The sequence below is a fragment of the Salmonella sp. SA14318 genome, assembly GCF_029866905.1.
In the GTDB taxonomy this organism is placed as follows: Bacteria; Pseudomonadota; Gammaproteobacteria; order Enterobacterales; family Enterobacteriaceae; genus Salmonella; species Salmonella enterica.
In genome coordinates this window covers 173015-230685 of record NZ_CP123282.1, presented here as the reverse complement: position 1 = coordinate 230685, position 57671 = coordinate 173015, and the positions used below count along the sequence as shown (strand labels likewise).

General features: G+C 52.3%; 51 protein-coding genes, 1 tRNA gene, 3 other RNA genes and 1 pseudogene (2 of these 56 running past the window's edge). 24 read left to right on the top strand and 32 right to left on the bottom strand.

Annotation, left to right across the window (positions count from 1 at the left end; genetic code table 11):
* The 6 genes from dppD to QEN32_RS01055 form a co-directional block, all read right to left on the bottom strand.
* On the bottom strand, nt 1-711 hold the 5' portion of the coding sequence (gene dppD / locus QEN32_RS01080) for a dipeptide ABC transporter ATP-binding protein (RefSeq protein WP_001196509.1). It extends 273 nt beyond the left edge of the window; the window shows 711 of its 984 coding nt (coding positions 1-711); the start codon lies at nt 709-711; its stop codon lies beyond the left edge, outside the window.
* A 10-nt stretch (nt 712-721) separates the two neighbouring features.
* Nucleotides 722-1624, bottom strand: coding sequence for a dipeptide ABC transporter permease DppC (dppC, locus tag QEN32_RS01075; protein ID WP_000084690.1), 903 nt, complete (start codon nt 1622-1624; stop codon nt 722-724).
* Nucleotides 1625-1633: 9 nt separating this feature from the next.
* Entirely contained in the window at nt 1634-2653 is a 1020-nt protein-coding gene (gene dppB / locus QEN32_RS01070) for a dipeptide ABC transporter permease DppB (RefSeq protein ID WP_045342487.1), read from the bottom strand.
* A 156-nt stretch (nt 2654-2809) separates the two neighbouring features.
* On the bottom strand, nt 2810-4417 hold the full coding sequence (gene dppA, locus QEN32_RS01065) for a dipeptide ABC transporter periplasmic-binding protein DppA (protein WP_000028049.1): 1608 nt from the start codon (nt 4415-4417) through the stop codon (nt 2810-2812).
* A gap of 555 nt (nt 4418-4972) precedes the next feature.
* Complete coding sequence (locus QEN32_RS01060; RefSeq protein ID WP_001136082.1) at nt 4973-6298, bottom strand: uracil-xanthine permease family protein; 1326 nt, start codon at nt 6296-6298, stop codon at nt 4973-4975.
* A 57-nt stretch (nt 6299-6355) separates the two neighbouring features.
* Nucleotides 6356-7480: an aryl-sulfate sulfotransferase gene (locus tag QEN32_RS01055; RefSeq protein WP_000940804.1), complete on the bottom strand. Its 1125-nt coding sequence runs from the start codon at nt 7478-7480 to the stop codon at nt 6356-6358.
* A 149-nt stretch (nt 7481-7629) separates the two neighbouring features.
* On the opposite strand from QEN32_RS01055, the gene QEN32_RS01050 reads away from it, so the two are divergent.
* Nucleotides 7630-8637 carry a substrate-binding domain-containing protein gene (locus QEN32_RS01050; protein WP_197392670.1) on the top strand — a complete coding sequence of 336 codons (1008 nt, stop codon included), beginning with the start codon at nt 7630-7632 and terminating at the stop codon, nt 8635-8637.
* Here QEN32_RS01050 and QEN32_RS01045 read toward each other — a convergent pair.
* The 11 genes from QEN32_RS01045 to QEN32_RS00995 all read right to left on the bottom strand — a co-directional run bounded on the left by QEN32_RS01045 (nt 8628) and on the right by QEN32_RS00995 (nt 17889).
* Nucleotides 8628-8746, bottom strand: a non-coding RNA gene (locus QEN32_RS01045) — RtT sRNA. The two genes, QEN32_RS01050 and QEN32_RS01045, sit on opposite strands and share 10 nt — an antisense overlap.
* A 34-nt stretch (nt 8747-8780) precedes the next feature.
* Nucleotides 8781-8914, bottom strand: a non-coding RNA gene (locus QEN32_RS01040) — RtT sRNA.
* Between the two features lie 34 nt (nt 8915-8948).
* Nucleotides 8949-9082, bottom strand: a non-coding RNA gene (locus QEN32_RS01035) — RtT sRNA.
* Nucleotides 9083-9117: 35 nt separating this feature from the next.
* A tRNA-Pro gene (locus tag QEN32_RS01030) sits at nt 9118-9194 on the bottom strand.
* A gap of 90 nt (nt 9195-9284) precedes the next feature.
* Entirely contained in the window at nt 9285-10976 is a 1692-nt protein-coding gene (eptB, locus tag QEN32_RS01025) for a kdo(2)-lipid A phosphoethanolamine 7''-transferase (protein WP_023260169.1), read from the bottom strand.
* A 217-nt stretch (nt 10977-11193) separates the two neighbouring features.
* The gene (gene lpfE / locus QEN32_RS01020) at nt 11194-11721 is read right to left on the bottom strand and encodes a long polar fimbrial protein LpfE (protein WP_017441629.1); all 528 of its coding nucleotides are present in this window, start codon (nt 11719-11721) and stop codon (nt 11194-11196) included.
* A 5-nt stretch (nt 11722-11726) separates the two neighbouring features.
* Complete coding sequence (gene lpfD, locus QEN32_RS01015; RefSeq protein ID WP_183046614.1) at nt 11727-12791, bottom strand: long polar fimbrial protein LpfD; 1065 nt, start codon at nt 12789-12791, stop codon at nt 11727-11729.
* A 17-nt stretch (nt 12792-12808) separates the two neighbouring features.
* Entirely contained in the window at nt 12809-15337 is a 2529-nt protein-coding gene (gene lpfC, locus QEN32_RS01010) for an outer membrane usher protein LpfC (protein WP_023206185.1), read from the bottom strand.
* 22 nt (nt 15338-15359) lie between these two features.
* Nucleotides 15360-16058 (bottom strand): long polar fimbrial chaperone LpfB, encoded by a 699-nt coding sequence (lpfB, locus tag QEN32_RS01005; RefSeq protein WP_001082125.1) that lies wholly within the window; start codon nt 16056-16058, stop codon nt 15360-15362.
* An 84-nt stretch (nt 16059-16142) separates the two neighbouring features.
* Entirely contained in the window at nt 16143-16667 is a 525-nt protein-coding gene (lpfA, locus tag QEN32_RS01000; protein WP_217804451.1) for a long polar fimbrial major subunit LpfA, read from the bottom strand.
* 517 nt (nt 16668-17184) lie between these two features.
* A complete protein-coding gene (locus QEN32_RS00995; RefSeq protein ID WP_000637073.1) occupies nt 17185-17889 on the bottom strand; it encodes an autotransporter outer membrane beta-barrel domain-containing protein in 705 nt (234 codons plus the stop codon).
* Between the two features lie 156 nt (nt 17890-18045).
* Here QEN32_RS00995 and tag point away from each other — a divergent pair, with 156 nt between their 5' ends.
* On the top strand, nt 18046-18627 hold the full coding sequence (gene tag, locus QEN32_RS00990) for a DNA-3-methyladenine glycosylase I (protein ID WP_001188421.1): 582 nt from the start codon (nt 18046-18048) through the stop codon (nt 18625-18627).
* The gene (locus tag QEN32_RS00985; RefSeq protein WP_000619905.1) at nt 18605-19045 is read left to right on the top strand and encodes an N-acetyltransferase; all 441 of its coding nucleotides are present in this window, start codon (nt 18605-18607) and stop codon (nt 19043-19045) included. The genes tag and QEN32_RS00985 overlap by 23 nt, the downstream gene beginning before the upstream one ends.
* Here the strand turns inward: QEN32_RS00985 and QEN32_RS00980 are convergent.
* The gene (locus QEN32_RS00980) at nt 19014-21347 is read right to left on the bottom strand and encodes a molybdopterin guanine dinucleotide-containing S/N-oxide reductase (protein WP_280144438.1); all 2334 of its coding nucleotides are present in this window, start codon (nt 21345-21347) and stop codon (nt 19014-19016) included. The genes QEN32_RS00985 and QEN32_RS00980 overlap by 32 nt on opposite strands.
* A gap of 152 nt (nt 21348-21499) precedes the next feature.
* Here QEN32_RS00980 and QEN32_RS00975 point away from each other — a divergent pair, with 152 nt between their 5' ends.
* Nucleotides 21500-22162, top strand: coding sequence for an OmpA family lipoprotein (locus QEN32_RS00975; protein ID WP_000747548.1), 663 nt, complete (start codon nt 21500-21502; stop codon nt 22160-22162).
* Between the two features lie 229 nt (nt 22163-22391).
* Nucleotides 22392-23366, top strand: a complete 975-nt coding sequence (gene ghrB, locus QEN32_RS00970; RefSeq protein ID WP_079944123.1) for a glyoxylate/hydroxypyruvate reductase GhrB — start codon at nt 22392-22394, stop codon at nt 23364-23366.
* A gap of 49 nt (nt 23367-23415) precedes the next feature.
* Here the strand turns inward: ghrB and QEN32_RS00965 are convergent, their stop codons facing one another.
* On the bottom strand, nt 23416-24126 hold the full coding sequence (locus QEN32_RS00965; protein ID WP_000190524.1) for a DUF3053 domain-containing protein: 711 nt from the start codon (nt 24124-24126) through the stop codon (nt 23416-23418).
* A 438-nt stretch (nt 24127-24564) separates the two neighbouring features.
* Between QEN32_RS00965 and QEN32_RS00960 the strand changes: the two genes are divergently transcribed.
* The 3 genes from QEN32_RS00960 to cueP all read left to right on the top strand — a co-directional run bounded on the left by QEN32_RS00960 (nt 24565) and on the right by cueP (nt 26067).
* The gene (locus tag QEN32_RS00960; RefSeq protein WP_000455790.1) at nt 24565-24855 is read left to right on the top strand and encodes an HTH-type transcriptional regulator; all 291 of its coding nucleotides are present in this window, start codon (nt 24565-24567) and stop codon (nt 24853-24855) included.
* Between the two features lie 287 nt (nt 24856-25142).
* Complete coding sequence (cspA, locus tag QEN32_RS00955; RefSeq protein WP_000014594.1) at nt 25143-25355, top strand: RNA chaperone/antiterminator CspA; 213 nt, start codon at nt 25143-25145, stop codon at nt 25353-25355.
* Nucleotides 25356-25527: 172 nt separating this feature from the next.
* The gene (gene cueP, locus QEN32_RS00950; protein WP_000047140.1) at nt 25528-26067 is read left to right on the top strand and encodes a copper-binding periplasmic metallochaperone CueP; all 540 of its coding nucleotides are present in this window, start codon (nt 25528-25530) and stop codon (nt 26065-26067) included.
* Between the two features lie 370 nt (nt 26068-26437).
* Here the strand turns inward: cueP and QEN32_RS00945 are convergent, their stop codons facing one another.
* On the bottom strand, nt 26438-26923 hold the full coding sequence (locus QEN32_RS00945; RefSeq protein WP_000533909.1) for a GNAT family N-acetyltransferase: 486 nt from the start codon (nt 26921-26923) through the stop codon (nt 26438-26440).
* On the bottom strand, nt 26911-27198 hold the full coding sequence (locus QEN32_RS00940; RefSeq protein ID WP_000965889.1) for a DUF1778 domain-containing protein: 288 nt from the start codon (nt 27196-27198) through the stop codon (nt 26911-26913). The genes QEN32_RS00945 and QEN32_RS00940 overlap by 13 nt, the downstream gene beginning before the upstream one ends.
* Before the next feature lie 475 nt (nt 27199-27673).
* On the opposite strand from QEN32_RS00940, the gene QEN32_RS00935 reads away from it, so the two are divergent.
* On the top strand, nt 27674-28540 hold the full coding sequence (locus QEN32_RS00935) for a hypothetical protein (protein WP_031612771.1): 867 nt from the start codon (nt 27674-27676) through the stop codon (nt 28538-28540).
* Nucleotides 28541-29653: 1113 nt separating this feature from the next.
* Here the strand turns inward: QEN32_RS00935 and QEN32_RS00930 are convergent.
* The 4 genes and pseudogenes from QEN32_RS00930 to QEN32_RS00915 all read right to left on the bottom strand — a co-directional run.
* Nucleotides 29654-30082, bottom strand: a pseudogene (locus QEN32_RS00930) (IS3 family transposase); the annotation flags it as partial.
* Between the two features lie 264 nt (nt 30083-30346).
* Nucleotides 30347-32416: a glycine--tRNA ligase subunit beta gene (glyS, locus tag QEN32_RS00925; RefSeq protein ID WP_001291738.1), complete on the bottom strand. Its 2070-nt coding sequence runs from the start codon at nt 32414-32416 to the stop codon at nt 30347-30349.
* Between the two features lie 9 nt (nt 32417-32425).
* A complete protein-coding gene (glyQ, locus tag QEN32_RS00920; RefSeq protein ID WP_001168556.1) occupies nt 32426-33337 on the bottom strand; it encodes a glycine--tRNA ligase subunit alpha in 912 nt (303 codons plus the stop codon).
* 138 nt (nt 33338-33475) lie between these two features.
* Nucleotides 33476-33778 carry a YsaB family lipoprotein gene (locus QEN32_RS00915; RefSeq protein ID WP_023206518.1) on the bottom strand — a complete coding sequence of 101 codons (303 nt, stop codon included), beginning with the start codon at nt 33776-33778 and terminating at the stop codon, nt 33476-33478.
* Nucleotides 33779-33943: 165 nt separating this feature from the next.
* Here QEN32_RS00915 and QEN32_RS00910 point away from each other — a divergent pair, with 165 nt between their 5' ends.
* Complete coding sequence (locus QEN32_RS00910) at nt 33944-34939, top strand: acyltransferase (RefSeq protein WP_064043486.1); 996 nt, start codon at nt 33944-33946, stop codon at nt 34937-34939.
* 22 nt (nt 34940-34961) lie between these two features.
* On the opposite strand, the gene QEN32_RS00905 is transcribed toward QEN32_RS00910, so the two are convergent.
* The 3 genes from QEN32_RS00905 to xylA form a co-directional block, all read right to left on the bottom strand.
* A complete protein-coding gene (locus tag QEN32_RS00905) occupies nt 34962-35315 on the bottom strand; it encodes a YiaA/YiaB family protein (RefSeq protein WP_001635944.1) in 354 nt (117 codons plus the stop codon).
* 174 nt (nt 35316-35489) lie between these two features.
* Nucleotides 35490-36944: a xylulokinase gene (xylB, locus tag QEN32_RS00900; protein WP_000275322.1), complete on the bottom strand. Its 1455-nt coding sequence runs from the start codon at nt 36942-36944 to the stop codon at nt 35490-35492.
* Between the two features lie 99 nt (nt 36945-37043).
* Nucleotides 37044-38366: a xylose isomerase gene (xylA, locus tag QEN32_RS00895; RefSeq protein ID WP_001149561.1), complete on the bottom strand. Its 1323-nt coding sequence runs from the start codon at nt 38364-38366 to the stop codon at nt 37044-37046.
* Nucleotides 38367-38728: 362 nt separating this feature from the next.
* Here xylA and xylR point away from each other — a divergent pair, with 362 nt between their 5' ends.
* Nucleotides 38729-39907 (top strand): D-xylose utilization transcriptional activator XylR, encoded by a 1179-nt coding sequence (xylR, locus tag QEN32_RS00890; RefSeq protein ID WP_000459824.1) that lies wholly within the window; start codon nt 38729-38731, stop codon nt 39905-39907.
* Between the two features lie 60 nt (nt 39908-39967).
* Here the strand turns inward: xylR and QEN32_RS00885 are convergent, their stop codons facing one another.
* Nucleotides 39968-40792: a protein bax gene (locus QEN32_RS00885; protein ID WP_001575119.1), complete on the bottom strand. Its 825-nt coding sequence runs from the start codon at nt 40790-40792 to the stop codon at nt 39968-39970.
* Between the two features lie 315 nt (nt 40793-41107).
* On the opposite strand from QEN32_RS00885, the gene QEN32_RS00880 reads away from it, so the two are divergent.
* Both QEN32_RS00880 and avtA read left to right on the top strand, forming a co-directional pair.
* On the top strand, nt 41108-43135 hold the full coding sequence (locus QEN32_RS00880; protein WP_131040284.1) for an alpha-amylase: 2028 nt from the start codon (nt 41108-41110) through the stop codon (nt 43133-43135).
* 173 nt (nt 43136-43308) lie between these two features.
* On the top strand, nt 43309-44559 hold the full coding sequence (gene avtA, locus QEN32_RS00875; protein WP_000144379.1) for a valine--pyruvate transaminase: 1251 nt from the start codon (nt 43309-43311) through the stop codon (nt 44557-44559).
* A 36-nt stretch (nt 44560-44595) separates the two neighbouring features.
* Here the strand turns inward: avtA and QEN32_RS00870 are convergent, their stop codons facing one another.
* On the bottom strand, nt 44596-45069 hold the full coding sequence (locus QEN32_RS00870; protein ID WP_265322193.1) for a 4Fe-4S dicluster domain-containing protein: 474 nt from the start codon (nt 45067-45069) through the stop codon (nt 44596-44598).
* Between the two features lie 116 nt (nt 45070-45185).
* Nucleotides 45186-45986 (bottom strand): IclR family transcriptional regulator YiaJ, encoded by an 801-nt coding sequence (yiaJ, locus tag QEN32_RS00865; protein ID WP_000081338.1) that lies wholly within the window; start codon nt 45984-45986, stop codon nt 45186-45188.
* 229 nt (nt 45987-46215) lie between these two features.
* Between yiaJ and yiaK the strand changes: the two genes are divergently transcribed.
* From yiaK to araD, 10 genes are all read left to right on the top strand, one after another.
* Nucleotides 46216-47214: a 3-dehydro-L-gulonate 2-dehydrogenase gene (gene yiaK / locus QEN32_RS00860; RefSeq protein WP_000869008.1), complete on the top strand. Its 999-nt coding sequence runs from the start codon at nt 46216-46218 to the stop codon at nt 47212-47214.
* Nucleotides 47215-47225: 11 nt separating this feature from the next.
* On the top strand, nt 47226-47690 hold the full coding sequence (locus QEN32_RS00855) for a YhcH/YjgK/YiaL family protein (protein WP_000576058.1): 465 nt from the start codon (nt 47226-47228) through the stop codon (nt 47688-47690).
* Between the two features lie 23 nt (nt 47691-47713).
* A complete protein-coding gene (locus tag QEN32_RS00850) occupies nt 47714-48646 on the top strand; it encodes a DUF4862 family protein (RefSeq protein ID WP_080202911.1) in 933 nt (310 codons plus the stop codon).
* Nucleotides 48647-48784: 138 nt separating this feature from the next.
* Nucleotides 48785-49258, top strand: a complete 474-nt coding sequence (gene yiaM, locus QEN32_RS00845) for a 2,3-diketo-L-gulonate TRAP transporter small permease YiaM (protein ID WP_000832313.1) — start codon at nt 48785-48787, stop codon at nt 49256-49258.
* A 2-nt stretch (nt 49259-49260) separates the two neighbouring features.
* A complete protein-coding gene (gene yiaN, locus QEN32_RS00840) occupies nt 49261-50538 on the top strand; it encodes a 2,3-diketo-L-gulonate TRAP transporter large permease YiaN (RefSeq protein WP_000301822.1) in 1278 nt (425 codons plus the stop codon).
* An 11-nt stretch (nt 50539-50549) separates the two neighbouring features.
* Entirely contained in the window at nt 50550-51536 is a 987-nt protein-coding gene (gene yiaO / locus QEN32_RS00835; RefSeq protein WP_000766337.1) for a 2,3-diketo-L-gulonate TRAP transporter substrate-binding protein YiaO, read from the top strand.
* Between the two features lie 3 nt (nt 51537-51539).
* Nucleotides 51540-53036 carry an FGGY-family carbohydrate kinase gene (locus tag QEN32_RS00830; protein WP_265322192.1) on the top strand — a complete coding sequence of 499 codons (1497 nt, stop codon included), beginning with the start codon at nt 51540-51542 and terminating at the stop codon, nt 53034-53036.
* Nucleotides 53033-53695: a 3-keto-L-gulonate-6-phosphate decarboxylase UlaD gene (ulaD, locus tag QEN32_RS00825; protein ID WP_000089534.1), complete on the top strand. Its 663-nt coding sequence runs from the start codon at nt 53033-53035 to the stop codon at nt 53693-53695. Before QEN32_RS00830 ends, ulaD begins: the two co-directional genes overlap by 4 nt.
* On the top strand, nt 53688-54548 hold the full coding sequence (locus QEN32_RS00820; RefSeq protein WP_023241061.1) for an L-ribulose-5-phosphate 3-epimerase: 861 nt from the start codon (nt 53688-53690) through the stop codon (nt 54546-54548). The genes ulaD and QEN32_RS00820 overlap by 8 nt, the downstream gene beginning before the upstream one ends.
* Nucleotides 54542-55237: an L-ribulose-5-phosphate 4-epimerase gene (araD, locus tag QEN32_RS00815; protein WP_080202909.1), complete on the top strand. Its 696-nt coding sequence runs from the start codon at nt 54542-54544 to the stop codon at nt 55235-55237. Before QEN32_RS00820 ends, araD begins: the two co-directional genes overlap by 7 nt.
* Nucleotides 55238-55397: 160 nt before the next feature.
* Here the strand turns inward: araD and QEN32_RS00810 are convergent, their stop codons facing one another.
* Nucleotides 55398-56213, bottom strand: a complete 816-nt coding sequence (locus tag QEN32_RS00810) for a helix-turn-helix domain-containing protein (protein ID WP_000891808.1) — start codon at nt 56211-56213, stop codon at nt 55398-55400.
* Between the two features lie 263 nt (nt 56214-56476).
* On the opposite strand from QEN32_RS00810, the gene QEN32_RS00805 reads away from it, so the two are divergent.
* On the top strand, nt 56477-57671 hold the 5' portion of the coding sequence (locus QEN32_RS00805; protein WP_001101516.1) for a glycoside hydrolase family 127 protein. The gene runs 761 nt beyond the window's last position; 1195 of the gene's 1956 nt are visible here — the first part of the coding sequence; its start codon is at nt 56477-56479; its stop codon lies off the right edge, out of view.

Genomic DNA, 57671 nt, shown 5'->3' with positions numbered 1-57671 from the left:
AGCGCCTGTTTCGACGACCTGCCCGGCGTACATGACGATAATTTTGTGCGCCGCTTCCGCCACCAGCGCCAGGTCATGGGTAATCAGCACCAGCGCCATGTTCTCTTTTTGCTGCAACTCCAGCAGCAGCTCAATAATTTGCGCCTGAATGGTCACATCCAGCGCCGTGGTCGGTTCATCGGCAATTAACAGCTTTGGTCGACAGGCTATTGCCATCGCAATCATCACGCGCTGACTCATGCCGCCAGAAAGCTGGTGCGGATAGACATCCAGACGAGAGGCCGGATCGGGAATGCCCACCTGGTTCAACAGGTCAATCGCTCGCTGACGACGGGTTTTCTTGTTCCCACCCTGGTGTACCTTGATGGCTTCCATAATCTGAAAGCCAACGGTATAGCAAGGATTGAGGCTGGTCATCGGGTCCTGGAAAATCATCGCCACTTCAGCGCCCACCAGGTTGCGACGTTCCTTCTCGGAAATGCGCTTCAGATCCTGTCCGTTAAAGAGCAGGTTTTCCGCCATCACGCGGCCTGGGTAATCGATAAGCCCCATAATCGCCAGCGAGCTGACGGATTTGCCGGAACCAGACTCGCCGACAATACCGACCACCTCACCCTGCTTCACGCTGTAGCTAATGCGGTCGACGGCTTTGAACGGTGTCCCTTCGTCGCCGAAGTGCACCGATAATTGATCTACATTTAATAACGCCATCTCGAACCTCTTACTGCTTCAGTTTGGGATCGAGCGCGTCACGCAGACCGTCACCCATCAGGTTAAATGCCAGTACCGTCAGCAGAATCGCCAGCCCCGGGAAGGTCACGACCCACCAGGCGCTTTGCGCGAACTGCAATACATCAGAGAGCATGGTGCCCCATTCCGGCGTAGGCGGCTGTGCGCCCATGCCAAGAAAGCCGAGGGCGGCCATATCGAGAATGGCGTTAGAGAAACCGAGCGATGCCTGAACGATCAGCGGCGCAAGGCAGTTCGGGAAAATATTGACGAACATCTGACGCATCGCGCCTGCGCCCGCCACGCGGGAGGCAGTCACATAATCGCGGTTCACCTCTACCAGAACCGCCGCGCGGGTTAAGCGGACATAGTGCGGCAGCGCCACAAACGTCAACGCCAGCGCAGCGTTGCCGATGGAGGGGCCGAAGATCGCCACCAGCACCAGCGCCAGCAGCAGGCTCGGCAGGGCCAGCATAATATCGACCACGCGCATGATGATGTTATCGACCAGACCGCCGAAGTAGCCCGCGACCAGGCCGAGAATAATCCCCATTACCAGCGACAGGACGACCACCAGACAGCCGACCAGCAGTGACAAACGCGCGCCATACATCAGGCGCGAGAGGACATCGCGACCAACATCATCCGTTCCCAGAATATGCGCCCAACTGCCGCCTTCCTGCCAGACCGGCGGCGCCAGCAGCGCATCGCGGAACTGCTCTGCCGGGTTGTACGGCGCAATAAAGTTGGCAAACACCGCAATCAGGATCACGATGAGAACATACGCCAGCCCGACGACCGCGCCTTTATTGCGTTTGAAATAGTGCCAGAACTCCCGCAATGGCGTCATGGGCGCCGGTGCGGCATTAACATTATTTTCAGTAACCTGTGACATGATGGCCCCTTACTTCTTATGCCGAATACGCGGGTTCACCACGCCGTACAGCAGGTCTACCAGCAGGTTGACGAGAATAATCATCGTCGCTACCAGTAACACGCCGCCCTGCACTACCGGATAATCGCGGCGTTGCAGCGCATCGATCAGCCAGCGTCCCAGACCGGGCCACGAGAAGATAGTTTCTGTCAGAATCGCGCCCGCCAACAGCGTCCCGACCTGCAGGCCGATCACGGTGACGACTGGCAGCATGGCGTTACGCAGAGCATGGACGATAATGACGCGCATCCTGGTCAACCCTTTGGCGCGTGCGGTACGGATGTAATCCTCCCCCAGCACTTCCAGCATCGACGAACGGGTCATACGCACAATGACGGCCAGCGGGATTGTGCCGAGCACCATCGCAGGCAGGATCATATGCGCCAGCGCATCAATAAAGTTACCCTCTTCGCCCCAAATAGCGGTGTCGATCAGCATAAAGCCAGTCAACGGATTGGTATCATCAAGGAACACCATATCGCTCACGCGCCCGGAAACCGGCGTCAGGTTCCAGTGGACGGAGACCAGCATGATCAGCATCATGCCCCACCAGAAGATAGGCATAGAGTAACCGGTCAGCGCCAGGCCAACGGCAGTGTGATCGAAGATAGAACCGCGCTTCACTGCGGCCAGCACGCCCACCGGAATCCCCACGGCGACGGCAAAAATCATGGCGCAGACGCCAAGTTCCAGCGTCGCTTTAAAGCGAGGTACGAACTCCTCCCACACGGGGATTCGGCTTTTCAGCGAGATGCCTAAATCGCCATGCATCACCCCCCAGATATAATGGAGGTACTGCTGCCACATCGGTTTATCAAGACCGAGTTCAGCCAGCAGTTGAGCATGACGCTCAGGGGAAATACCTCGCTCACCCGCCATGATCATCACCGGATCGCCGGGGATCATGTGGACAAAGGCAAAGGTGAGAAGGGTAATACCGATAAACGTCGGGATAACGAGTCCCAAACGTCGGAGAATGAACTGCAACATAACCCGAATTCTCTCTCATGACGCACGGCCTGGAACCGTGAGTCTGTATTGCTCACAAATCTTATCCCACGCAAACTGCATCGCGGATAAAGCATTACGCCGGATGGCGCTGCGCTTATCCGGCCTACACAACACCGGGGCGCAGCGCTCTTTTAATTATTCGACAGAGACGTTTTCGAAGTGATGTTTGCCTAATGGATCAACCACATAGCCTTTAACTTCTTTACGCACTGGCTCATAAACCGTGGAGTGAGCGATGATTAGCGCTGGCGCCTGGTCATGCATCACAACCTGGGCCTGTTTATAGAGCTCAATACGCTTGTTATGGTCGTCGGTCGCACGCGCAGGCTGAATCAGGTCTTCAAACGGCTTATAACACCATTTTGAATAGTTGGAGCCTTGCTGGGCGGCATCGCAGCTGAACAGCGTGGCGAAGAAGTTATCCGGATCGCCATTATCGCCGGTCCAGCCCATCATCACCGTCTGGTGCTCGCCATCTTTAGCGCGCTTGAGGTATTCGCCCCATTCATAGGTGACAATTTTGGCCTGAACGCCAATCTTCGCCCAGTCCGCCTGGATCATTTCCGCCATACGACGCGCATTCGGGTTATAGGGACGCTGTACCGGCATCGCCCACAGATCGATGGTGAAGCCTTTTTCCAGACCGGCTTCTTTCAGCAGCGCCTTCGCTTTTTCCGGATCGTAGCCATAGTCTTTAATATCGTCGTTGTAGCCCCACATTGTCGGCGGGATCAGGTTTTTCGCCGCAACGCCCGCGCCCTGATAAACGGCTTTGATGATGGCCTCTTTATTCACGGCATAGGTCAACGCCTGGCGAACTTTGACGTTATCCAGCGGTTTTTTCTGTACGTTGTAGGAGAGATAACCCACGTTCAGACCGGCCTGCTCCATCAGGTTGATGTTTTTATCTTCTTTCATGCGCGCAATATCCGCCGGGTTCGGATACGGCATCACCTGACATTCGTTCTTCTGCAGCTTGGCGTAACGCACAGAGGCGTCAGGGGTGATGGAGAAGACCAGACGGTCAATCTGCGGCTTCGTGCCCCAGTAGCCGTCAAAGGCTTTGTAGAGAATGCGGGAATCTTTCTGATATTGCACCAGTTGGAACGGGCCAGTGCCGACCGGGTTCAGATCCACTTTTTCCGGCGTACCGGCTTTCAGCATGTTGTCAGCATATTCTTTGGAAAGAATAGAGGCGAAGTCCATGGCTAAATCGGCAAGGAACGGCGCTTCCGGACGCGTCAGCACAAACTGCACCGTGTGATCGTCTACCTTCTTCACTTCGCTAATCAGATCCGGCAACCCCATGCCTTCAAAGTATTCATAGCTGCCGCCAGACACTTTATGGTACGGGTTCTGCTCGTTTTTCTGCCGGTCAAAAGAGAACACGACATCATCGGCGTTCAGCTCGCGCGTGGGTTTGAAATCCTTGCTGGATTGCCATTTCACCCCTTTACGTAGGTGGAACGTATAGGTTTTACCGTCTTCGCTGATATCCCACTTCTCAGCAAGACCCGGGATCACTTCCGTGGTGCCGGTTTTGAATTCAACCAGACGGTTATAGATAGGTACGGAGCTGGCATCATAGGTGGTGCCAGACGTAAAGAGCTGTGGGTTAAAGCCTTCCGGCGAGCCTTCTGAACAATAAACCAGGGTTTTGGCCTGTACGCTTGCTGCAACGGTCATGGCCACCAGGCTCAAACCAAGCTTCAGCATCCCTGACTTCTTCAAGGAAATACTCATTCTTCTGCTCCAATTGTGATGTATGTTGTTTTGCCCTTTGCAAAGGCTTTTACCGCCCGGCCTTTTTTGTTTTTTACCTGGTCAGGTCAGTAGTGAGAGGTGGGGATTCCGTTCGCATAATCGACTGAGTTGCAGTGCGGATTCTCCATAAAATGCCCCTCATTCCCTACAATCTGTCAATAGAATGTCAAAACGTCAATACAGGTAACCAGCTTTTACAACAACGGTGAGAATTAACAAACAAAGATTAAAAAAAGTTCAGAAGGGTATTTTCAGCAGGGAAATTTGTGCTATAGGCAGAAAGGCAGAGTTATTCACTTAATATTTTGCAACAGTTAGTGATTAACAATTAGACATTAATTGAAAAATTTCTTTCGATATGTTGATTATCTGAGCGATTAATACCACTAACGCTAAAACGCACAGGCGAAAATGCTGAGGTTATCCATAAGCCGTGTGCAAAAAAGAGTTACCCGGACATTGAAAAACACCATCGAATATGTCACAAAATTGTAAATAAGTAGGCCGTCGTGCGGCCTACCGCGATCACAAAAACTAACTTTTGACCCTGGCCTGCGTGCGCTTTTCGCTCCAGTTAAACAACGAGTTCACCAGAATCGCCGTCAACGTCCCCGCTGCCATACCGTTGCCAAAGACCATCTGTACGCCCGCCGGAAAATTCTGATACAGGCCGGGTACCAGTATAGGAAGCATTCCCATGGCCAACCCCATCGCCAGCGCGTAGGTTTTACCCGGCGTATGCAGTGGCTCACGCGCAATCATATCAATGCCGATAACCCCGATAATGCTGAAGACAATCACCGCCGTACCGCATACCACCGAACCTGGCAGACAGGTCGCCAGACGTACCAGCGGCGCGAATATGGCAATCAGGATTAACAATCCTCCGGCAGCCGCAGTCACGAAACGCGATTTCACATTAGTGGTGCGTACCACCCCAATATTTTCGCCGGAGGTGATAATTAAGGAGGTGCCAAAAATCCCCCCCAGCAGCGACATTACCGCATCACCACGAATGGTACGTGGAATCGTCTGCTGCACATTTTGCGTGGAATTGACTATTTCCGCGGTCGCAATCGTTTGCCCGGTTGCTTCAGCCATAGAGATGACCGCGTAAATCAGTAACGGTAGCGAGGCGGAGAGATCAAAAATCGGCCAGCCGAACGGCAAAAGCTGTGGGAAACTAAACAGCGGCCCGTGACTAACACCGCTAAAATCGGTGCTGCCCAGCGCCATTCCCAGCAGCGTTCCCGCTAAAAGGCCGAACATCACCGCCAGCTGGCGCAAAATACCGCTAAACGCCAGCGCGAAAATCAGCGTTATCAGGATAGTTCCCAGCGATAAAATGATACTGGTTGGATGAGCGAAGTCGGCGCTCCCTGGCTGGCCAATGATCAACCCGCCGTACAGGCGAATAAGGTTAATCGACACCATTAGCAGCATGATGCCAATGATAAAGGGGGGAAAATGGTGCAGGCAGCGGCGGAAAATCGGCAACGCGATAAAGTAGAACAGCGAGGTCAGAATTACGGCGCCAATCGCGGTCTGGATATTGGTCTGTAAAGCGATCGCAACGAAAATCGCAATCGGCGCGCCCCCCGGTACCATAATAAACGGCAAACGCGCGCCCACCCCTTTCACACCCAGGCTTTGCAAAATAGCGCCCAGACCGCACATCAGAAAGGTCGCGCTAAGTACCGAGGCGGTCACCGTATCGGTAAAGTGGAGCGCTTTGGCGATCAGAAAGACGGAGGTAATGGGGGTGGCAGCAACGACCAGCACATGCTGAAGCGCCAAAAGTAAGGTGGTTTGCCAGGGTAATGCATCGTTATCCGGCGTAGTAAGGCCAGGTTGCGGCATGATTAACTCCCATAAAACATCAAAAAAATAACCGCCAGCGCGGGCTGGCGGTCTGTATTATTTCAACCAACTAATGGCATCAGCGGCATAGCGATGCGCACGGAAGGCGCTGTTCTGTTTTCCAGGAATAATGCCTTTACTGAGGTGCTCCGGATATTCATTAAAGAACGGAATGATATATTCCCATACCGTTTCGCCTTCCGGGGTGACTTCAAACAGGCGGCCAAACGCCGATTCACAGATAAAGGTGTTGCCGTTCGCCAGCCGCTGCGCGCTCCCCATATACGGCGAGAAAAACGCCGGCGGGAAGATATCGCGATACTGCCAGGTAATCGCTTTGGTCTGCGGATCGAACTCCAGCACCGTGGAATGCGGCGAGGTGACGCCGGGACGCAGGTTGCCGTTATCGAAAACCAGAATCGACCCGTTCTCCATCTCAACCGGCGTGTGCTGCTGCGCTACGACTTCCGGCCCTGCATGCCAGATAACCTTCCCGCTCTCTTTATCCACGGCAATGACGCCGGAAGTGGTACGCAGGCTCATCAGTACCAGGCCATCACGGGTGACGGACAGTCCGTTAATCATCGGCCAGTGGCGGCGGTCGAAAATATCATGAATCGGGAAATCTTCCGGATTCAAATGCTCCCAGGCACGCCACTCCCAGACCACTTCACCGTCGCGATTGACCTCTTTGACGACGTCGCTCTGAATCACGCCGTCCGGCGCATCGCGGCGCGGGTCGCCGCCGGTAACACGGGCGGCGATATCGGCAGGTAACGGCGACGCGGCGGTATACAGCAGATTACCGTTCGCCAACCATTGCGCATCATGGTGATGGTAAATATCTTCGTAATGCCAGACGATTTCGTTATCCGGCGTCACTTCGTAGAAGTCGCCGCCGTGCCAGAGATCCCACGCCGGATAGAGGTTCGCTGAAGTGCGGTGGCTGCCGTTATAACCCAGATTACCGTTCGGCAGCAGCACCGCATCACGCCCGGCGCGAACCGGAAGCTGCCACTGATGCGCGACTTCGCCCTGCTCGTCCACCAGGTAAACCCGCCCTTCGGCGGTTTGCGGCGCAAAAAGCGTATAGCCGCCAAAGCTCTTCGCCTTATCAGCGTAGATAAGGCCCGCCAGACGGCGTCCAAGGGTGAAAGTCGAATCCTGAGTTAAGTGTGCCACATCGCCTCCTGAGGAATAAATTTGCGCCAAAATACCCCATTAAAACGTTTTAATGAAGAGTTTTTTACGATCCTCACCGAAAAAAAGCAAACGTTACCGTCTGGTAAATATGCTACCCTGTGCGCAAATTTTCGCAGGTCAGGAAGCAGATGGCTGTTCAAAATAAAAAACGCGCAAAGTTGATTGATGTTGCCCGCCATGCAGGCGTATCGCCAGGGACGGTATCCAATGCCTTGCACAACACCCGCTTTGTCGAGCCGCAGACGCGACGGCGTATTGAAGAGGCCATTGTTGCGCTCAACTACACGCCGAATATTCGCGCCCGCCAGTTGCGAACCGGCAAAACCAATACCATTGCCTTGCTCTCTTCGGTGCCGCTGGCGATTGCCTCCGGCGCGTCACGACTGGGATTTATGATGGAGGTGGCGTTAACGTCCGCGATGATGGCGCTGGAAAAACAGCATGCGCTGATTCTGGTGCCGCCGGGGGCAAATCCACTGGATGCCGTCAGCTTTGACGCGGCGATCCTGATTGAGCCGGCGGAGAACGACCCGCAGCTCCAGGCGCTGGCGCAAGCGGGCATTCCCTGCGTCACCATTGGCCGCACGCCGGGCACCGACACGCCTGTGCCGTGGGTTGAGCTGCACTCGGCGGCAACAGCACAGCTTCTGCTCGCTCATCTGGAGGCCTCCGGCGCCAGAAAATGTGCGTTATTTGTCGGTAACACACGACGAACATCAGTTCTGGAGAGCGAAGCGGCTTACCAGCGCTGGTGCGCGGGGCGCCAGGACCCCGTCGTCTACTCTCTCAATGAAAACGAGGGTGAAAATGCCGGCTACCAGGCCGCGCAGCAGCTATTACAGGCGCATCCCGACGTTGACGGCGTGCTGGTGCTGATCGACACCTTTGCCAGCGGCGCGGTACGCGCTTTTCAGGAACAGGCAGTCGCTATCCCGGAGAGGATGCGCGTGGTCACCCGCTATGATGGTATCCGCGCGCGCGAATCGCTGCCGCCGCTGACGGCAGTGAATATGCATCTTGATGAGGTGGCCCGACAGGCAATCACGCTATTATTTGATTTGCTAGCGGGCAAGAAGGTCAGCCACAGCGACGGGATCATGCCTGAACTGGTGGTGCGGGCGTCAACCTGCCGGTGATAGAGGATGGCTCGCCCTGCGGGCCGTTGCTGACGCAACGTTCTCTCGCTTCGCTCGGGTCGAACCTCTTGCCCCCGGAGGTTCTCATCCTCGTCAGACTTCAGATACAAAAAACCCTGCTCGTTGAGCAGGGTTTCTGAATTTGGTCGGTGATAGAGGATGACTCGCCACTGCGTGGCTCGCCCTGCGGGCCGTTGCTGACGCAACGTTCTCTCGCTTCGCTCGGGTCGAACCTCTTGCCCCCGGAGGTTCTCATCCTCGTCAGACTTCAGATACAAAAAACCCTGCTCGTTGAGCAGGGTTTCTGAATTTGGTCGGTGATAGAGGATGACTCGCCACTGCGTGGCTCGCCCTGCGGGCCGTTGCTGACGCAACGTTCTCTCGCTTCGCTCGGGTCGAACCTCTTGCCCCCGGAGGTTCTCATCCTCGTCAGGCTTCAGATACAAAAAAACCCTGCTCGTTGAGCAGGGTTTCTGAATTTGGTCGGTGATAGAGGATTCGAACCTCCGACCCCTTCGTCCCGAACGAAGTGCGCTACCAGGCTGCGCCAATCACCGAATGCGGGCGCATCTTACTGCTCAGGCGCACGCCCGTCAATCCCTTAGTCGCAAAATACAATTCAATCGGCGAGAAAGTCGGCAGACAACCTACTTCGCGGCGACTTTCTGCGCATCGGGAATATGGCACCAGTTGTTGTTCTGGTTAATGCCGCCATCCGGCGATGTATACCCCAGGCAGCCCATTATCGTATCGTACAGCTCCACATGACGACGCGGCACTTTGATCTCCGCCTGCTGTTTCAGGTGAGCGAACATCTGCGCATGTTGCGGACTGGCAAGATATTTATCCGACATCCATACCAGCATCGGAACACGGAATTGCTCCGGCGGCGCCATATTGCGCGGCGTACCGTGCAAATGTTCGCGTTCGTTAATCGACTCGCCGTGGTCAGCCGCGTAGAACACAATCGCTTTTTTATCACGCAGCTGATCGAACACACTGGTAATAAAGTGATCCACATAGGTCACGGAGTTATCGTAAGAGTTGATCATCTGCGCTTTCGTGCAGCCGCTATCGACCCCAATACATTCGGGCTTCCACTGAGCGTAGCTGCGCGGATAACGTTGCGTATAGTTAAAATGCGACCCCTTAGTATGCAGGATAATCAGATGCTTACCCTCCGGGTTCTGGGCAAGCGAGTTCTGCATCTCATCAATCAACAGCATGTCATCAACCGTTTTACCACGGTTACGCGGCTCGGCGCCGATCTGCTCGCGGTAGGAGATATTATCCGCCATGGTATTGCTATAGAACCACATCTCGCTCTGCATGGCGTACAGATCGGAACTGAATCCGAGCTGTTTAAGTACGGCAAAAACATTCTGCTCTTTTAAGGTACGCTGCGGGTTATTATCCGCCCCGCCTTCCCGTACAAACATACAGCGTAAAGAAAGCTTCGTCGCGGTATCGCAGGAATAGCCGCGGAACGCCGCCAGATTTTTTTCCTGCGCCAGCTTCGGCGTGGTATTACGCTCGTAGCCGAAAATCCCCATGTGATCCCAACGGGTCGTCTCACCGATAATGAAAACAACGTAGGTGTCATCCCCATCCTTCGGCGCAACATAGGTAAATTTCCTGGCCGGGTTTATTAACGAATTATTGTCCGACGATTCATCTACCTGCGCCCAGGCATACAGCCCTAACGCAGATAACCAGTTTGAAGGCAGATAGGAGTTCGCCACCACGCCGCCATAGCTGGGTAAGTCGATGCCTGTCGCCCGTTCAACCTTTTTTTGCTGTATATCCAGCAGGCGGATAGGCGCCCACACCATTACGCCTGCGAGTACCACTACAGCGGCGCTGCGAAAACGCTGCCCCGGCGTACGTAGCTGGCGCAACAACGTGTAGCGACAGTGGTTACTCCAGATAAAGATGAGCGGAAGCACGCTCACGGCAATCAGCCACAATACGAAGTGCAGCCCCACCACCTCTTTCGAGAGATCGATATCGGTGGTCATAACAGACGCAATAATGCCGTAGCCAATCACCACGTTCAGGAAGGTCATGTAATAACTGGCGCCAGCGGAAAACAGCACCACCAGCGTGGCCAGCACACGCCAGGCACGTCGGCCAAACAGTGAAAGAAGACGAAGTAAGAAGAAAGTGACCAGCACCGTGGCGCCAAGTTCGACAACTGCGGAGAGGCCTTTCCAAATGGTAAATTCTTGCGCATAACTGCCGAAACGGCGGTAAAACACGGCGCAATTCATAAACAGACCGATATAGAGCGCAAGCAAGAAACTAAGTTTCTGTTGCGTCATCGATTTAATGTATCTCATGCAAACAAACCCTGGGAATCGGGATAAAAACGACCTGTACAACGATTCTTTAATCAAACAGGTAAATATGCGGCTAACGCAGATGTAAGAAAGTCTACAAGCACGGTTAAGTAGACCACAAGCAGAGGGGAAAGTGGCAACGGAGAGTGTGATCGGAGAAGATTTTTACAAAAAATCACTAAAAATGGAAAAGGGCCAGCGAACTGGCCCTCAGTGATTATTCGTATGTGACGCTAAAATTCACCGTCGCATTCGCTGGGCCAACGGTGGCATCCGGCTTAACAGGCACATAGCTGGCGATATAGTTCAGCTTGTTAGTACCATCAAACCAGACGGTGTGTTCTACGGGCGTAGAGTCGGTACTGGAGGGGTATTGTTGCACCTCGCCAGACGTTTTAATTTTTAACGCCACGCCCGTCGCGCCGCCGCTATCCAGGGCAAAAAGCGAGGGGTCAGTCGGGTCTGGAGAACCGTCCATCGTAACGCTGGCCTTTGTGGCATACGCGCAATCTTTTAAGCCGATGCTAAAGTTTTTCTGGTTCAGCTCTTTACCCACTTTTACCGGGCGCTGAAGCACCACAGTCTCCATATTGACGTCGATACTGTCGTTTTCCAGTTCACAGGTAGCCGCCTTAATAGTAATGGTAAAGTGGATATCACCAGCAGAACCGATATTCGACGGTGCCGCCATCGCGGAAGTGGTAAGCAGTAAACACGCTGGCATCAAAGCATGAAGGTTTTTCATCCTGCTTACTCCACATCAATACGCATGGTGGCAATTCCCTCGAAATCCCCGGCGGCCGGCAATTTGCCGGTGGTACTGATGGGGTAAGCTGAAATGGTCGTTGAGGCGGTACGGTGCGTGTCGTCAACAAGACCCGATACGCTCAGCTCCTGATTAACACTGGCGTCATTTGGCACCAAAATTTTACCGTTAGCACCCTCAATGATGGCACCGATATCCGGGTTGCCCATGTCGATGGCATTCGAATCATTAGCGTTTGGCATTCCCTCAATACGCAGGAAGATCTTTACGCCATCGGAAATATTGGTGCATTTAAACTGCAGCTCTTTGGTGAATTTCGTGGCGTTCTTTGCAACTTGTCCTTTGCGATCTTTAAAATCAGTGGCCTTAAATTCCCCAAACGGAATTTCCAGCGTGCTGCCGCTGGAGAGCTCACAGCCCTGTGGAACAATGATGCTCCCACTTAAATATACGGATGCCAACGGACTGGCATTATAAACGTCTACTTTGTGGGTTCCAAACAAGTCCAGTATCTTTGTACTCGGTATTTGCAGTTCACCGACAAATGGGTGATTAATATAAAGAGATAATTTTCCTTTGCTTCCTGTTGTAAACCGTACATCACCCACAGTGCAGCCTGCTCTGGCGGCGGACAGATTATCTAAATTAGAAAATGGCGCTGTTTTATAATCCTGATAGTGTCCCTGAACCCAAACATCGACTGAAATCTGGATATTATTATTGATAATAAAATATTGGCGTTCGCCTTCGCTGTGGCCAGGAGCGAGGGGGGAAGTAGCTTTATAATATGTCGATGCCGTAGCAGTCCCCTCTGGACATTCACAAACAGCATCGTAATCCCCCCCTAAATCCCACGACCAAAAATCACGGAAAACCATACCTGAGGCATTCTTGGACGTATCGGTGATGGTTTTATTCAGCGTGGCCGAAAAAACATGAGTCCCGCCGTCAGGCGTACACGCCCCCCAATCCGCTGCCGCCAGCGCCTGGCCAGAAAACAGCACCAACCCACCCAGCAGGCCCGCAAACATCATCAACTTTTTCAACATAATCGTTTCCTTCCCTGTTACCGGCAGACGGCATTCGCCATCACCACGCCGGTATTATCCTGTTGTTCCGGCAGCGTAAACGCCACGCGGCATTGCTGTGCCTGGTCTTTACCCCAGTTCACCTGAAGGGCACCTTTCTCCGGCATCCCGCTGATATAAAGCTGACCGTCTTCACCCACAATGCTGCTGGACTCTTTTGTGGTATCCAGCAGCGTGGCGGTAGCACCAAACGGCACCGCTTTGCCATTGGCCTGCGTCAGGTTCATCAGCACGCGATAGCCCACTCGGGTATCGAAGCGGGCACGAACAATCGCGCCGCGCGTCGGCACTACGTTGACGGAGGCGGTATCCAGGTCAACCTGGTTGTTCAGGCTGTCGCTTCGCAGTGAGACTTCCGTTTCACGGTACGGAGTGAGATAAGGCACGACCGCATTACCCATCCAGTCCACTTCCACACCACCGTTGTTGATCACGTGCGCGCCGCGCGCCCCCGGTGCGGAGATAATGGCCATGGATTCACCCAGCGGTTGAGAAAGAGTGATGCCTTCGCTATGGGCTATCACACCGCCGCGCAAACCGTAGTTCACCTGCTGGCCGTCACGGTTGTAGTTGTAACCCAGACTGGCGCTACCCACGCCGCCCTGGTAATCCAGGTTCACGCTGCCGCTGTTACCCACGCCGTTGCTGCCGTAGCCTTCCTGCACGCTATAGTTCAGGTTGTGGTCTTCCAGCGCGGTGCCGCTCACCCCTAACTGCTGGTTGGTTCGGCCATGCTGATCGGTCGTGAGGTGGTAGTTACTCCACACGCGTCCCAGTGGAATCGACATGGAGAATGACAGTAAACGATCGCTCTCATCCCATTCCGGGCTTTTCGTCCAGGTGTAAGCAACGCTGTAGTTCACGCGGCCAATACGGCCGTTATAACCGGCATTCAGCGAACGCTGTTTACCTTCATCGTTCCAGTAGTCCTGCTGCGTGACGTTAAAATAGACCGAGCCCCAGGCGCCCAGTTGCTGCGTTACGTTGCCCTGAATCTGACTACGTTTGTGATACTGGCTATAAGAGCTGTCCGCATCGCTGCGCACATCCGTCGCTTCCTGGAAGGTGTAATAGCCGCTGGTCGAATACTTGTAACCCAGCAGACGGAAATCGGTACCGCTGTTAAAGCTCTTGGAGTAGAGGAAACGATAAGACTGACCTTCCGAATTCTCCTCATTTGCCAGCTTGCTTTTTGCCTGGGTTACATCGATGGAGATCGCGCCGATATAGCCGAAGTTTTTACCTAATCCTCCCGCCAGCGAGTAATAGTCGTCAGAGAAGATCGCACCACCGTAAACGGTAAAGCCATATGGCAGGCCGTACATGGCATCAAGCTGCCCGAATTTCGGCTCGGCGCTGTTATAGTTCCCGGCACGGTATTCCCCGGCGGAAAGGCTGTACTTGAGATGGCCTTCACGCTGGAGGAGCGCCACCGAGGAGAACGGCTGAACGAACTTCTGCTCACTGCCGTCCGATTCTTTAATGGTGACCGTCAGGTCGCCGCTGTTTGAGGTTGGATACAGGTCGTTAATTTCAAACGCACCCGGCTGAACAAACGTACGGTAAATAACGTAGTTGTTCTGCTCAACGGTGACTTCGGCGTTACTTTTGGCAATACCCCGGATGACGGGCGCAAACCCGCGCTGGCTGTCAGGCAGCATCTCTTCGTCAGAAGTTAACTGCACCCCGCGCATCTGAACGCTGTCAAAAATATCACCGGCGGTGGAGGTATCCCCCAACGTCAGCTGTGATTTCAGCGGCACAATGGCGCGGCTTAGGGATGTGCCAATGTTATCCCATGTGTTGTTACCGTCGTTTCGCGTCCAGGTACTATAGTTACGTAATCGCCATGCCCCCAGGTTCATACCGCTGCGCAGGTTCAGATAGTAGCTGTCGCTGTTGTAGTTGGTCTCACTGTCGTGCGCGTCATAGCTGGCGTTGCTGCCGGAGAAGTTATAATCCACCAGCAGGGCATTCACCCCTTCGTCCCACTGCGATTCTGGCACCGTACCGCGCGCTGTCTGTTTCATCGCAGCCTGCGGGAAGCTCATGATCAGGGTCTGGTCTGCAAAATCGAAATGGCTGGCGGCCTGGGGAATAATGTCGTCAAAAGCAACACAGGCTTCAGGCGGGGCCATTTTCAGCGCCGGGAAGCTATCAATACGCACGCCCATATCTTCAAGCTGCACGCGGCTTAAGCACGGCACCAGGGATTCACCCATTTTTGCGCGCTGCGCCTCTGTCGCTGCCTTAAACTCCAGGGTGCGAGACTCCATTTTTTTTTCGTTGACCACCACCGAGACGCGGTATTTACCTGGCAGGTGTTCAGCTTTATTGGATTCATACATTGAAAGGTCAACGTGCTGATCAATACCCGGCACATCCTCCAGAAAGCGCGGGTTAAATGTTCCCGCATACGCGGGGAGCGTACTCGCTATCATCAGCGCAAGCGCAGACTGCGTGAAACGCGAGGTCTTATTGCCCAGAGGAAGATGCGTCCATGTCATAGTAATAATCCTTTAAAACGTGTTAGTTAACGCGCTGTGTCAACATGTCGCCAGCCGTGCCAAAGTCATTAATAATGTTGTATTTAACTTCGCTTACCTTGCCGGTGCCGGCTGGCAGTTCAATATTCAATGAGCCTTTTGCCGGAACCATTCCCGTTTTTTCAATATCACGGCCGTTGGCATAAAATTTATTAAACGTCAGGTTAAAGGCAGATGGGTTTTCCACTTTGATCTGGTTAGCCCCTGCGCTGGTGAACTGCAGTTTGTTCCAGCCGTCCATGCTATTGCCTTTCAGGCCCGCCGGACGATAGAACAGTTTTAAGCGGGTACGTACGGCGATCTGCAGTACGTTTTTAGCTTCCGCGTCTTCACTTTTGGCAGGAATAGCTTTTACGTTAATCCAATAAACGGACTCGCGATCCTGCGGTAACGTGCTCGTCGTATTAACAATACGTAAAACGTTATTTTTAGTCGGGCTTAATTTAAATAACGGTGGAGTGATGATAAAGGGCGTCTTTTTATTACCGTTAGCATCATCAATCCATGACTGAATGAGAAATTCATCCGTGGTGCTTTTATTATTTACCGTAAGAGAAGCTTCCTTTCTACTACCGTCATAAATAACACGTGTGCTGCTTAATGCCACGCCACCGGCAAAACTGTTTTGAGCAATCAGCGCCAGCACCAGTGCTGTGCAAGATATCAAACGTGAGCGGTTCATGATTCTCTTCCTGAGCCTCCGCTGGAAAAAATGGCAACGGGATTTCCGTTGCCATTATGATTGACTGTATTAACGAAAATTCGATTATTCGTAGGACAGGTTGAAGTCCACTTCTGCGTTACCGTAACCAGTGGTTACAGTATCTTTTGTTGCAACGTAGTTAGCGGTGTAGTACAGCACGGTCTGACCGGCAGCCAGCGTAGTGGTGGATTTACCGGTGTTCATATCAACGGCCTTGTTAGCGTTGTCGTAGATACCGATGCCCACGCCAGTTGCTGCACCTGCTTCAGTGTTAACAGAAACCAGTGTCGCGTCGTCTGCATCTCCAACGCCAGCGAAGCTCACGTTAACTTTGGTGTTAGAGGTGATGTCACAGTCTTCCAGTTTGATTTGGAAAGGCTTGGAAACAGATTTGTCGCCAATGGCTTTGAAGACAGATTTCTTAACCTGACCCAGCACAACTTCCTGGTTCTGAGAGTCAGTAGAAACGACGCATGGCGCGTCAACGATTTCACCGGTGAATTTAATGGTGCCGTCACCAGATTCAGCAGCGAAAGCAGAAGTGGAAACTACAGCGAGAGCAGACAGAGCAAAAACAACTTTTTTCATTAAAAACTCCATTTATGACGGTAGATAACAGAACGCATCCTTAGGATTATCTGCATTCTGTGAGGAAATGGAGTGTATAGAGGTGGGTATTGGATACAATAATTAGTATATATAAAAATAATTTTTAGTTAATCTTAAAAAAAATAGAAATCAATATGTTACAAATGTAACGTACATAAATGTAAATTTTTATTAAGAATAAATTAATATAAATAATATATTATTTCTTCTGATTCATAAATAAGTTAAATGCCTTCCTTATTTATTAGACGTTTTTTTAACTCCAATTGATTAGGTATTTGTGCTAAATAAAAAAAAGAGCACCAAATGGGTGCGCTATACGCCTGGTGTTGCATGTGTTACGCAGACGCTTCGCTAACCCCCTCCCGCTGCGGCTGGCGAATAGTGGTGGAAACTGCCAGCAAGATGATTAACAGCGCAAAGATAACGCAGAAGGTTAGCACCCTACTTCCGCCACAAGATCTGTTATCACAGCGTTTCGATGGTAATTTTTAAGTTAAAACCTGGCGCTCACCCCCAGGGTGTACAAATAATCGCTATCCGTAGCGCTGTTTTCCGCCTGGGAAAACGCCGCATACGCCGCCATGTGCGGGTTAAGTAACACGTCCGCGCCTACGGTGACATCCAGCCAGTTTCCCGCCTGATTTCCTGCGGTCATACGACTCAACCCGGACTGCGCTTTCCAGATATTTTCCCCAAACTGTTGGTTATAGCTGATTTGCGCCCAGGGACGGACATCGCCGAACTGCGAGTTTACCCGCCAGCCTAACGTACTGACGCTGGCGTGCCATAACGGATCGGTAAGCGCTAATGTCGTCGCGCTATCGCCATATTCGTTATACATTGATGACGTCGAACCGTCGTAATGCAACGCCGCGACCGGCCCAGTGGTCACACGTCGGGAAAGCGGAAAATTCCAGCCCATACTGATACCGCTGGTCGCATCAAGCGGGGTTTCATCCGCCAGGCTAAGCACCGGCCCCACCGTATTTTGCGTAGACTGAATACGTTCGGCCAGTATGTCGTTGTAATTCGGTTGGTGATCGCTGTCCCAGGTATAGCGTTCCGTCGTATGCCCCGGAGCCGCTTCAGCGATATATTCTTGTTGCCAGGCATACGTGGTATTGATAAAAAACGAGCAGGCCATAAGGCCCGCCAGACAACGCAATGTCCGGCGACCACGGCGTTTTCTTACAATCATCAACGCGACTCCAGAGTAGAGCCGAATTCGGCGATATTATTGTCATTGAATGAAGGATGTCGGGCATCAGCCCTGTATTAACTATTGTCCTTTTAGCGGGCCCGTCAAGGCGGGTTGAAGGAAATTTTCGCGGTAACCACAATAACGAGGAAGTCTATGCAGCGTTGCGACTGGGTCAGCCAGGACCCCCTTTATATTGCCTATCATGATAACGAGTGGGGCGTACCGGAAACTGACAGCAGAAAGCTGTTTGAAATGATCTGTCTTGAAGGTCAACAGGCCGGTTTATCCTGGATCACCGTGCTTAAAAAGAGGGAGAACTACCGCGCCTGTTTTCATCAGTTTGACCCGGTACGCATCGCAGCTATGCAGGAGGAGGAGGTTGAACGCCTGCTGCAGAACACGGGCATCATACGACATCGCGGTAAAATTCAGGCCATTATCAGTAACGCCCGCGCCTGGCTTGCGATGGAGCAAAACGGCGAGTCTTTCGCCGATTTTGTCTGGTCATTCGTTGATGGCCAGCCGCAGATCACCCAGGCGGCCAGCCTGGATAAGATCCCCACCTCAACACCTGCGTCCGATGCGCTTGCTAAGGCATTGAAAAAACGCGGTTTCAAGTTTGTCGGTACGACTATCTGTTACTCCTTTATGCAGGCGTGCGGACTGGTCAACGACCATATTACCGGCTGTTTTTGCCATCCGGGAGAAAAACATGATTCGCAAATCCCAGAGTGAAGACATGGCGTCTATTCTGGCGCTGTGGATGAAAAGTACCATTTATGCCCATCCCTTTATCGAAGAACGTTACTGGCACGAGAGCGAAGCAATTGTACGCGACGTCTATTTACCTGCCGCGCAAACCTGGGTATGGGAGGAAAATGGGCAACTGAAAGGCTTCGTCAGCGTACTGGAAGCCCGTTTTGTCGGGGCGCTGTTTGTCGCCCCCGACGCGTTAAGACAGGGCATTGGCAAAGCGCTTCTGGAATATGTCCAGCAACGTTTTCCTCTGCTGAGCCTTGAGGTTTACCAGAAAAATCAATCCGCCGTAAACTTCTACCATGCGCTTGGTTTTCGTATTGAAGATAGCGCCTGGCAGGAGGATACCGCCCACCCCACCTGGATTATGAGTTGGCAGGCGGATCAAACGCCGTAAGCGGTAGCGCCGGGCCGGTATATTTCTCAAACCAGACCAGCGCGGTGTTGCCCGCACAACCGTTCCCCAGCCGGGAGCTGGGAAGATCTTTTGTCAGGACGTTTACCGCGCCGTTTTTGCATATGCCGCCTGCGGTAGGTTCAGGGTCCGGCCATGCGCCTTCGTGAATACAGATAACGCCAGGCCGAATTCCGTCGGTAACGACCGCGCCCGCCAGAACCTGCCCGCGATGATTCCAGACGCGTACCGTATCGCCATCGACGATTCCGCGCGTTGTCGCATCCTGCGGATGAATCGTCACCGGTTCGCGTCCGGCTACCGCATACCGCTCCCGTAATGAACTGTAGTTGAGCTGGCTATGCAGACGATGCGCCGGATGCGCGGAAAGTAGCTGAACCTGTCCCGCATCGGCGTTCCCGTGCCACTCATCCGGCACCAGCCACATCGGATGACCGGGACAATCCGCGTAACCATAGCTGGCAATGCGCGCAGAATAGATTTCGATTTTGCCGCTGGCCGTTTTTAGCGGATAGTTATCAGGATCGCGGCGAAAATCCGCAAAGCGCACAAACTGCGCGTTGGCGGGATTCTCCGGCATCTCCAGTAAACGGTTAGCCTGCCAGAATGCGGCAAACGGCGGCAGCGTCACCCCCTGGCTGGCGCCACGCTGGGCGGCAATATTGTAGAAAGTCTCCAGCCACGCCAGCTCGCTTTTTCCTTCGGTGAACCGAGCGTAACCGCCGGCTTCCCACCGTTCGCTCAGTTCAGCAAAAACGTCAAAATCATTCCGCGCCTCCCACCGGGGCGACACGACCTGCTTCATCGGCGCCAAATGCTGATTGCTATAGTCGCCGGTCATGGTTAAATCGTTGCGCTCATAGCTGGTGGTCGCAGGCAGAACAATATCCGCGTGTTTCGCGGCGGCCGTCCAGAAACATTCCGAGATAACGACCAGTTCCGGTTTTTGCCACGCGCGAATCAGACGGTTGGTATCCTGATGATGGGTAAAGTTCGCGCCGCCCGCCCACCAGATAAAACGAATATCCGGGAAGCGGCGATCCATCCCATTGTGTTGGTAAAACCCACCGGGGTTTTCCAGCGCCTCGACAATACGCGCCACCGGTATTTTATCTACCGCATCGACCCCGCCAGGGATGCTTCCCTGCATCGAGGCTAACACGGCGGCGCGGCGCGTCGGGTTTCCGCCGTTAGCAAAATGATAAGAAAAACCAAACCCGCCGCCAGGCGTACCAATTTGCCCCAGCATTGCGGCCAGCGTAACGATCATCCAGTGCTTTTGCTCGCCGAACTGCTGACGCTGCATTCCCCAACCGGCCATCAACATGGTGGTGTGATGATGAAATATTTCCGCCAGTTCACGAATTTTCACCGCAGAAACGCCGCAAATTTCCGCCGCCCATTCCGCTGTTTTGGCCGTACCGTCGGTCGTGCCCAAAAGATAGTCGGCGAAACGGTCATAACCCGTCGTGCAGCGGGCAAGGAACGCTTCATCCTGCCAACCGTTTTCCACCAGCGTATGGGCGATCCCCAACATTAACGCCACATCGGTGCCCATATGCGGGGCGATCCACTCCATCTTATCGCCAAAAAAGTCGACGCTTTCCGATCGCATCGGATCGATGCAGATCAGGCGTTTGCCGCTTTGTCGCAACGCCGCAAAATAGTCGAGCCCCTGTTCATCCGAGGCGTTCCAGGCAATTTTCAGAGTATTCAGCGGGTTCGCGCTCCAGAGCACCACCACCTCGCTGTGTTCCAGCACCACCGGCCAGCTAGTCTGCTGCTGGTAAACCTCGTTGCCACCCACCACATAAGGCATGACAGCCTGCGCCGCGCCGGTGGAATAATCGCCAAGATGGCCGGTATACCCTCCCGCCAGCGCCATGTAACGCTGCAATAGCGTAGCCGCTTTATGCAATACGCCGTTCGAACGCCAACCGTAGGAGCCGGCGAAGATGGACGATGGCCCATAACTTTCGCGAATACGTTTGTGCTGAGCGTGGATCAGATCCAGCGCGTCATCCCAACTTACGCGAACAAACTCATCCTGCCCGCGTATGCCTTGCGGCTTATCGGGAGAAGCCAGGAACCCTTTACGCACCATCGGGAAGCGAACCCGCGTTTTACTGTGCACCTGGTCATGCACAACGGTTTGCAGGGAATTTTGGTGTGCCGTCGGGAGTTCGCCATACGAGGCAAAAATGCGTTCTCCGTCGGTTTCAACGCGGACTGGCCCCCAGTGTGCGGCGGTCAATACCGAATGACGCGATGGTGCGTGGGTCAAGGTTCGCTCCTGAATTATTGGGATTATTTATTTTGCCGATCAATGTTACTTACAAATTTCAGAGTTTTCCCTGGAATTTTCTTCATGTGCAGACGTCATAATCAACCGCCACGGTCGCTGTGGTAAAAATAAAAAAGTGATAAGGATTTAAGATGAAAAAACGTGTATTTGTGATTGCTGCCATCGTGAGCGGCGCCCTGGCAGTATCTGGCTGCACAACAAACCCTTACACCGGCGAACGCGAAGCAGGTAAATCCGGCATTGGCGCGGGTATTGGATCGCTGGTCGGCGCAGGCATCGGCGCACTCTCCTCCTCCAAAAAAGATCGCGGTAAAGGCGCGCTGATTGGCGCGGCGGCTGGCGCGGCGCTGGGCGGCGGCGTGGGTTACTACATGGACGTACAGGAAGCGAAACTGCGTGACAAAATGCGGGGCACAGGCGTTAGCGTGACGCGAAGCGGCGATAATATCATTCTGAATATGCCGAATAATGTCACCTTCGACAGCAGCAGCGCGACGCTGAAACCGGCAGGCGCTAACACGCTGACCGGCGTGGCGATGGTGCTGAAAGAGTATCCCAAGACCGCCGTCAATGTGGTGGGCTACACCGACAGTACCGGTAGCCACGATCTGAATATGCGTCTGTCGCAGCAGCGTGCTGACTCCGTCGCCAGTTCGCTGATCACCCAGGGCGTCGACGCCAGCCGTATCCGTACCAGCGGAATGGGGCCGGCGAACCCGATCGCCAGCAACAGTACGGCAGAAGGTAAGGCGCAAAACCGCCGCGTCGAAATTACCTTGAGTCCATTGCAGTAAACGACAGTACCGGGTAAAGCGGCATGCTTTACCCGGCCTGCATTACTCCCTCGCCATTCCTTCTCCAGACCGGATACACGTCGCATTACTCGGTATTCATTCATTATTTACCACGACACGGCTGCCGACAGCGGGGAAATTGGCTGGTCGATGATGGCTAAACGGGTTAATAATAAGCCTGTTCCGGTTGGCGCATGCCGCGCTTACCTTTTGATTTACGGAGAGTCGCATGAAGCCGTCCATCATTCTCTACAAAACCCTGCCTGATGATTTGCTGCATCGCCTGGAGGCGCATTTTACCGTCACCCAGGTACCGAACCTGCATCCGGAAACGGTAGCGCGACACGCGCAGGCATTTGCCAGCGCGCAAGGCCTTCTGGGCGCCAGCGAAACCGTTAACCGCGCGCTGCTGGAAAAAATGCCGGCGCTACGCGCGGCGTCGACCATCTCGGTGGGATACGATAATGTCGAAGTGGACGCCCTTACTGCCCGCAAAATAGTCCTGATGCACACGCCTGCCGTTTTGACGGAAACCGTTGCCGATACAGTGATGGCGTTGATGCTGACCACTGCCCGCCGCGTGGTGGACGTCGCAGAACGGGTTAAAGCGGGTGAATGGACGGAAAGCATTGGCCCGGCGTGGTTTGGCATCGATGTGCATCACAAAACACTCGGTATCGTTGGGATGGGGCGTATCGGGATGGCGCTGGCGCAGCGAGCGCACTTTGGGTTTACCATGCCGGTTCTCTATCACGCTCGTCGGCGGCATCAGGAGGCGGAAGACCGGTTTAACGCCCGCTACTGCGATCTGGATACGTTGTTGCAGGAGGCTGATTTTGTCTGCGTGATCCTGCCGCTAACGGCAGAAACGCGACATCTGTTTGGCGCAACACAGTTTGCCAGAATGAAATCGTCCGCCATTTTTATCAATGCCGGACGCGGCCCGGTGGTCGATGAAAACGCACTGATTGCCGCGCTGCAAAACGGTGAAATATATGCGGCAGGTCTGGATGTCTTTGAACATGAACCGCTATCCGTGGATTCGCCCTTGCTGAACATGTCTAATGTCGTCGCGGTGCCGCATATTGGCTCGGCAACGCATGAGACGCGCTACAACATGATGGCCTGTGCGGTGGATAATTTGATTGATGCGCTGCAGGGAAAAATAGAGAAGAACTGCGTCAACCCGCAGGCGGCGGGATAACGCTACAGGCCCGATAAGCGCTGGCTTGCGCTTATCGGGCAGACTGTCATTACTGGGTCGCGTTTACCGCCGCCGTCCAGGCCTGATTAAACGCCTGATGCTGCGAGGCCAGCGGCCCAATCAGCGCATTATATTGGCTGGCCTGCTGTGAGGTCGGGAACTGAATGCCGTTCGCGACAAAGCTCACCTGCTCACCCTGTTGCGCAATATAATCGCCCACTTGTACCAACTGCTGCGTAAAGATCTGCGCCGCCGGGATCAGCGGCTGCAAAGCATCTGCCGGCACGGTGACTACTTTTTTGTAGACCTGATCAAACACAGGTTTCAGGTCATCGGCCTGCTTTAACGCGCCATGCGCGGCATCAGCCTGCAGTTTTGCATTCTGCAACTGTTGCGCCAGCACGCCTAACGAACCATTTGCCTGCCGCAGCGGCTCGCGTTGCGTCATATAATCCTGCGGAACGCGGATGGCGTTAACGCTATCGACCACCGGGCGCAGACCGGAATCCATCGCCTGGTTTACCTGCTGCGAGTAGCCATACAGTATCGCGTAATCAGACACGAACGGACCAAACTGTTTTTTCTGATCGGCCGTCAGCGTTGGTAAACGCTCTCCGCTACGCATTGCTGTATTCTGCAGGAAATCGACAAACGCTTTGCGCTGATCGCCTTCTTTATCAAAACACCCGCTCAGGCTAAACACCATTAATAACGCCACAACAGGCGCAAACCAGCGAGAGCAGGACTTACCTGTCGCCATTGTTAATACTCCTTTCACCCAAAAATGCGCACAACGACACCTGCGTGCCTGACGGCTTACAAGGATAGTCCAGGTCAGGCTTGCAGGATACCCTTTCCACGCGATCTTGTAGCGGAAAATTATGTTTATCTGCATCAATGCTTAATTTGTTATTTTATTGTTAATTTTTGGCCTGACACTGCGATAAAAAACGCGGCAAGAAAGCTTTCCAGCGGGGGATGTAATATTTTTTTAATCTTTACAATTATTTTCTGAAAGACGGATATACCTTCCTGGATCAAATTGTTAGCGTCCTAAAAGTCGCGTAGCGTAAGGCATCGAAACGAATCGATAGCGCTTCCTGGCGGCGCGTCGCCCCCCACCCGCAAGTTTCCCGACTATTCTTAAGAGGCTTCGATGCACTTCACGATCCCGCTGTGTGATTTACAGGAGTTCTCAATGGAATATAAAGATCCGATGTTTGAGCTGCTGAGCAGCCTGGAACAAATTGTTTTTAAAGATGAAACGCGAAAGATCACCCTGACGCAAAAACCCAATCCTTTTACCGAATTTGAACAGTTACGGAGAGGGACGGGACTAAAAACAGATGAATTCGCCAGAGCGCTGGGCGTAACGGTTGCCATGGTTCAGGAATGGGAATCGAAACGCGAAAAACCCACGCCAGCAGAGCTCAAATTGATGCGTCTGATACAGGCAAACCCACGCTTAAGTAAGCAATTGATGGAGTAATTTTTACCCCTTTCTGTTTTAACGGTCCTGCGTAAGGACCGTTTTCCCCGCCCGATTCCTGGCCTGGAGAAATAAAGTAAAATAAAAGTTGCATCGCCCGGCATTACATGAGTTAATGTGCTCAACGGTTTGACGTACAGACCATTAAAGCAGTTTAGTAAGGCAAGTCCCTTCAAGAGTTATCCATTAGATACCCCTCGTAGTGCGCATTTCCTTAACGCTTAAAAAATCTGTAAAGCACGCCATAACGCCGAAAGGCACACTTATTTTTTAAAAGGTAATACACTATGTCCGGTAAAATGACTGGTATCGTAAAATGGTTCAACGCTGATAAAGGCTTCGGCTTTATTACTCCTGATGACGGTTCTAAAGACGTGTTCGTACACTTCTCCGCTATTCAGAACGATGGTTACAAATCTCTGGACGAAGGTCAGAAAGTTTCCTTCACCATCGAAAGCGGCGCTAAAGGCCCGGCAGCTGGCAACGTAACCAGCCTGTAAGCTTAAAAAGCTCAGAATTTTGAATCCCTGCCTGATGGCGGGGATTTTTTTATTCCAATTCCCCCTCTCCCCCCAGCATAACTTTGCATTACTTTACCCTGCGTCCCTTTGACCTTTCCCTTAGGGGAACCCCTATAGTAGGTAAGGAGATTGTTCACAAGGAATTGAAGTTATGTCGAAATCATCATGGTTATTACTTTTGGGTTTATGCGCCAGCGGCTCCGCGCTTGCGGCATCCGCAGAATCCGCTTTTCTGGCGCAACATGGGCTGGCGGGAAAAACGGTTGAGCAGATCGTGGATACGATTGATCAGACGCCGCAGAGCCGTCCTTTGCCTTACTCCGCGTCGATTACCAGTACCGAACTCAAATTATCTGACGGAGAGCAGATTTATACGCTGCCGTTAGGCGACAAATTCTATCTCTCTTTTGCGCCCTATGAATGGCGGACACACCCCTGTTTTAACCACAGCCTTTCCGGCTGTCAGGGAGAAATGCCGAATAAACCGTTCACTGTAAAAGTGACAGACAGTAAAGGCGCTGTCATCGTACAAAAAGAGATGCAAAGCTATCGAAACGGATTTATCGGTGTTTGGCTACCGCGCAATATGGAAGGGACGCTCGAAGTAAGCTACAACGGTAAAACGGCGTCACATGCCATTGCCACCAGAGATGACAGCCAGACCTGTCTGACGGAATTACCATTACGTTAAAAAAATGCCCGATAACATAATGGGTTATCGGGCCTATAAAACGCCAACAAGATAAAATTAACAGAGTGCCTTGAGAATGCATAACGCCACAAGAATGGCAGAGGTGGGCTCACTTTGTACTGACCCCAAAACCTGGACAGATTAACCGAGGCATCAGCGAAAGAGTCCATTTAATACATGGGCTCTTTTTTGTTTCTGGCTATAACTAAATAACATTGTCCGCAATCGGATTATCCATTCCGTTGCTTTCTTGCATCACGCGGATTCCTGTCTCATCAATATTTTGTTCGTCGTATTCTTCCTGAATTTAACCTTAGACGTTCTATCAAATTATCGCTTATAGCGATTTGAACGTAACTGTCTTTGCATTCTATTGAGGGAGCCTAAGGAACAATGTTCGCTGCTGAGTTTGTGATGATTTGAAACCATGGTGAATGTAGAAATTTTTGGCTTCTTCGGTAAGTGCATGAACCATGATTGCACGTACACCAATATTCTCAGCAACCCGATAGCAACGAAGCACTGCATCATGAAGTAAATCAGCCCCAAGCCCTTTTCCATGGAATGAGAGATCGACAGCAAGACGGGCAAGTATAATGACAGGGATGGGATCTGGCATGTTACGCCGAAGGTTGCCTGTCGCTTCTGTATGGTTGACGCTACCGGTGGCCAGAGAGTAAAAACCGGCTACTTGCTTCGTGTCTTTCTTGCACACCACAAATGTTCTGGCCGCTCCGAGAGCCTGGTTTTTGAGGCCCTTTTGCTTCAACCAGTCATCGAGCACAGCTTCACCGCTGACGAACTCAGCTACCTGATGAAAAGCGGACAAAGGTTCTGGTGCTGTTACACGTCCCACTGAGGTTTCCTTGCCAGCAGTTTTTCGATAACGGGATCATCTGCGACCGGTGCATCAAGCAGATTGATGAACTCCTCATATTGCTCATCGTTAAAGTTAAATACACGGCGGTCAAGGATCACATTCTCGGCAGCCCGGCAGGCCGTTTCCAGAATGAAATCTGTACGTGACTTGTGAAGGATTTCCGCAGCTGCATCAATGAGCGCCCGCTGCGATTCCTTAGCTCTAAGGTTAAGTTGAACATCTGATTTCATGAGACACCCTTTGTATAGCATTTGCTTTACAATGATAGCACAACCACCATGTATAGCAAACGGTATACATCAAGTCGTCGTTTTTCATTTTTTGAATACTGATGTTCGCTTTGTGCTGTGAGCGGACGTTTGTTGTACATTCGGACGAATAGACGGCGTTGTTTGCTTTAAAAATAAAACAGGAACACTTTGAGAAAGTGATCAGGTGTATTTATTTGTTGCTGATGAAGGAGAGTAACTCTAATTTGGATAATTAGCTTGATAATAGGCCAGACGAAAATAATATTCCAGCACGCTTTTGGTCGCAACAGGCATTAGTTAATTTTAAGTAATAAATTTTTATCCATAAGTTAACACTAGTGTGTCATCTAGCGAAACCGAATCGCTTTAACTCATAACTTGAAGTTGAATCAGTGGGGTAGCAGTAGGCATGCCGGAACTGATAAACTGTGCAGAAGGCTAAACATTCATTCACTCGTGAGATAGTAGCTAAATTATGCAAAGAATTATTCCTGATAAAAATTGGTGGGAAAAAGAGCGTATTAATCGTAAAGCATCATCAATATGCCCATATGCTAGTTCATACAGATGTCCTCGATACTATCAGAGTGTAGTTTTGCTCTCACGCATCAATATGATAGCTGGTATGGCAACTAGGAAAAAAAAAGAGTTGGGCGAATTTTGGGAAAGAACCAGTTTCTCATCTTTATGTGATGAAGAAGTCCCTACAGTTACTACAAAAGAGTATGGCGGCCTTGCATCAGTTAGTAATTTTTGCCCAGAAATATCATTTAAATATTTACACTACTACGCCGATTATATGTATAAATATGTTGATGCGATAGATCAGGACACTGGCAGGCGTATTGCGGAAAAAGATAATTTAGAAAATGATTGGAAATATACATGGATGTCAGTCAATCCTAAATTTTATTTAGATTGCGATGTTTTTGAAAGTGTCAAAAATTTCAATGAAGAATTGGCTAGTGATTACTTAAAGAGATTGCACCCAAATATCGTTCAGCAAATAGATAGAATGAATAATTGCTTGGATAATAATGACCCGGCAGGTGCACTGCACGCAGCCTCTAATATTTTAGAAACTATGGCTAAGGAAATCACTCAAAACCCGAATGTGGCAAATGAGTCATTGGGTGGTTTTTTTAAACAGTTCGAAAAAATGTCAAAATTACCTAAGAATCTTATTGATGCTGTTAAAGATATTTATGATTTACGCAACAAATTACCTACTGCTGGACACGGAAGCTTGAACAAGCCTGAATTGACTATGGTAGAAGCTATAACTATTGCGGCAATGACAAAGGCGATTTTAGAAATTGAATATCGATGCAAAGCCATCTAACAAATCAAATTATGTGGTTCAAATTCCCGCTACACTTCTGTATTACTGCCGCCAGCGTCTACTTATCGCTATGAGTTCAACGGGTTGATATACGTTAGAGATCTCTGAATCGATTGAAGTCTAAGGTTGTCAGGGCTGTAACAGCAGCCCTGTGCCATGAGCGGATTACATATTAATTAACGAAGAACAGACCAATATCATCGATAGCTGTTTTCAAAAATAGACCAATAACAAACTGAGATGTTATCGTATTCATTTCGATGATTGATCCAGATGTGTATATAACCATTGAAAGAGTTTTCTAATTTTTGTGATAGTATCTTTTAAATAATTTAAGGAGATTATTATATTATTTTCATTGTTTAATGAAAGAGTAGGTTTTTTATCAATAATATCTTTTAAGGCTACAGTTGAGTTCATTTTTTTAATGTCTCCATTAGCATGAACTATGCAATTCCTTACGTTGTTAAACTCTGTCATGAATTGCCATTCTTGTGACAGGCCAAAGTTTATATCCATTAGTTTTGTTAAATATCTTTTTGCTTTGTAGATGCCATCACCATTAAAATCGGTTACTGATACATTGGTGTTTACAATCCTTTAGCATATATTGCAATAGTCGTTTAGATTGTGCTCTAAGCATGAGTATAAAGATACCAAAGCAGATTTATTAAAAATATTTGGTTGTATGTTAACTAAGAAGTTATATTGCTCTGAATAATAGTATTCTAAGTAATTAATATAATCGTCAGGACCATCTTTTTTTCATCTTCATATGCTTTTTTTAATTCCGATAAGTCAACTCTGTTTTGGCCGCCTGCTCCTAGGATATATTTTTCGAAATCATCAATCTGCGCTTCAAGAGAATATCTTGATAGCTATGCGAAAAGTTTGTATTTATTCATCGACATGCAATTCCTTTTTAATTATAAACCTTTGGATTAAAAGGTGCTGCAAATAGTAACGCATTATTTTTGTTTGTAAAGGGGATTATTATTTTTACTAGATCAAGATAAAACAATAGGAATATCCACTCCTCGCTCATAGCAGACATTTGCGTGAGCGTATCTACCGACGTTCAGGTTTCCTGATAGCATCCCTGTACAGACCTTGTTAATTTCTGCCTGGATAGCTCTTTAGGCGGTATTCAACCGGGCTGAGTCCGTTAAATCTAAGGCTAATTCGTCGGGGATTGTAGTATCGTATGTAATCCTCAATAGCTATCTTAAGTTCATCAATATCCTTAAATTTACTGGTGTAAAAACTTTCTGATTTTAAAGTCCCGAAAAAACATTCTGCACAGGCATTATCAAGGCAGTTGCCTTTGCGGGACATACTTTGGATGATGCCAAACTCTCGTAACTGATACTGGTACCATCAATGACGGTATTGCCAGCTCTGATCTGAATGAAGAACCGGATTGGTACCCGCATCAAGTCTGGCAAATGCCTTCATGAGTATGTCATCGATCATCGGCATGGTTGGACATTCTGAAATACTGCAGGAGATCGCTTCGTTATTGAAGAGATCAATAATGGGCGCAGTGCACTTTTGATTTATAGTCAGGTGGGGATTTTCTCTGTCTGCCTTTTGGTGAATACCTGAGACAAACAGTCTCAAGCACCCGCAGCTATTCTAACGCCAATATCCGTACCGCCAGCGTTAATGTATTCCTGAAATATTTTTTGCCAATCAATAGAAATAACCGCGTCTATGAGTTACAGAATTATTAGCGAATCGACTGATACTATTTATGTTATAAAAAAACCTGCCCGAAAGCAGGTTTTTATTTATTTAACTGAACGCTTATTGCAGTAACGAAATATCCGCAACCTGCAGGAACAGTTCGCGTAGTTTCGACAACAGCGTCAGGCGGTTGATACGGATATCTTTCTCTTCCGCGTTAACCATGACATTTTCGAAGAATTCATCCACCGGCGCGCGCAGAGCAGCCAGCTCAATCAACGCTTCCTGATAACGACCATCGGCAAAGTACGGCTGAAGCTTATCACGCAGCACAACCAGATGTCTGGCCAACTCAATTTCCGCCGCTTCTTTCAGTACGGAGGCGTGGACGATATCGTTCAGCGGCTCAGTGGCTTTCGCCAGGATGTTGGAGACGCGCTTGTTCGCCGCCGCCAGCGCAGAGGCTTCTTCCAGGGTACGGAAGTGCGATACCGCTTTCATACGAGCATCGAAATCTGCCGGACGGGTCGGACGACGCGCCAGTACCGCCTGGATGGTGTCGACGGTGTAACCTTCATCCTGATACCAGGCGCGGAAGCGACCCAGCATAAAGTCGATCACATCATCGACTACGTTGGCATTGGTCAGCTTGTCGCCATACAGACGCGCCGCTTCTTCAGTCAGCGTTTGCAGATCAAGGTTGAGGTTCTTCTCAACGATAATACGCAGCACGCCCAGCGCGGCACGACGCAGCGCAAACGGGTCTTTGTCACCTTTCGGATGCTGGCCGATACCGAAGATACCCGCCAGAGTATCCATCTTGTCAGCGATCGCCAACGCACAGGCCACCGGGTTAGACGGCAGGTCATCACCGGCAAAGCGCGGCTGATACTGCTCGTTAAGCGCCACAGCCACATCTTCCGCTTCACCATCGTGACGCGCGTAGTGCATCCCCATCACACCCTGAGTGTCGGTGAACTCGAAGACCATGTTGGTCATCAGGTCGCACTTGGAGAGTAGGCCCGCACGAGTGGCGTGGTTGACGTCAGCGCCAATCTGACCGGCAATCCAGCCCGCCAGCGCCTGAATACGGTCGGTCTTGTCACGCAGCGTGCCCAGCTGTTGCTGGAACAGCACGGTTTGCAGACGCGGCAGATGGTCTTCCAGACGTTTTTTACGGTCGGTATTGAAGAAGAATTCAGCATCTGCCAGACGCGGACGCACCACTTTCTCGTTACCGGAGATAATCTGGGTCGGATCTTTCGACTCGATGTTGGCGACGAAGATAAAGTTCGGCAGCAGCTTGCCCGCGTTGTCATAAACCGGGAAATACTTCTGGTCGCCCTTCATGGTGTACACCAGCGCTTCGGCAGGCACGGCGAGGAATTTCTCTTCGAATTTTGCCGTCAATACCACCGGCCATTCCACCAGCGAGGCCACTTCTTCCAGCAGGCTTTCGCTCAGGTCGGCATTACCGCCAATCTTGCGTGCTGCTTCTTCGGCGTCCGCTTTGATTTTGGCTTTACGCGCTTCGTAGTCCGCAATGACTTTACCGCGCTCCAGCAGAATTTGCGGGTACTGGTCAGCATTGTCGATAGTAAACTCCGGCTCACCCATAAAGCGATGGCCGCGAATGACGCGGTCAGACTGAATGCCCAGGATGGTCGCCGGAATCACTTTATCGCCCAGCAGCAGGGTCACGGTGTGCACCGGACGCACGAAGTGGACGTCAGACGCGCCCCAGCGCATCAGTTTCGGGATCGGTAGTTTCGCCAGCGAGGTGGCTACCATGTTCGGCACCAGCGCTTCGGTACTTTCGCCCTTCACGTGGGCGCGATACAGCAGCCATTCGCCTTTGTCGGTCTTCAGACGCTCGGCCTGATCAACGGTGATCCCGCAGCCGCGCGCCCAGCCTTCTGCCGCTTTGCTCGGTTTGCCTTCGGCGTCAAACGCCTGAGCAATCGCCGGACCACGTTTTTCGACTTCGCGATCGGGCTGAGATTCAGCAAGATTCGCCACTTTCAGCGCCAGACGGCGCGGGGCGGCAAACCATTCAACGTTACCGTGCGCGAGGCCGGCGTTATCCAGCTCCGCAGTGAAGTTCGCAGCAAAGGACTCAGCCAAACTGCGCAGTGCTTTTGGTGGCAGCTCTTCAGTGCCGATTTCCACCAGAAAAGTTTTCTCAGACATGGCCGCCTCTTACTTGTCTTTGTTGCACATCGGGAAGCCGAGGGCTTCACGGGAAGCATAATAAGCCTCTGCCACTGCTTTGGTCAGGGTGCGAATACGCAAAATGTAGCGCTGACGTTCGGTGACGGAGATAGCTTTACGCGCATCCAGCAGGTTGAAGCTATGGGCGGCTTTCAGAATACGCTCGTAGGCCGGCAGCGGCAGCGGGTTTTCCAGTGCTAGTAGCTGCTGGGCTTCTTTTTCATACTGCTCGAAGCAGGTGAATAAGAAATCCACATCGGCGTATTCAAAGTTATAGGTGGACTGCTCCACTTCGTTTTGATGGAACACGTCGCCGTAGGTGGTTTTACCCAGCGGGCCATCGCTCCAGACCAGGTCGTAAACGCTGTCCACGCCCTGGATATACATCGCCAGACGTTCCAGACCGTAGGTGATTTCACCGGTCACCGGCTTGCACTCCAGGCCGCCGACCTGCTGGAAGTAGGTGAACTGCGTCACTTCCATGCCATTCAGCCACACTTCCCAGCCGAGTCCCCAGGCACCCAGCGTCGGGTTCTCCCAGTTATCTTCCACGAAACGGATGTCGTGAATGGTCGGGTCCATACCCAGCTCTTTCAGAGAACCGAGGTACAGCTCCTGAATATTCTCCGGAGACGGCTTAATCACTACCTGGAACTGATAGTAGTGCTGTAAGCGGTTCGGGTTTTCGCCGTAGCGGCCATCGGTCGGACGACGAGAAGGCTGCACATAGGCAGTCGCCATCGGCTCTGGCCCCAGCGCGCGCAGGCAGGTCATTGGATGAGAAGTTCCCGCGCCGACTTCCATGTCCAATGGTTGAACAATGGTACAGCCCTGGCGAGCCCAGTAATCCTGTAAGGTCAGGATCAAGCCCTGGAAGGTCCTGGTATCAAACTTTTGCATATTATTTCGTGCTGGATACGTGTGGATTTAAAGGAAGGAGCCAGTATACCCGCTGGATGCGAGATATACAGTATGAAACCGGTTTGTTTAGCGAAAATTGCCGGATTTCGCGGCATCACACCTCACCAGGCGCGGCTTTTACCGCATAGAAAGATGTAAAAACTGCCCATCTGCATCAAAAGAGCAGACAAAACTCTCTTTACGGAAGGTATTACCCCGCATCTCATAGCTCCCCTGAAACTGTTCGAAGCCGGTAACAGCAATTTTCTGTGCGCCAGTGTTGTAACGCTGCGCCGCCTGAGCTTTACACAATGCTTCCATATCCAGCGTGCGTGTTGGGCTCACTTTACTCTGCTGGGCTTTTTGCGTCGGTGGCGGTGTCGCTGTGCATCCCACCAGAACGATGGCTATCATCACAGTACAGAAATACTTCATTATCATTTTTATTACCGTCTGGTTTGCTGGTCAGTCTTATTATTAAGGTTTGTGGGTAGCAGACACATTGTGCGAATCTCCTTACGCCATCACAAGATGTAGCGTAGAAAGTCGGATTTTTCCAGTGAGCCACCGCGCTGGAACTCTATTGAAACGGAAGCTGAGGAACTGATGCAGCCTAAAATTAACTGGATTGATAACCTGCGAGGGATCGCCTGTTTAATGGTAGTGATGATCCATACTACAACGTGGTACATCACCAACGCCCACAGCGTCAGCCCGCTAAACTGGGATATTGCGAATGTCCTGAATTCGGCTTCGCGCGTTAGCGTTCCCCTGTTTTTTATGATTTCAGGCTATCTTTTTTTTGGCGAGCGCTGCGCGCAACCGCGGCATTTTTTACGTATCGCCCTGTGCCTTATCTTTTACAGCGTTGTCGCCCTGGCTTACATTTCACTTTTTACTTCGATCAACGTCGAGCTTTCGCTAAAAAATGTGCTGCAAAAACCCGTGTTTTACCACCTGTGGTTTTTCTTTGCGATTGCGGTGATCTACCTGGTATCGCCATTAATCCAGGTAAAAAACGTGAGCGGCAAAATGCTCCTGATGCTGATGGTGGTCATTGGTATTATTGCTAACCCAAATACTGTGCCGCAAAAAATCGGCGGCGTTGAATGGTTGCCCATCAATCTGTATATCAGCGGCGACACGTTCTACTACATTCTCTACGGTATCCTGGGCCGCGCCATTGGCATGATGGAGACGCAAAAGCCATCGCTGACGCTTATCTGCGCTGCCCTGTTCATCATCGCGGTATTTGTTATTTCTCGCGGCACATTGCATGAATTACGCTGGCGCGGAAATTTTGCCGATACCTGGTATCTGTATTGCGGTCCCATGGTGTTTATTTGCGCCGTCTCACTGTTCACGGTAGTTAAAAATAAGCTGAATGCGCGGACGTTACCTGGACTGGGGCTTATCTCCCGCCACTCGCTGGGTATTTATGGTTTCCACGCGCTGATTATCCATGCGCTACGTACTAATGGTCTGGAGTTAAAACGTTGGCCGCCGTTAGACATCGTGTGGGTTTTTGCCGCGACGGTGACAGGAAGCCTACTACTTTCCATGCTGTTACAGCGTATTGATAAACGGAAATGGGTTAGCTAAACGATAATGATGGCTCCGGCCATCATTCATCATCACTGTAGGAAGCGTAAAGATCGGTTCCATATATACTGACCCCCAGCGCCACCAGACACAGTATTTTCAGCGCGCCCGCCAGCGCCAGGTTAAATACGCCGACCGCGACCATGCCGATGCCAAGCAACAGCAAAGATTTGCAACGAGAAAGCAAGCGGTCATTCCCCGTGTGTTCCTGGCGAATTAAGACTGGAAAACCGCACATGACGATTGCCGCAAAAAAATATCCCTTTTCGCTTAATGTATGACAGCCTGGCCACAGTCCCACCAGGTATACCACTGCACCGACAACTAACATTCCCAGGCCGAACATCCGTTTCCTGCGTGCAACGTGATCGTCCATCTCACTCTCCTTGTGGTTGTGTGAGACACATTAAGCGAAGAAATAGCGATGAAAAAGGCGCCTGCTCAGCAATAATATAAAAATCAGAAAACACACATACTTACTTCGATATAATTCAATAGAATTAATATTTACGGGAAATGCCTTTCAGCCAAAACCGAAAGGCATTCTGACTTATGACATCAACGGCAACAGCTGCTGATAGAGTCGACGGAAGGTTTCACGACGTTGTTGATAAACCGCATGACGCTGCGCATCAGGATAATGCGCCTGCTCCAGCGGCAACTGCGGCAATACATCGGCGAGCGGAGTCTGTTTATTCACCGCAATTTGCGCCAGACGCGCCGCGCCCAGTGCTGGCCCCACATCGCCGCCAGTACGATAATCAAGCTGTAGCCCGCTAATATCAGATAGCATCTGACGCCAGTATTCGCTGCGCGCTCCGCCGCCGATAAGCGTCACGCTGGCGGGTTTGACGCCGCAGGCGTGAACCACATCCATGCCATCCGCCAGAGCATATCCCACGCCTTCCAGTACCGCCCGCGCCAGTTCCGCCGGGCCATGCTGATGGGTTAAACCAAAGAAAACGCCTTTTGCCTGCGGATTATTATGCGGCGTGCGCTCGCCGGACAGGTACGGCAAAAACCAGATCGGATCGGTATGCTCATCCGCCAGCTGCGCGGCGGCAATCAGTGTCGGGACGTTCTTCTGCCCGGTGAGTTTAGCCGCCCAATCCAGACAAGAGGCGGCGCTCAACATTACAGACATTAAATGCCAGCGTTCCGGCAGCGCATGGCAAAAACTGTGTACTGCGCTCTCCGGTTTACTCAGAAAGCCGTCGCTGACGGCAAAATAGACGCCCGATGTTCCAAGTGAGAGCATCGCCTGTCCGGCATCGATCATTCCTACGCCGACCGCGCCAGCCGCATTGTCGCCGCCGCCCGCCACCACAGGTACTGCTGGCATTCCCCATGCGCTGGCTACCTCTGGCAGCAACGTTCCGGTAATGTCACTACCTTCAAATAACGCTGGCATCTGCTGTCGGGTTAAATGACAGGCGTTGAGCATAACGTCGCTCCAGTCGCGCTTTTTCACGTCCAGCCACATCGTTCCTGCCGCATCCGACATATCGCTGGCAAAGACGCCCGTCATTCGCAGCCGCAGAAAATCTTTCGGCAGCAGAACTTTGTCTATCTGGCGGAAAATATCCGGTTCGTGGCGCTGCACCCAGACTAATTTGGGCGCGGTAAAACCGGGCATCATCAGATTACCGGTTATCGCACGCGACTGCGGCACCTGTTTTTCCAGCCAGGCGCACTCTTCGCTACAGCGTCCGTCATTCCATAAAATCGCTGGTCGCAGAACCTGCTGACGGCTATCAAGCAATGTCGCGCCATGCATTTGTCCGGCGATGCCCAACGCCCGGACGCCACTTAACGACTGTTGCCGACCTAAACCTTTAACCGCACGATCCGTCGCCTGCCACCACTGCTCTGGTTCCTGTTCCGACCATAAGGGATGCGGACGCGATACGGTCAGTTTTTCAGTATGCGTAGCCAGCACATCGCCCTGCTCATTCAACAGGATAGCTTTTACACCCGATGTACCAAGATCGATCCCGATATACATATTGTGGGTTCCTTTACTGAAAGCGCCCGGCAGCGCTACGCTTACCGGGCTAATCACGACTACAGGCCGGGCTAACGCGGAGTCGCCCGGTAGATAGGGTTATTTATCAAACAGATAACGGTTAACCAGATTTTCTAACAGCTCCTGATGACCGCTTTGATGTACTGGCGCCAGATTATGCTGCTCCGCATACTGCGCCAGTTCGCCTAAGGAGAGTTGTCCTTTCAGAATCTGCTGACCCAGCTCGCCATTCCAGCCGGCATAGCGCTTCGCCACGCGTTTATCCAGCTCGCCGTCTTCAACCATACGCGCGGCGATTTTCAGCGACAACGCCATCGTATCCATCGCGCCGATATGACCGTAGAACAGATCGTATTTATCGGTGCTCTGGCGACGAACTTTGGCGTCGAAGTTGAGACCGCCCGTCGTGAATCCGCCCGCTTTCAGGATTTCGTACATCACCAGCGCGTTCTCTTCAACGCTAATCGGGAACTGATCGGTATCCCAGCCCAGTTGCGCATCGCCGCGGTTGGCGTCAACGGAGCCAAAAATACCCAGCGCGATAGCGGTCGCGATTTCATGGTGGAACGAATGACCCGCCAGCGTCGCGTGGTTCGCCTCAATGTTCACTTTGATCTCTTTTTCCAGGCCGAACTGTTTGAGGAAGCCATAGACCGTTGCAACGTCATAATCATACTGATGTTTTGTCGGTTCCTGCGGTTTCGGTTCAATCAGCAGCGTGCCCTGGAAACCCATTTTATGTTTGTGCTCGACCACCATTTGCATAAAGCGGCCAATCTGTTCGCGTTCCTGGCGCAGATCGGTATTCAGCAACGTTTCATAACCTTCGCGCCCGCCCCACAGGACGTAATTTTCGCCGCCCAGTTTATGCGTGGCGTTCATTGCCGTAACCACTTGCGTCGCTGCCCAGCTAAAGACTTCCGGATCCGGGTTAGTGGCGGCGCCTGCGCCATAGCGCGGGTTGGTAAAGCAGTTCGCCGTTCCCCACAGCAGTTTTACGCCGCTCTGCTCCTGTTTCGCCGCCAGCACATCCACCATCTGCGCGAAGTTGTTTTTATATTCTTTCAACGACGCGCCTTCCGGCGACACATCCACGTCATGGAAGCAATAAAAAGGCACATTCAGTTTGTGGAAAAATTCAAACGCCACGTCCGCTTTGCGTTTCGCCAGCTCCAGCGCTTCGCCCGGTTGCTGCCACGGACGATTAAACGCGCCTACACCAAACATATCCGCGCCGTTCCAGCAGAAGGTATGCCAGTAACAGGCCGCGAAACGCAGGTGATCTTCCATACGTTTACCTAAAACCAGCTCGTCGGGATTGTAATGACGAAATGCCAGCGGGTTAGTCGATTGAGGGCCTTCATAGCGAACACGATCGAGTTGGTCAAAATAAGCCTGCATAGTGAGCTCCATAATCAGATAAGACGGCAAGTAAACGACATAACGTCATACTGGAATTTCCTGATTTATTGCTCAATTACGTTATTTCACACCGCTATTAAGAGAATCCCCAAATGTGCTCTGGCTCTCAAAAAAACGCTGAAAACCACAGAAGAAAAAAGCGATCGCGATCGAATCCTGGCAAATAAACAAAAAACCGTAATATATAGATAAGAAATGACAATTGTCATCCGCCGTTTGCTGTGATGAATTTCGCATAACGTTTCAGGCGCAAAATAATTTGTCATCATTCGCCAGACCGTTATGTCAGCCGTTTTGATAGTATCCATGAGTCCAGGTTCACTTTTGCAGGATATATCCTCATGTTTGATAAACGTCACCGCATCACTCTGTTATTTAACGCGAATAAAGCCTATGACCGTCAGGTAGTGGAGGGGGTGGGTGAATATTTACAAGCCTCGCAATCCGAATGGGATATATTTATTGAGGAAGATTTCCGTGCCCGTATCGATAACATTAAAGAGTGGTTAGGCGACGGCGTTATTGCCGATTACGATGATGACGATATCGCGCAATTATTAGCCGATGTCGACGTACCCATTGTCGGGGTCGGCGGTTCTTACCATCTTGCTGAAAATTATCCCGCCGTTCATTACATCGCCACCGATAATCATGCGCTCGTTGAAAGCGCTTTCCTGCATTTAAAAGAAAAAGGCGTTAACCGCTTCGCGTTTTACGGTTTGCCCGACTCCAGCCGCAAACATTGGGCAGCGGAACGGGAATACGCCTTTCGCCAGCTGGTCGCCGAGGAAAAATACCGCGGCGTAGTCTATCAGGGACTGGAAACCGCGCCGGAAAACTGGCAGCACGCGCAAAATCGCCTCGCCGACTGGCTTCAGACGCTGCCGCCGCAAACCGGCATCATTGCCGTAACGGATGCCCGCGCCCGTCACGTATTGCAGGCCTGTGAACACCTGCATATTCCGGTGCCGGAAAAACTTTGCGTTATCGGTATTGATAACGAAGAGTTAACCCGTTACCTGTCGCGCGTCGCGCTTTCCTCCGTCGCGCAGGGGGCGCGGCAAATGGGCTATCAGGCGGCGAAACTGCTGCACCGTTTGCTGGCGCGCGAAGAGATGCCGTTACAGCGCATTCTGGTGCCGCCGGTGCGCGTCATTGCGCGCCGCTCGACAGACTATCGCTCCCTGACCGATCCGGCGGTTATCCAGGCGATGCACTTTATTCGTAACCATGCCTGTAAGGGCATTAAAGTCGAGCAGGTGCTGGACGCGGTTGGGATTTCACGTTCAAACCTGGAAAAACGTTTTAAGGAAGAAGTTGGCGAGACGATACATGCGCTGATCCACGCCGAAAAGCTGGAAAAAGCGCGTAGTTTGTTGATTTCTACTACGTTGGCGATAAACGAAATTTCGCAAATGTGCGGCTACCCGTCACTGCAATATTTCTATTCGGTGTTTAAAAAGGAATACGTCACTACGCCTAAGGAGTATCGCGACCAGCATAGTGAAGCGTTGTTGTAGTTTATCCAGCCTACAGACACCTTGTAAGCCGGATAGCGTAGCGCCATCCGGCACACAGAATTACATATGCGCGGCGATCAGACGCTGGTTGTCCTGGTACATCGCGAACAAGTAGTTGTTATAGCGCGACCCCTGGGTAGAGTAACCCTTCAGCTTATGAATCATCGCCGTGGCGGTGACTTCCTGATCCGCCTTACGCAGTTGGGCGCGCGACTTGCGGAAAGAGGAATAAGCCGGATGCGTGTTCAGGTTGGCGACATACGCGCTCACCGACTCCTCAACCGACGCGAATTGCGAGTAACCTTTCACCTTACCCGGCGTATTGGTACAACGCCCTTTCGTACACTTCATGCCGAACAGGTTGTTGTTGCTACGCGCCAGTTTAGAGGTTCCCCAGCCGCTTTCCGCCGCCGCCATCGTCGCCACCATGCTGGTTGGGATAATGTCGACGCGCTCCAGCAACGTATTCCACGGAATACGACGCGTGTTGCCGGACCAGCTCACTTTATAGCGCTTCGCGATATCTTTCATACGCGCGCGTTCAGACGGCGACCAGCGGTTCTGGTACTGTTTTGAGATCAGCCAATTACGGTCCGCGGTAATCGCGGCATTTTGGCTGGTGATGTAAGGCATAACGGTCCGGAGAAACGCTTTTTTTCTGGGGGTTCCGGAAGGGTATTTTCGCAAATCAGGAAGTGAACTGCTCTTTGCACTATTGCGAGAATACTCTTGTTTACTGCTAACCTGTTTATAACTTGTCTCAGTTATGTGGGACTTTTGACTCGTTTGTGTTGCGTGCGTCTTTGCCAGCACCTCACCCGAAAATGCGATGGTGAGTAACATAAGAATCATTGCCCCATATCGTCGCATGGGAGTCAATATCATTAGGTCTCCTGGTCGGATTGATACATTCCAACACCTTTTATTTTTCACGAAGTTAAGGTTTGAACCCCAAATTCTAGCAAAAATAGGCTTAAAAAGCACCTCAGGGAATAGTCTTAATCCGAAACTATGTCAACTATTAACGATAACAGGCAGCAATAATGCCAATAAAATGTGGTGCTTATCGCAAATAGAGGCGTTTTTTTGCGCCTCGTCGCTCACCCTCGCGCCTCCTCCTGCGCGACTCTCTGCTGGGGAGGAGTTCATTCGCCTAAAAACCAGGCAAGCTGATGAATATTGCCCACAAAGGATAGCGTGATGAAACTTGCCGCCTTCGCTCTGACGCTGATACCCGGTATCGCGATCGCCTCATCATGGACCTCGCCCGGTTTTCCGACGTTCTCGACGCAGGAAACCGGGCGCTTTACCAGCCATGCTGCATTAACAAAAGGTACACGCGCGTTAACGCTCCATATTGACCAGCAGTGCTGGCAGCCCTCCGGCGCCATAAAACTCAACCAAATGTTGTCGTTAAAACCCTGCGAAGGCGCGCCGCCGCAATGGCGTTTGTTTAAAGATGGCGACTATACGATAACGGTAGATACCCGCTCCGGTACGCCGACCCTGTTGTTATCGATAAAAACTGAACCTGAACGCACCGCGCAGCTCGCCTACCAGTGTCCCGTCTGGGATGGTTCGCCGCTCACGCTGGATGTTCGCCAGACCTTTCCGGAAGGGACGGTAGTGCGCGATTATTACAGTGGTCAAACCGATACCGTCCAAAACGGGCAAATCACGCTGCAACCTGCCGACAGCCACGGGCTTTTATTGCTGGAACGCGCGGAAACCCATGCATCAGCGCCTTTTAACTGGCGCAACGCCACCGTTTATTTTGTGCTTACGGATCGCTTTCGCAATGGCGATGCAACCAACGACCACAGCTATGGTCGCCATAAGGATGGTATGCAAGAGATTGGCACTTTCCACGGCGGCGATTTGCGCGGGTTGACGAGTCAACTGGACTATCTACAGCAATTAGGCGTGAACGCCTTGTGGATAAGCTCGCCGTTTGAACAGATCCACGGCTGGGTCGGCGGCGGAACAAAAGGCGATTTTCCTCATTACGCCTATCACGGCTATTACACTCAGGACTGGACGACGCTGGATGCCAATATGGGCAGCGAAGCCGATCTCCGCGCGCTGGTCGACGGCGCGCACCAGCGCGGCATCCGTATTTTATTTGACGTAGTAATGAATCATGCCGGTTACGCCACGCTGGCGGATATGCAGGAGTATCAGTTCGGCGCGCTCTATTTATCCGGCGCGGAACGGCAAAAAATTCTCGGCGATCGCTGGACAAACTGGCGACCCGCCGCCGGACAAAGCTGGCACAGCTTTAACGACTACATCAACTTCAGCGACAGCGCCGCCTGGGAAAAATGGTGGGGGAAAAAGTGGATTCGTACCGATATTGGCGACTACGACAGTCCGGGATTTGACGATTTAACCCTGTCGCTGGCCTTCCTGCCGGATATAAAAACGGAATCTACCACGCCTTCCGGCCTACCCGCGTTCTATGCCAACAAACCCGGTACTAAAGCAAAGTTCATTGAAGGCTATACGCCACGGGATTATCTGACTCACTGGTTAAGCCAGTGGGTGCATGATTACGGCATTGACGGGTTCCGGGTCGATACTGCCAAAAATGTTGAGCTTCCTGCCTGGCAACAGCTAAAAACCCAGGCCAGCGCGGCGTTACATGAATGGAAGCAGGCCAATCCGGACAAAGCGCTGGATGATAGCCCGTTCTGGATGACTGGCGAAGCGTGGGGCCACGGCGTCATGAAAAGTGATTATTATCGCTATGGTTTCGACGCGATGATCAATTTTGATTATCAGGAGCAGGCGGCGAAAGCGGTCGATTGCCTGGCGGAAATGGGGCCAGTCTGGCAGCAGATGGCGGATAAAATGCAGGATTTCAACGTATTAAGTTACCTCTCCTCGCATGATACGCGCCTTTTCCGTGAGGGCGGTGATAAGGCGGCGGAACTGCTGCTGCTTTCGCCGGGCGCGGTGCAGATCTTTTACGGCGATGAATCCGCTCGTCCCTTCGGCCCCACCGGCTCCGACCCGCTGCAAGGCACCCGTTCAGATATGAACTGGCAGGACGTGAGCGGAAAGTCAGCCGCAGCCGTCGCGCACTGGCAGCGTATTAGCCAGTTCCGCGCCAGACATCCCGCCATCGGCGCAGGCCAACAAACCACGCTGACGCTAAAACACGGGTACGGTTTTGTACGCCAGTACGGCGACGATACGGTGATGGTCGTCTGGGCGGGCCGCCGCTAATCGTGGCGCTACCGGTCTCCTCGCGTACCGGTAGCCCCTTCAAAATAAAAAACTAACCTGATAAAAATTTGTAGCATAAAACATCAACACTACCGCCTGACCCCCATTTGCGCCCCGCCATTTGTAGCGTTATGGTTATCCACTTTGACAGACAGTTCGATAGATCACCCGTTATGACATTTTCACTTTTCGGCGATAAATTTACCCGCCATTCAGGCATTACCCGCCTGATGGAGGATCTCAACGACGGCTTACGCACGCCAGGCGCCATCATGCTTGGCGGCGGTAACCCGGCACATATCCCTGCAATGCAGGATTATTTCCAGACGCTACTGACAGATATGGTAGAAAGCGGCAAAGCCGCTGATGCGCTTTGTAATTATGACGGTCCCCAGGGAAAAACGGCGCTACTGAATGCACTGGCCGTACTGCTACGTGAAACGCTGGGATGGGATATCGAACCACAGAATATTGCGCTGACAAATGGCAGTCAGAGCGCGTTTTTCTACTTATTTAATCTCTTCGCCGGACGTCGCGCCGACGGCAGTACGAAAAAGGTACTATTCCCGCTTGCGCCGGAATACATCGGCTATGCGGATTCCGGTCTGGAAGACGACCTCTTCGTTTCGGCGCGCCCGAATATTGAGCTGCTGCCGGAAGGCCAGTTTAAGTATCACGTCGATTTTGAGCATCTGCACATCGGCGAAGAAACGGGGATGATTTGCGTCTCGCGCCCGACCAACCCAACCGGTAACGTTATCACCGACGAAGAGCTGATGAAGCTGGACAGACTGGCGAATCAGCACAACATCCCACTGGTGATTGATAACGCTTACGGCGTACCGTTTCCGGGCATTATCTTTAGCGAGGCGCGCCCGCTGTGGAACCCCAATATTATCCTATGCATGAGCCTCTCGAAGCTGGGGCTGCCCGGTTCCCGCTGCGGGATTATCATCGCCAATGATAAGACGATTTCCGCCATTGCCAACATGAACGGCATCATCAGCCTTGCGCCCGGCGGCATGGGTCCGGCGATGATGTGCGAAATGATTAAGCGTAACGATCTGCTGCGGCTGTCGGAAACGGTTATCAAACCTTTCTACTATCAGCGCGTTCAACAGACTATCGCGATCATTCGTCGCTATTTATCCGAAGAACGCTGCCTGATTCATAAACCGGAAGGCGCAATATTTTTGTGGCTGTGGTTTAAAGATCTGCCGATAACCACCGAGCTACTCTATCAACGCTTGAAAGCGCGCGGCGTGCTGATGGTGCCAGGCCACTATTTCTTTCCCGGACTAGATAAACCCTGGCCGCACACACACCAGTGTATGCGGATGAACTACGTGCCTGAACCGGATAAAATCGAGGCGGGCGTAAAAATTCTGGCAGAAGAGATTGAACGCGCCTGGCGTGAAGGCTGACGGTTATTCCGGCCATCATGCAGGCCGGAACGACGTTCAGAAAGGTTGAGAATAGAGGCGCTGGCGCTGCACGTGTGCTGCGTCAACGCACTGTAACGCACTGGTCGGGCAGGCTTCCACGCACGCCGGCCCCGCTTCACGATGCCAGCAAAGATCGCATTTAATCGCCTGCGCGCCTGACGCGGACGCCACCACGGTCATCGCACCAAACGGGCAAGCCAGCATACAGCTTTTACAACCAATGCAGCGCGATGGCGTCACGAAGATATGCCCCCGGTCACGGCGAATCGCCTGTACCGGGCAGACATTCGCGCACGGCGCGTCCCCACACTGATGGCAGACCGTGGCCGTGGTGAAGCTATCCTCTTTTATCACCCGGATACGCGGCACAAAGTCCGCCGTCGTCACCGCCGCGCTATTCTGCTGTTCCTGGTGCGACACCACGCAGGCGACCTCGCAGGTACGACACCCGATACACGCCGACGCATCCGCCATAATAAACCGGTTCATTGTTCTCCCCCTGCGTTAAAACGCCAGAATGCCAGAGAGCCATTCCCCGCCGCTTTGATCCCACTACGCAAACGGACAAATTTTGTCAGATGCCTGATAAAACCTGGCGAGCTGTCTTATTCGCGAACGGTAAATCCCAGCTCATTAGAGATAGCCTGTGCGGTTTCACGCAACGGTTTGAGCAGATTTTTCTCGCCGATCTGTTTTAGCCGTGACGTCGACAGTGAAATAGAAATGGCGTAAGGCACTCGATGGTGAATATCAAACACAGGCACAGCAATACAGGAAACGCCCAGTTCATTTTCTTCGCGATCCATCGCCATGCTGGTTTCACGAATTTGCGCCAGCTCATCGTACATTGCTGGTAAATCGGTAATGGTATTACGAGTCAGCGGCTGGATCTGATCTTTATGGCTTTCCCAGTAAGACGCCACATAATCCGGCTGACCAAACGCCATATAAATTTTCCCCATCGCCGAGCAGTACAGCGGCATATGCTGGCCAATGTAGGCTCGCGTGCGCAGCATACCGGTGGTCGGTTCCAGCTTATAAATCAGGATAGCGTGATCATCTTCACGGCTGGAAAAATTCACCGTCTCGCCGGTGGCCAGGTTGAGCGCCTCAAGGTGCGGTGCCGCAACGTGGATGATATTCAGCGATGACAGGGCTTTTTGGCCGACGGCAATAAACTTTGTCGTCAGACGGTAGCTTCCGGCCGCCGGCGCTGGCGTCACGTATCCGCAGGATTGAAGCCCCTGCAACAAACGATGGACGGTACTCTTGTTCAACCCCGCCAGCTCCGACAGGTGCGCCAGTGGGCAACCGTTCGGGTAGTTACTCAAAATTTCTATCAACATCAGGCCACGAAACAGGCTCTGACTCCCCGCAGGCTTCTCTTTATCGTTGTTCTGGCTCATCAGAAAACTCTCTCCTTTCTTGGGCGATCAGATGGTAGCTCAAAGTGTGTTGCAGTTCACGATATCAGCATAAAAAACATAACCCGATGATTTTAATCGTTTTTAAAAACCTTCTCTGGCGTTGCCATGTCAATTTTTGATCTATATATTTGGAACTACATTTCGTATTATGAAATTTATCGATAAAAAAACATACTAAAATTTCTAACAATCGACCAGGAGAACAGGGATGAAAGTAACTTTCGAAGAGTTAAAAGGGGCCTTCTACCGCGTCTTGCGGTCGCGGAATATTGCGGAAGATACCGCCGACGCCTGCGCGGAAATGTTCGCTCGCACCACCGAGTCCGGTGTCTATTCCCACGGCGTGAACCGCTTTCCCCGCTTCATCCAGCAACTGGATAACGGCGACATTATTCCTGATGCTAAACCGCAGCGAGTTACCAGCCTCGGCGCCATCGAACAGTGGGATGCTCAGCGCGCTATCGGCAACCTGACGGCGAAAAAGATGATGGACCGGGCCATCGAGCTGGCTTCCGATCATGGTATTGGCCTGGTGGCGTTACGTAATGCTAACCACTGGATGCGCGGCGGCAGCTACGGCTGGCAGGCGGCGGAAAAAGGCTATATCGGCATTTGCTGGACCAACTCCATCGCCGTCATGCCGCCGTGGGGCGCGAAAGAGTGTCGTATCGGTACCAATCCGCTGATCGTCGCCATCCCTTCCACGCCGATCACGATGGTAGATATGTCGATGTCGATGTTCTCCTACGGCATGCTGGAGGTTAACCGTCTGGCGGGCCGCGAACTGCCGGTGGACGGCGGTTTCGACGATAACGGTCAGTTGACCAAAGAACCGGGCGTTATCGAGAAAAATCGCCGCATTTTACCAATGGGTTACTGGAAAGGATCTGGTCTGTCGATTGTGCTGGACATGATTGCCACCCTGCTTTCCAACGGCTCTTCCGTTGCCGAAGTGACCCAGGAAAACAGCGATGAATATGGCGTTTCGCAGATCTTCATCGCCATAGAAGTGGATAAGCTGATCGATGGCGCAACCCGCGATGCCAAACTGCAGCGGATTATGGATTTCATCACCACCGCTGAACGCGCCGACGACAACGTCGCGATTCGGCTGCCTGGCCACGAATTTACCAAACTGCTGGATGACAACCGCCGTCACGGTATCACCATTGACGACAGCGTCTGGGCCAAAATTCAGGCGCTGTAAGGAGCCACATCATGATTTTTGGACATATCGCGCAGCCTGATCCGTGCCGGTTACCGTCGGCCATAGAGCAGGCGCTCGATTTCCTGCGTACTACGGACTTTCGCACGCTGGAACCCGGCGTAGTGGAAATCGACGGCCAAAATATCTTCGCGCAGATTATCGATATGACCACCCGCGATGCTGCTGAAAATCGTCCGGAGGTTCATCGCCGCTATCTGGATATTCAGTTTCTGGCATGGGGCGAAGAGAAAATTGGGGTTGCCATTGATACCGGTAATAATCAAATCAGCGAGTCATTATTAGAACAGCGCGATATTATTTTTTATCACGACAGTGAACATGAATCATTCATTGAAATGATACCGGGAAGTTATGCCCTGTTTTTCCCGCAGGATGTTCATCGTCCCGGTTGTAATAAAAGCATTGCTACGCCGATACGGAAAATAGTCGTAAAAGTCGCCATAGACGTTTTATAAAATAGAGTTTACTGGAGCACAAAATGAAAAATAATACCGGTTATATTATCGGTGCGTACCCTTGTGCACCCTCATTTCACCAGAAGAGTGAAGAGGAAGAGACGGAATTCTGGCGGCAACTCTCTGATACTCCGGATATCCGGGGGCTGGAGCAGCCTTGTCTTGAACATCTTCACCCACTCGGCGACGAGTGGTTATTGCGCCATACACCGGGAAACTGGCAAATCGTGGTCACCGCGATAATGGAAACCATGCGCCGCCGTAACGAAAACGGCGGTTTTGGATTAGCGTCCAGTGACGAGGAACAGCGTAAAGCCTGCGTGGAATACTACTGTCATCTTTATCAGAAGATAAATAAACTCAATGCGAAAACCCCCGGCAAAGTTATAGCCCTTGAGCTTCATGCCGCCCCACTGGCGGGCAATCCGAACGTAGCGCAGGCAACCGACGCCTTTGCGCGCTCATTAAAAGAGATTGCCAACTGGGACTGGTCCTGCGACCTGGTGCTTGAACACTGCGACGCGATGACCGGCCCCGCACCGCGCAAAGGATTCTTACCGTTGGTAAACGTACTGGAAACTATTGCCGACTATGACATAAGCGTCTGTATTAACTGGGCGCGCTCGGCTATTGAAGGGCGGGATACCTCTCTACCACTGATCCACACGCAGCAGGCCAAACAGGCTGGAAAACTCGGGGCGCTGATGTTCTCCGGTACAACGCTGGATGGAGAATACGGCGAATGGCAGGACCTCCATGCTCCGTTTGCACCTTTCTGTCCACAAAGTCTGATGACGGAGAAACATGTTAAAGAACTCATTACCGCCGCCGCTCCCGAACTGTTGCAGTTTACCGGTATTAAATTGTTGGAAATCAATGCCAGCGCCGATATTAATCACCGCATAAATATATTACGCGATGGTATTAACATGATGAAAAAGGCCACACGCCGCTAACCTGAATTAAACATCATCACCTTAATTCTCGGCCTGCAACTCAACGTTGCGCCGACCTAATATAAACCAAACATAAGAAATTAAGTTCCACTATTCAGCATCGAAAGAGATAAGTTTCTATAACCTGATGGAGTCGTTATGAAGCGGGTACTTGAGGGCATACTTGCGGTATTAATTGCCGTACTTTCCTGCATTGTATTTATTAACGTTATTTTACGTTACGGTTTTGAGAGCAGTATTTTGTCGGTAGATGAACTATCACGTTATCTATTTGTATGGCTGACGTTTATTGGCGCCATCGTTGCATTTATGGATAACGCTCACGTTCAGGTCACTTTTGTGGTGGAAAAACTTTCGCCAGCGAATCAGCGTCGTCTCTCGCTGCTGACGCATTCACTGATTTTATTGTTATGCATCGCATTAGGCTGGGGCAGCCTGCAAAAAGCGTTGCAGGACTGGAGCGATCACTCGCCAATCCTCGGTTTACCGATCGGCCTGATGTATATCGCCTGTCTGCCCACAAGCGTTGCCATCGCGTTAATCGAGCTGCGTCGGCTTTATCACTTAATAACGCGTAACGATTCCTTTCAACAACCACAGCAAGGAGCCTAATCATGGCCGTGGTGATATTTCTCTGCTGCCTGCTCGGCGGGATCGCGATAGGTTTACCCATCGCCTGGTCGCTGCTGCTTTGCGGCGCTGCTCTGATGGCATACCTGGATATGTTTGACGTGCAGATTATGGCGCAAACCCTGGTTAACGGCGCGGACAGTTTCTCCCTGCTGGCCATTCCCTTTTTTGTTTTGGCCGGTGAAATCATGAACGCGGGCGGCCTGTCAAAGCGAATTGTCGACCTGCCGATGAAGCTGGTCGGCCATAAGCCCGGCGGCCTGGGCTACGTGGGCGTCATTGCGGCAATGATTATGGCCAGCCTTTCCGGCTCTGCGGTAGCAGATACCGCTGCGGTCGCCGCGCTGCTGGTGCCGATGATGCGCTCCGCAAACTACCCGATCAACCGCTCCGTTGGGTTAATCGCTTCCGGCGGGATCATTGCGCCAATTATTCCGCCCTCGATTCCTTTTATTATCTTCGGCGTTTCCAGCGGCTTGTCGATCAGCAAGCTGTTTATGGCCGGGATCGCACCGGGCATCATGATGGGCGCGGCGCTTATGCTCACCTGGTGGTGGCAGGCCGGGCGATTAAATCTCCCTTCTCAGCCCAAAGCAACACCGCGTGAAATCTGGCAATCATTGGTTTCAGGTATCTGGGCGCTGTTTTTACCGGTGATTATTATCGGCGGCTTCCGTTCCGGACTTTTCACGCCAACGGAGGCAGGGGCGGTTGCCGCCTTTTACGCCCTCTTTGTCGCCGTGGTTATCTATCGGGAATTAACGTTTTCCAGTCTCTACCACGTGCTGGTCAATGCCGCCAAAACGACGTCAGTCGTCATGTTTCTGGTGGCCGCGGCCCAGGTATCCGCCTGGCTGATTACGATCGCGGAATTACCCATGATGGTGTCAGATTTGCTGCAGCCGCTGGTCGACTCTCCGCGACTCTTATTTATCGTCATTATGATCTCAATTATGGTCGTCGGTATGGTGATGGATTTAACGCCAACGGTGTTAATTCTTACCCCTGTATTATTGCCATTAGTTAAAGAAGCCAATATTGATCCGATTTATTTCGGCGTCATGTTCATTATTAACTGCTCTATTGGATTAATCACACCGCCCGTTGGCAACGTCCTCAACGTTATTTCCGGGGTAGCAAAATTGAAATTTGATGACGCGGTAAGAGGCGTATTCCCTTACGTTGTCGTACTGATGTCGCTGCTGGTTTTATTTATTTTTATTCCCGAGCTAATTATCACACCGCTTAAATGGATTAATTAAAGGATAATATTATGAAATTACACGTTATTGCTCGTTCATTATTGATAGCTGGTCTGACGGTTTTCAGCGTGTCGTCTCTGGCGGCGCAATCTTTACGTTTTGGTTATGAAACACCGCAAACTGACTCCCAACATATTGCCGCGAAAAAATTTAACGAATTATTAAAAGAAAAAACTAACGGCGAATTAACGCTAAAACTCTTTCCTGACAGCACATTAGGTAACGCCCAGGCAATGATCAGCGGGGTGCGCGGCGGAACTATTGATATGGAAATGTCCGGTTCGAACAATTTCACCGGCCTGGCCCCTGTATTCAACTTACTTGATGTCCCCTTCCTGTTTCGCGATACCGCGCATGCGCATAAAACGCTCGACGGCAAAGTCGGCGATGAACTGAAAAAATCACTCGATTCAAAAGGGTTAAAAGTCCTCGCCTACTGGGAAAACGGCTGGCGCGACGTCACCAACTCCCGCGCGCCGGTAAAAACGCCGGGCGATTTGAAAGGCTTAAAAATCCGCACTAACAACAGCCCAATGAATATCGCGGCCTTTAAAATCTTCGGCGCGAACCCTATTCCGATGCCATTCTCCGAAGTCTATACCGGCCTCGAAACCCGTACGATTGATGCCCAGGAACACCCTATCAACGTCGTGTGGTCAGCGAAATTCTATGAGGTACAGAAATACCTCTCCCTCACTCATCACGCCTATTCGCCTCTGCTGCTGGTGATCAATAAAGCCAAATTCGACGCTTTAAGCCCGCAGTTCCAGGAGGCACTGCTGAGTTCCGCCAAAGAAGCGGGTGACTATCAGCGCAAACTGGTCGCCGAAGATCAGCAAAAAATTATCGATGGCATGAAAGAAGCCGGAGTTGAAGTCCTGACCGATATCGACCGTAAAGCCTTCAGCGATGCGCTGGGCAGCCAGGTGCGCGATATGTTCCTGAAAGACAACCCGCAGGGCGCCGATCTCCTGAAAGCCGTGGACGAGGTGCAATAAGTCATGAGCAATTACTGGCTGGGGTTAGATTGTGGTGGGAGTTGGCTAAAAGCCGGGTTGTACGATGGCGCAGGCCGGGAAGTAGCGGTGCAACGCCTGCCGCTGCACGCTTTAAGCCCGCAGCCAGGCTGGGTTGAACGCGATATGACCGAACTGTGGCAACAGTGCGGCTCGGTCATCAGCAAACTGCTGGCGCACACCGGGGTGAGCGGCTCACAAATCCGCGGTCTGGGTATTTCCGCTCAGGGTAAGGGCCTGTTCCTGTTAGATAAAAGCGATCGGCCATTAGGTAAAGCGATACTCTCTTCCGACCGTCGCGCCATGGAAATTGTCCAGCGCTGGCAAAAAGAAGCGGTTCCGCAAAAACTCTACCCGCTGACCCGGCAAACCCTGTGGACCGGGCATCCAGTCTCCCTTTTACGCTGGGTAAAAGAGAATGAGCCGCAGCGCTACGCGCAGATAGGCTGCGTCATGATGACGCATGACTATCTGCGCTGGTGCTTAACCAGCGTGAAAGGCTGTGAGGAGAGCAACATCTCCGAGTCCAACCTCTACAACATGGCGACGGGCCAGTACGACCCGCGTCTGACCGAGTGGCTGGGCATCAGTGAAATCGACAGCGCGCTGCCCCCCGTGGTGGGTTCAGCCGAAATATGCGGGGAGATCACCGCTCAGGCAGCCGCCATCACCGGTCTGGCGGCGGGTACCCCCGTCGTCGGCGGCCTGTTTGACGTGGTTTCCACCGCCCTTTGCGCCGGTATTGAGGATGAATCGACCCTCAATGCGGTGATGGGCACCTGGGCCGTCACCAGCGGCATCGCTCACGGCCTGCGCGACCATGAGGCCCACCCTTACGTCTATGGCCGCTACGTCAATGACGGGCAGTATATCGTTCACGAAGCCAGCCCGACCTCCTCCGGCAACCTTGAATGGTTTACCGCCCAGTGGGGCTACCTCTCTTTTGACGAGATCAATCAGGCGGTCGCCAGCCTGCCGAAAGCCGGTAGCGACCTCTTTTTTCTGCCGTTTCTCTACGGCAGCAATGCCGGACTGGAGATGACCTGCGGCTTTTACGGCATGCAGGCGCTGCACACCCGCGCGCACCTGCTGCAGGCGATTTATGAAGGCGTGGTCTTCAGCCATATGACCCACCTCAACCGCATGCGTGAACGTTTTACCGACGTTTGCGCCCTGCGCGTTACCGGCGGCCCGGCCCACTCCGACGTCTGGATGCAGATGCTGGCGGACGTCAGCGGTTTACGCATCGAGCTGCCGCAGGTGGAGGAGACCGGCTGCTTCGGCGCGGCGCTGGCTGCCCGCGTCGGCACTGGCGTATATCGCGATTTCCGCGAGGCCCAACGCGACCTGCAGCACCCGGTGCGCACGCTGCTGCCGGACATGACCGCACACGCCCTCTACCAGCGCAAATACCGCCAATACCAGGATTTGATTGAAGCACTACAGGGCTATCACGCCCGTATTAAGGAGCACGCATTATGAGCCGACCATTACTGCAACTGGCGCTCGACCACACCAGTCTGGAAGCAGCCCAACGCGATGTCGCCCTGCTACAGGATCATGTCGATATCGTTGAGGCCGGAACCATCCTTTGTTTAACCGAAGGCCTTAGCGCGGTGAAAGCCCTGCGAGCGCAGTGCCCGGAAAAAATCATCGTCGCCGACTGGAAAGTGGCCGATGCCGGTGAAACCCTGGCGCAGCAGGCTTTTAGCGCTGGCGCCAACTGGATGACTATCATCTGCGCCGCACCGCTCGCCACGGTCGAGAAAGGCCATGCCGTCGCGCAATCCTGTGGCGGTGAAATTCAGATAGAACTGTTCGGCAACTGGACGCTGGACGACGCCCGAGACTGGTACCGCGTCGGGGTTCGCCAGGCGATTTACCACCGCGGACGCGATGCGCAGGCCAGCGGGCAGCAGTGGGGAGAGGCGGACCTGACGCGTATGAAGGCGTTGTCCGACATCGGCCTTGAACTATCGATTACCGGCGGCATTACCCCAGCGGATCTGCCGCTGTTCCGCGACATTAACGTTAAGGCATTTATCGCCGGACGTGCGCTGGCAGGTGCCGCCCATCCGGCGCAGGTCGCAGCCGAATTCCACGCCCAAATTGACGCCATCTGGGGAGAAAAGCATGCGTAATCATCCATTAGGTATTTACGAGAAAGCGCTGGCGAAAGACCTCAGTTGGCCGGAGCGGCTGGTACTGGCAAAAAGCTGCGGTTTTGATTTTGTTGAGATGTCGGTGGATGAAACCGACGAACGTCTCTCACGCCTGGAGTGGACCTCGGCCCAACGCGCTTCGCTGGTGAACGCGATGCTGGAAAGCGGCGTCGCCATCCCGTCGATGTGCCTCTCCGCCCATCGTCGATTCCCTTTTGGCAGCCGCGACGAAGCGGTACGCGAGCGGGCGCGTGAAATCATGACCAAAGCCATTCGCCTGGCGCGCGACCTGGGGATCCGCACCATTCAGCTAGCAGGTTACGACGTCTATTACGAAGAGCACGACGAAGGCACCCAGCAACGTTTCGCCGAAGGGCTGGCGTGGGCGGTGGAACAGGCCGCAGCGGCGCAGGTGATGCTGGCGGTGGAAATCATGGATACCGCGTTTATGAACTCCATCAGCAAGTGGAAAAAGTGGGACGAGATGCTTTCGTCACCGTGGTTCACCGTTTATCCAGACGTCGGCAACCTCAGCGCCTGGGGGAACGACGTGACCGCCGAGCTGAAGCTGGGTATCGACCGTATCGCCGCTATCCACCTGAAAGACACGCTGCCGGTGACCGGTGACAGCCCCGGCCAGTTCCGCGACGTGCCGTTTGGCGAAGGATGCGTTGATTTTGTCGGCATCTTCAAAACGCTGCATGAGCTGAATTATCGCGGTTCATTTCTGATTGAGATGTGGACAGAGAAAGCCAGCGAGCCGGTGCTGGAAATTATCCAGGCCCGCCGCTGGATTGAATCACGGATGCAGGAAGGAGGTTTCACATGTTAGAGCAACTGAAAGCCGAGGTGCTGGCGGCCAACCTGACCCTCCCGGCGCACGGGCTGGTCACCTTTACCTGGGGCAACGTCAGCGCGGTCGATGAGACGCGCAAGCTGATGGTCATTAAGCCTTCCGGCGTCGAATATGAGGTGATGACCGCCGACGATATGGTGGTGGTAGAGATCGCCAGCGGTAAGGTCGTTGAAGGCAACAAAAAACCGTCGTCCGATACCGCGACCCATCTGGCGCTCTATCGCCGCTATCCGCAGATCGGCGGGATCGTTCATACCCATTCCCGCCATGCGACGATCTGGTCGCAGGCCGGGCTCGATCTGCCCGCCTGGGGCACCACCCACGCCGACTATTTCTATGGCGCGATCCCCTGTACCCGACTGATGACCGTTGAGGAAATTAACGGCGAGTACGAGTATCAGACCGGCGAGGTGATTATTAAAACCTTTGAAGAGCGCGGTCTCGATCCGGCGCAAATCCCGGCGGTATTGGTTCATTCGCACGGCCCGTTTGCCTGGGGTAAAAATGCCGCCGATGCCGTCCACAACGCCGTGGTGCTTGAGGAGTGTGCCTATATGGGGCTGTTCTCGCGCCAGCTGGCCCCGCAGCTACCGGATATGCAGCCGGAATTGCTCGATAAACACTATCTGCGTAAACACGGCGCGAATGCCTATTACGGGCAGTAATGCCGGCAGCCACAGCCTGTGTCAGATGGCGGCTGCGCCTTATCCGACCTACAAGATTTGCAATATCAATACGTTGTGATGAACTCTTGTAGGCCCGATAAGCAAAGCGCCATCGGGCATTCAGTTTGCAACCGCGTTGTCAGAGGGCCAAAGATTATACTCAAGAATTAACGTGTTCCTTACTGTAGCGCCGCTTCCAGGCGGTAGGCGTCAGGCCGGTGTGCTTGCGGAAGATCTGGCGAAAGTAACCAACGTCATTAAAACCGCACCGCTCCGCCACCTCTTTTAACGAACGCGCGTCGCTAATCAGCAACTTTTCCGCCTCGCGCACCCGCTGGCGGTGGATGGCTTCCGTTAGCGTAAGGTGAAATACCCGCCGATAAACGCGTCCCAGATAATCCACATTGCAATGCAGTTCTTTCGCCAGAACCGAGCTGGAAAGCGGCAGGTGATAGTGCGTTCGAATCAGCTGCTGTACTTTCCAGGCCAGCGACACGCCAGCGGCCTCGGCGTTTTCATTCTGCCGGGCGTCAACGGTGAGCTGCTGCAAAATCAGCAGCACGATGAACTCCAGCGCCGGGCTGCGCTGGTGCTTTTCCTGCTCGTTCATAAACTGGCGAAAAAGCGCAATCAGCGCCTGCGGATCGGCAACCTGGGTATGCTGCGGCACGGAAAGATGCGTCAGCCAGCGCGGGTCGCTGTCCGGCGCTTTGACCTCAAAATGGAGCCAGTAAAATTTAAGATCGGCGGGAAACTCCTCAACGCCAATATGGCGGCGATGCGGCCAAAGCAACAGGCTTTCCCCGGCTTCGACACAGAAAACACATTCTTCTTCCTGAATTTTCAGGCAGCCTTTTTCCACAAATATAATTTCCCACGATTGCAGACGCCTGGCAGGATGACGCCCAATGCCGCGAGAAATAAATAATCCGCCGTTTTGGACTTTAATCGGTAATGTTATGGATAATTCGAGCATTAATATGTCATTTCCCGCTCATTCAGCACCGTATTTCATATTACCTTTTGATTATTAACTAAAAATAGTCATTTCACTCGATCCATCTCACATTTTTAAATACGGGTCGGAATCGTCATCTTTTTTTACTCTTTTATCGTCTTGTCGCTCACCGCTATCCGGGCAAAATGAATCAGGTCATAACGCGAAAATAAAAATTACTGCCATAAAATACCCCGTCAGCGAGGAATATCTATGACCTCTACAGCCTTAAGGAGCACGAAATGAACGTACTGGAAGTCGATCTGCATAAACTGACGGTCAGCGATCCGTTCCTCGGACAGTATCAACAACTGGTTCGCGATGTGGTTATTCCTTACCAGTGGGATGCGTTAAACGATCGTATTCCAGAGGCTGAACCCAGCCATGCCATTGAAAATTTCCGCATTGCCGCAGGCCAGCAGACGGGCGACTTTTACGGCATGGTCTTTCAGGACAGCGACGTGGCGAAATGGCTGGAAGCGGTTGCCTGGTCACTGTGCCAGAAGCCCGATCCCGCGCTTGAGAAAACCGCCGATGAGGTGATTGAACTGGTGGCCGCCGCGCAGTGTGACGATGGCTATCTCAATACGTACTTTACGGCAAAAGCCCCGCAAGAACGCTGGAGCAACCTGGCGGAGTGCCATGAGCTTTATTGCGCCGGGCATCTGATTGAAGCGGGCGTCGCCTTCTTTCAGGCCACCGGCAAGCGTCGGCTGCTAGACGTCGTTTGTCGCCTGGCCGATCATATCGACAGCACTTTCGGCCCTGGCGAAAATCAGCTGCACGGCTATCCGGGCCACCCGGAAATTGAGCTGGCGCTGATGCGTCTGTATGAGGTAACAGAGCAGCCGCGCTATATGACGCTGGCAAGCTACTTTATCGGGCAGCGCGGCACCCAACCGCACTTCTACGACGAAGAGTACGAAAAACGCGGCCAAACCTCTTACTGGCATACCTACGGCCCGGCGTGGATGGTCAAAGACAAAGCCTACAGCCAGGCGCATCTGCCAATTTCACAGCAGCAGACGGCAATCGGCCACGCGGTACGTTTTGTCTATCTGATGACTGGCGTGGCGCATCTCGCTCGCCTGAGCAACGATGAAGGCAAACGCCAGGACTGCCTGCGTCTGTGGAAAAATATGGCGCAGCGTCAGCTGTATATCACCGGAGGCATCGGTTCACAGAGCAGTGGCGAAGCCTTTAGCAGCGATTACGATTTACCTAATGATTCGGTCTATGCGGAAAGCTGCGCTTCAATCGGCCTGATGATGTTCGCCCGCCGGATGCTGGAAATGGAAGCCGATAGCCAGTACGCCGACGTGATGGAGCGCGCGCTGTACAACACCGTCCTCGGTGGTATGGCGCTGGATGGCAAGCATTTCTTCTACGTCAACCCGCTGGAAGTGCATCCAAAATCGTTAAAATTCAACCATATTT

Excerpts from the sequence above, each read along its gene's own strand:
- dppC (WP_000084690.1), bottom strand. The coding sequence starts at position 1,624 with ATGTCACAGGTTACTGAAAATAATGTTAATGCCGCACCGGCGCCCATG.
- dppB (WP_045342487.1), bottom strand. The coding sequence starts at position 2,653 with ATGTTGCAGTTCATTCTCCGACGTTTGGGACTCGTTATCCCGACGTTT.
- dppA (WP_000028049.1), bottom strand. The coding sequence starts at position 4,417 with ATGAGTATTTCCTTGAAGAAGTCAGGGATGCTGAAGCTTGGTTTGAGC.
- QEN32_RS01060 (WP_001136082.1), bottom strand. The coding sequence starts at position 6,298 with ATGCCGCAACCTGGCCTTACTACGCCGGATAACGATGCATTACCCTGG.
- QEN32_RS01050 (WP_197392670.1), top strand. The coding sequence starts at position 7,630 with ATGGCTGTTCAAAATAAAAAACGCGCAAAGTTGATTGATGTTGCCCGC.
- eptB (WP_023260169.1), bottom strand. The coding sequence starts at position 10,976 with ATGAGATACATTAAATCGATGACGCAACAGAAACTTAGTTTCTTGCTT.
- lpfE (WP_017441629.1), bottom strand. The coding sequence starts at position 11,721 with ATGAAAAACCTTCATGCTTTGATGCCAGCGTGTTTACTGCTTACCACT.
- lpfD (WP_183046614.1), bottom strand. The coding sequence starts at position 12,791 with ATGTTGAAAAAGTTGATGATGTTTGCGGGCCTGCTGGGTGGGTTGGTG.
- lpfC (WP_023206185.1), bottom strand. The coding sequence starts at position 15,337 with ATGACATGGACGCATCTTCCTCTGGGCAATAAGACCTCGCGTTTCACG.
- lpfB (WP_001082125.1), bottom strand. The coding sequence starts at position 16,058 with ATGAACCGCTCACGTTTGATATCTTGCACAGCACTGGTGCTGGCGCTG.
- lpfA (WP_217804451.1), bottom strand. The coding sequence starts at position 16,667 with ATGAAAAAAGTTGTTTTTGCTCTGTCTGCTCTCGCTGTAGTTTCCACT.
- QEN32_RS00995 (WP_000637073.1), bottom strand. The coding sequence starts at position 17,889 with ATGATTGTAAGAAAACGCCGTGGTCGCCGGACATTGCGTTGTCTGGCG.
- tag (WP_001188421.1), top strand. The coding sequence starts at position 18,046 with ATGCAGCGTTGCGACTGGGTCAGCCAGGACCCCCTTTATATTGCCTAT.
- QEN32_RS00985 (WP_000619905.1), top strand. The coding sequence starts at position 18,605 with ATGATTCGCAAATCCCAGAGTGAAGACATGGCGTCTATTCTGGCGCTG.
- QEN32_RS00975 (WP_000747548.1), top strand. The coding sequence starts at position 21,500 with ATGAAAAAACGTGTATTTGTGATTGCTGCCATCGTGAGCGGCGCCCTG.
- ghrB (WP_079944123.1), top strand. The coding sequence starts at position 22,392 with ATGAAGCCGTCCATCATTCTCTACAAAACCCTGCCTGATGATTTGCTG.
- QEN32_RS00965 (WP_000190524.1), bottom strand. The coding sequence starts at position 24,126 with ATGGCGACAGGTAAGTCCTGCTCTCGCTGGTTTGCGCCTGTTGTGGCG.
- QEN32_RS00960 (WP_000455790.1), top strand. The coding sequence starts at position 24,565 with ATGGAATATAAAGATCCGATGTTTGAGCTGCTGAGCAGCCTGGAACAA.
- cspA (WP_000014594.1), top strand. The coding sequence starts at position 25,143 with ATGTCCGGTAAAATGACTGGTATCGTAAAATGGTTCAACGCTGATAAA.
- cueP (WP_000047140.1), top strand. The coding sequence starts at position 25,528 with ATGTCGAAATCATCATGGTTATTACTTTTGGGTTTATGCGCCAGCGGC.
- QEN32_RS00940 (WP_000965889.1), bottom strand. The coding sequence starts at position 27,198 with ATGCTATACAAAGGGTGTCTCATGAAATCAGATGTTCAACTTAACCTT.
- QEN32_RS00935 (WP_031612771.1), top strand. The coding sequence starts at position 27,674 with ATGCAAAGAATTATTCCTGATAAAAATTGGTGGGAAAAAGAGCGTATT.
- glyS (WP_001291738.1), bottom strand. The coding sequence starts at position 32,416 with ATGTCTGAGAAAACTTTTCTGGTGGAAATCGGCACTGAAGAGCTGCCA.
- glyQ (WP_001168556.1), bottom strand. The coding sequence starts at position 33,337 with ATGCAAAAGTTTGATACCAGGACCTTCCAGGGCTTGATCCTGACCTTA.
- QEN32_RS00915 (WP_023206518.1), bottom strand. The coding sequence starts at position 33,778 with ATGATAATGAAGTATTTCTGTACTGTGATGATAGCCATCGTTCTGGTG.
- QEN32_RS00910 (WP_064043486.1), top strand. The coding sequence starts at position 33,944 with ATGCAGCCTAAAATTAACTGGATTGATAACCTGCGAGGGATCGCCTGT.
- QEN32_RS00905 (WP_001635944.1), bottom strand. The coding sequence starts at position 35,315 with ATGGACGATCACGTTGCACGCAGGAAACGGATGTTCGGCCTGGGAATG.
- xylB (WP_000275322.1), bottom strand. The coding sequence starts at position 36,944 with ATGTATATCGGGATCGATCTTGGTACATCGGGTGTAAAAGCTATCCTG.
- xylA (WP_001149561.1), bottom strand. The coding sequence starts at position 38,366 with ATGCAGGCTTATTTTGACCAACTCGATCGTGTTCGCTATGAAGGCCCT.
- xylR (WP_000459824.1), top strand. The coding sequence starts at position 38,729 with ATGTTTGATAAACGTCACCGCATCACTCTGTTATTTAACGCGAATAAA.
- QEN32_RS00885 (WP_001575119.1), bottom strand. The coding sequence starts at position 40,792 with ATGATATTGACTCCCATGCGACGATATGGGGCAATGATTCTTATGTTA.
- QEN32_RS00880 (WP_131040284.1), top strand. The coding sequence starts at position 41,108 with ATGAAACTTGCCGCCTTCGCTCTGACGCTGATACCCGGTATCGCGATC.
- avtA (WP_000144379.1), top strand. The coding sequence starts at position 43,309 with ATGACATTTTCACTTTTCGGCGATAAATTTACCCGCCATTCAGGCATT.
- QEN32_RS00870 (WP_265322193.1), bottom strand. The coding sequence starts at position 45,069 with ATGAACCGGTTTATTATGGCGGATGCGTCGGCGTGTATCGGGTGTCGT.
- yiaJ (WP_000081338.1), bottom strand. The coding sequence starts at position 45,986 with ATGAGCCAGAACAACGATAAAGAGAAGCCTGCGGGGAGTCAGAGCCTG.
- yiaK (WP_000869008.1), top strand. The coding sequence starts at position 46,216 with ATGAAAGTAACTTTCGAAGAGTTAAAAGGGGCCTTCTACCGCGTCTTG.
- QEN32_RS00855 (WP_000576058.1), top strand. The coding sequence starts at position 47,226 with ATGATTTTTGGACATATCGCGCAGCCTGATCCGTGCCGGTTACCGTCG.
- QEN32_RS00850 (WP_080202911.1), top strand. The coding sequence starts at position 47,714 with ATGAAAAATAATACCGGTTATATTATCGGTGCGTACCCTTGTGCACCC.
- yiaM (WP_000832313.1), top strand. The coding sequence starts at position 48,785 with ATGAAGCGGGTACTTGAGGGCATACTTGCGGTATTAATTGCCGTACTT.
- yiaN (WP_000301822.1), top strand. The coding sequence starts at position 49,261 with ATGGCCGTGGTGATATTTCTCTGCTGCCTGCTCGGCGGGATCGCGATA.
- yiaO (WP_000766337.1), top strand. The coding sequence starts at position 50,550 with ATGAAATTACACGTTATTGCTCGTTCATTATTGATAGCTGGTCTGACG.
- QEN32_RS00830 (WP_265322192.1), top strand. The coding sequence starts at position 51,540 with ATGAGCAATTACTGGCTGGGGTTAGATTGTGGTGGGAGTTGGCTAAAA.
- ulaD (WP_000089534.1), top strand. The coding sequence starts at position 53,033 with ATGAGCCGACCATTACTGCAACTGGCGCTCGACCACACCAGTCTGGAA.
- QEN32_RS00820 (WP_023241061.1), top strand. The coding sequence starts at position 53,688 with ATGCGTAATCATCCATTAGGTATTTACGAGAAAGCGCTGGCGAAAGAC.
- araD (WP_080202909.1), top strand. The coding sequence starts at position 54,542 with ATGTTAGAGCAACTGAAAGCCGAGGTGCTGGCGGCCAACCTGACCCTC.
- QEN32_RS00810 (WP_000891808.1), bottom strand. The coding sequence starts at position 56,213 with ATGCTCGAATTATCCATAACATTACCGATTAAAGTCCAAAACGGCGGA.